The sequence below is a fragment of the Cyanobium sp. HWJ4-Hawea genome, from assembly GCF_024345815.1.
In the GTDB taxonomy this organism is placed as follows: domain Bacteria; phylum Cyanobacteriota; class Cyanobacteriia; order PCC-6307; family Cyanobiaceae; genus Cyanobium_A.
Window position 1 is genome coordinate 1 of the sequence record NZ_JAGQBV010000007.1, and the last position, 56,271, is coordinate 56,271.

Annotated in this window: 50 protein-coding genes (1 of these 50 only partly in view); 20 read left to right on the top strand and 30 right to left on the bottom strand. The window is 62.6% G+C overall.

What is annotated here, in order from left to right; genetic code table 11:
• Positions 1-413, bottom strand: a 413-nt coding sequence (locus KBY58_RS02670; protein WP_255002711.1) for an NAD-dependent epimerase/dehydratase family protein, incomplete at its 3' end; no start/stop codon positions are given.
• Positions 414-530: 117 nt separating this feature from the next.
• Here KBY58_RS02670 and KBY58_RS02675 point away from each other — a divergent pair.
• The 7 genes from KBY58_RS02675 to KBY58_RS02705 all read left to right on the top strand — a co-directional run bounded on the left by KBY58_RS02675 (position 531) and on the right by KBY58_RS02705 (position 6,884).
• Positions 531-1,847, top strand: a complete 1,317-nt coding sequence (locus tag KBY58_RS02675) for a nucleotide sugar dehydrogenase (protein ID WP_409995706.1) — start codon at positions 531-533, stop codon at positions 1,845-1,847.
• Positions 1,848-1,850: 3 nt separating this feature from the next.
• The gene (locus KBY58_RS02680; protein WP_255002713.1) at positions 1,851-2,795 is read left to right on the top strand and encodes a UDP-glucuronic acid decarboxylase family protein; all 945 of its coding nucleotides are present in this window, start codon (positions 1,851-1,853) and stop codon (positions 2,793-2,795) included.
• Between the two features lie 74 nt (positions 2,796-2,869).
• On the top strand, positions 2,870-3,289 hold the full coding sequence (locus KBY58_RS02685; RefSeq protein ID WP_254934506.1) for a nucleotidyltransferase family protein: 420 nt from the start codon (positions 2,870-2,872) through the stop codon (positions 3,287-3,289).
• Positions 3,276-3,659 (top strand): HEPN domain-containing protein, encoded by a 384-nt coding sequence (locus KBY58_RS02690; RefSeq protein WP_255002714.1) that lies wholly within the window; start codon positions 3,276-3,278, stop codon positions 3,657-3,659. The genes KBY58_RS02685 and KBY58_RS02690 overlap by 14 nt, the downstream gene beginning before the upstream one ends.
• On the top strand, positions 3,656-4,669 hold the full coding sequence (locus KBY58_RS02695; RefSeq protein WP_255002715.1) for an NAD-dependent epimerase: 1,014 nt from the start codon (positions 3,656-3,658) through the stop codon (positions 4,667-4,669). The genes KBY58_RS02690 and KBY58_RS02695 overlap by 4 nt, the downstream gene beginning before the upstream one ends.
• A gap of 88 nt (positions 4,670-4,757) precedes the next feature.
• The gene (gene hisS / locus KBY58_RS02700) at positions 4,758-6,011 is read left to right on the top strand and encodes a histidine--tRNA ligase (protein WP_255002779.1); all 1,254 of its coding nucleotides are present in this window, start codon (positions 4,758-4,760) and stop codon (positions 6,009-6,011) included.
• Positions 6,012-6,020: 9 nt separating this feature from the next.
• Positions 6,021-6,884, top strand: a complete 864-nt coding sequence (locus KBY58_RS02705; RefSeq protein ID WP_255002717.1) for an LpxI family protein — start codon at positions 6,021-6,023, stop codon at positions 6,882-6,884.
• Positions 6,885-6,920: 36 nt separating this feature from the next.
• On the opposite strand, the gene hisB is transcribed toward KBY58_RS02705, so the two are convergent.
• The 4 genes from hisB to fabI are packed head-to-tail and all read right to left on the bottom strand — an operon-like array spanning position 6,921 to position 10,305.
• On the bottom strand, positions 6,921-7,523 hold the full coding sequence (gene hisB, locus KBY58_RS02710; protein ID WP_255002782.1) for an imidazoleglycerol-phosphate dehydratase HisB: 603 nt from the start codon (positions 7,521-7,523) through the stop codon (positions 6,921-6,923).
• Positions 7,524-7,571: 48 nt separating this feature from the next.
• On the bottom strand, positions 7,572-8,465 hold the full coding sequence (locus tag KBY58_RS02715; RefSeq protein ID WP_315858016.1) for a carbon-nitrogen hydrolase: 894 nt from the start codon (positions 8,463-8,465) through the stop codon (positions 7,572-7,574).
• Positions 8,462-9,526, bottom strand: a complete 1,065-nt coding sequence (locus tag KBY58_RS02720; RefSeq protein ID WP_255002718.1) for an agmatine/peptidylarginine deiminase — start codon at positions 9,524-9,526, stop codon at positions 8,462-8,464. Before KBY58_RS02720 ends, KBY58_RS02715 begins: the two co-directional genes overlap by 4 nt.
• Complete coding sequence (gene fabI / locus KBY58_RS02725; RefSeq protein WP_255002720.1) at positions 9,523-10,305, bottom strand: enoyl-ACP reductase FabI; 783 nt, start codon at positions 10,303-10,305, stop codon at positions 9,523-9,525. The genes KBY58_RS02720 and fabI overlap by 4 nt, the downstream gene beginning before the upstream one ends.
• An 82-nt stretch (positions 10,306-10,387) precedes the next feature.
• On the opposite strand from fabI, the gene KBY58_RS02730 reads away from it, so the two are divergent.
• Positions 10,388-11,620, top strand: coding sequence for a DegT/DnrJ/EryC1/StrS family aminotransferase (locus KBY58_RS02730; protein ID WP_255002722.1), 1,233 nt, complete (start codon positions 10,388-10,390; stop codon positions 11,618-11,620).
• Here KBY58_RS02730 and KBY58_RS02735 read toward each other — a convergent pair.
• The 3 genes from KBY58_RS02735 to folK are packed head-to-tail and all read right to left on the bottom strand — an operon-like array spanning position 11,599 to position 14,281.
• Positions 11,599-13,092, bottom strand: a complete 1,494-nt coding sequence (locus KBY58_RS02735; RefSeq protein ID WP_255002723.1) for a cryptochrome/photolyase family protein — start codon at positions 13,090-13,092, stop codon at positions 11,599-11,601. The genes KBY58_RS02730 and KBY58_RS02735 overlap by 22 nt on opposite strands.
• Positions 13,092-13,652, bottom strand: coding sequence for an NUDIX domain-containing protein (locus KBY58_RS02740; RefSeq protein ID WP_255002724.1), 561 nt, complete (start codon positions 13,650-13,652; stop codon positions 13,092-13,094). Before KBY58_RS02740 ends, KBY58_RS02735 begins: the two co-directional genes overlap by 1 nt.
• Positions 13,653-13,702: 50 nt before the next feature.
• On the bottom strand, positions 13,703-14,281 hold the full coding sequence (gene folK, locus KBY58_RS02745) for a 2-amino-4-hydroxy-6-hydroxymethyldihydropteridine diphosphokinase (protein WP_255002725.1): 579 nt from the start codon (positions 14,279-14,281) through the stop codon (positions 13,703-13,705).
• A 66-nt stretch (positions 14,282-14,347) separates the two neighbouring features.
• Here folK and bchD point away from each other — a divergent pair, with 66 nt between their 5' ends.
• Positions 14,348-16,441 (top strand): magnesium chelatase ATPase subunit D, encoded by a 2,094-nt coding sequence (gene bchD, locus KBY58_RS02750; protein WP_255002727.1) that lies wholly within the window; start codon positions 14,348-14,350, stop codon positions 16,439-16,441.
• Here bchD and KBY58_RS02755 read toward each other — a convergent pair.
• Both KBY58_RS02755 and KBY58_RS02760 read right to left on the bottom strand, forming a co-directional pair.
• Positions 16,428-17,315 (bottom strand): MlaD family protein, encoded by an 888-nt coding sequence (locus KBY58_RS02755; RefSeq protein ID WP_255002728.1) that lies wholly within the window; start codon positions 17,313-17,315, stop codon positions 16,428-16,430. The two genes, bchD and KBY58_RS02755, sit on opposite strands and share 14 nt — an antisense overlap.
• A 3-nt stretch (positions 17,316-17,318) precedes the next feature.
• Positions 17,319-18,095 carry an ABC transporter ATP-binding protein gene (locus KBY58_RS02760; protein WP_255002729.1) on the bottom strand — a complete coding sequence of 259 codons (777 nt, stop codon included), beginning with the start codon at positions 18,093-18,095 and terminating at the stop codon, positions 17,319-17,321.
• A 165-nt stretch (positions 18,096-18,260) separates the two neighbouring features.
• On the opposite strand from KBY58_RS02760, the gene yvcK reads away from it, so the two are divergent.
• Positions 18,261-19,580: a uridine diphosphate-N-acetylglucosamine-binding protein YvcK gene (yvcK, locus tag KBY58_RS02765; RefSeq protein WP_255002730.1), complete on the top strand. Its 1,320-nt coding sequence runs from the start codon at positions 18,261-18,263 to the stop codon at positions 19,578-19,580.
• A 176-nt stretch (positions 19,581-19,756) separates the two neighbouring features.
• A complete protein-coding gene (locus KBY58_RS02770; RefSeq protein WP_255002731.1) occupies positions 19,757-19,963 on the top strand; it encodes a hypothetical protein in 207 nt (68 codons plus the stop codon).
• A gap of 36 nt (positions 19,964-19,999) precedes the next feature.
• On the opposite strand, the gene KBY58_RS02775 is transcribed toward KBY58_RS02770, so the two are convergent.
• The 10 genes from KBY58_RS02775 to KBY58_RS02820 form a co-directional block, all read right to left on the bottom strand.
• The gene (locus KBY58_RS02775) at positions 20,000-20,461 is read right to left on the bottom strand and encodes a DUF6998 domain-containing protein (protein ID WP_255002732.1); all 462 of its coding nucleotides are present in this window, start codon (positions 20,459-20,461) and stop codon (positions 20,000-20,002) included.
• 28 nt (positions 20,462-20,489) lie between these two features.
• Positions 20,490-22,664 carry a 3'-5' exonuclease gene (locus KBY58_RS02780; RefSeq protein WP_255002733.1) on the bottom strand — a complete coding sequence of 725 codons (2,175 nt, stop codon included), beginning with the start codon at positions 22,662-22,664 and terminating at the stop codon, positions 20,490-20,492.
• Positions 22,661-29,185 (bottom strand): DEAD/DEAH box helicase, encoded by a 6,525-nt coding sequence (locus tag KBY58_RS02785; protein WP_255002735.1) that lies wholly within the window; start codon positions 29,183-29,185, stop codon positions 22,661-22,663. Before KBY58_RS02785 ends, KBY58_RS02780 begins: the two co-directional genes overlap by 4 nt.
• Positions 29,185-30,108 carry a nucleotidyl transferase AbiEii/AbiGii toxin family protein gene (locus KBY58_RS02790; RefSeq protein ID WP_255002737.1) on the bottom strand — a complete coding sequence of 308 codons (924 nt, stop codon included), beginning with the start codon at positions 30,106-30,108 and terminating at the stop codon, positions 29,185-29,187. The genes KBY58_RS02785 and KBY58_RS02790 overlap by 1 nt, the downstream gene beginning before the upstream one ends.
• Complete coding sequence (locus KBY58_RS02795; RefSeq protein WP_255002739.1) at positions 30,105-30,854, bottom strand: type IV toxin-antitoxin system AbiEi family antitoxin domain-containing protein; 750 nt, start codon at positions 30,852-30,854, stop codon at positions 30,105-30,107. Before KBY58_RS02795 ends, KBY58_RS02790 begins: the two co-directional genes overlap by 4 nt.
• A 107-nt stretch (positions 30,855-30,961) precedes the next feature.
• Positions 30,962-32,674, bottom strand: coding sequence for a DUF262 domain-containing protein (locus KBY58_RS02800; protein WP_255002741.1), 1,713 nt, complete (start codon positions 32,672-32,674; stop codon positions 30,962-30,964).
• Positions 32,671-37,641 carry an Eco57I restriction-modification methylase domain-containing protein gene (locus KBY58_RS02805; RefSeq protein ID WP_255002742.1) on the bottom strand — a complete coding sequence of 1,657 codons (4,971 nt, stop codon included), beginning with the start codon at positions 37,639-37,641 and terminating at the stop codon, positions 32,671-32,673. Before KBY58_RS02805 ends, KBY58_RS02800 begins: the two co-directional genes overlap by 4 nt.
• Before the next feature lie 3 nt (positions 37,642-37,644).
• Positions 37,645-37,914, bottom strand: a complete 270-nt coding sequence (locus KBY58_RS02810) for a DUF5615 family PIN-like protein (RefSeq protein ID WP_255002743.1) — start codon at positions 37,912-37,914, stop codon at positions 37,645-37,647.
• Positions 37,915-37,922: 8 nt separating this feature from the next.
• Complete coding sequence (locus KBY58_RS02815) at positions 37,923-38,153, bottom strand: DUF433 domain-containing protein (RefSeq protein WP_255002744.1); 231 nt, start codon at positions 38,151-38,153, stop codon at positions 37,923-37,925.
• Positions 38,154-38,215: 62 nt separating this feature from the next.
• Positions 38,216-41,137, bottom strand: coding sequence for a DEAD/DEAH box helicase (locus KBY58_RS02820; protein ID WP_255002745.1), 2,922 nt, complete (start codon positions 41,135-41,137; stop codon positions 38,216-38,218).
• 336 nt (positions 41,138-41,473) lie between these two features.
• Here KBY58_RS02820 and KBY58_RS02825 point away from each other — a divergent pair, with 336 nt between their 5' ends.
• Complete coding sequence (locus tag KBY58_RS02825) at positions 41,474-41,803, top strand: hypothetical protein (protein WP_255002757.1); 330 nt, start codon at positions 41,474-41,476, stop codon at positions 41,801-41,803.
• Positions 41,804-42,236: 433 nt separating this feature from the next.
• Here the strand turns inward: KBY58_RS02825 and KBY58_RS02830 are convergent, their stop codons facing one another.
• From KBY58_RS02830 to ndhC, 10 genes are all read right to left on the bottom strand, one after another.
• Positions 42,237-42,977 (bottom strand): hypothetical protein, encoded by a 741-nt coding sequence (locus KBY58_RS02830; protein ID WP_255002758.1) that lies wholly within the window; start codon positions 42,975-42,977, stop codon positions 42,237-42,239.
• Between the two features lie 178 nt (positions 42,978-43,155).
• On the bottom strand, positions 43,156-43,554 hold the full coding sequence (locus tag KBY58_RS02835) for a hypothetical protein (protein ID WP_255002759.1): 399 nt from the start codon (positions 43,552-43,554) through the stop codon (positions 43,156-43,158).
• Complete coding sequence (locus KBY58_RS02840) at positions 43,551-43,970, bottom strand: hypothetical protein (protein WP_255002760.1); 420 nt, start codon at positions 43,968-43,970, stop codon at positions 43,551-43,553. Before KBY58_RS02840 ends, KBY58_RS02835 begins: the two co-directional genes overlap by 4 nt.
• Positions 43,971-44,552 (bottom strand): hypothetical protein, encoded by a 582-nt coding sequence (locus tag KBY58_RS02845; RefSeq protein WP_255002762.1) that lies wholly within the window; start codon positions 44,550-44,552, stop codon positions 43,971-43,973.
• Positions 44,549-48,958, bottom strand: coding sequence for a phage/plasmid primase, P4 family (locus tag KBY58_RS02850; RefSeq protein ID WP_255002763.1), 4,410 nt, complete (start codon positions 48,956-48,958; stop codon positions 44,549-44,551). Before KBY58_RS02850 ends, KBY58_RS02845 begins: the two co-directional genes overlap by 4 nt.
• Positions 48,958-49,218, bottom strand: a complete 261-nt coding sequence (locus KBY58_RS02855; protein ID WP_255002765.1) for a helix-turn-helix transcriptional regulator — start codon at positions 49,216-49,218, stop codon at positions 48,958-48,960. The genes KBY58_RS02850 and KBY58_RS02855 overlap by 1 nt, the downstream gene beginning before the upstream one ends.
• A gap of 451 nt (positions 49,219-49,669) precedes the next feature.
• Positions 49,670-50,923: a hypothetical protein gene (locus tag KBY58_RS02860; protein WP_255002766.1), complete on the bottom strand. Its 1,254-nt coding sequence runs from the start codon at positions 50,921-50,923 to the stop codon at positions 49,670-49,672.
• Positions 50,924-51,057: 134 nt separating this feature from the next.
• Positions 51,058-51,588 carry an NAD(P)H-quinone oxidoreductase subunit J gene (locus KBY58_RS02865; protein ID WP_255002767.1) on the bottom strand — a complete coding sequence of 177 codons (531 nt, stop codon included), beginning with the start codon at positions 51,586-51,588 and terminating at the stop codon, positions 51,058-51,060.
• Positions 51,581-52,300: an NADH dehydrogenase subunit K gene (locus tag KBY58_RS02870; protein WP_254934521.1), complete on the bottom strand. Its 720-nt coding sequence runs from the start codon at positions 52,298-52,300 to the stop codon at positions 51,581-51,583. The genes KBY58_RS02865 and KBY58_RS02870 overlap by 8 nt, the downstream gene beginning before the upstream one ends.
• 13 nt (positions 52,301-52,313) lie before the next feature.
• Positions 52,314-52,676: a photosynthetic/respiratory NAD(P)H-quinone oxidoreductase subunit C gene (gene ndhC / locus KBY58_RS02875; RefSeq protein WP_254934522.1), complete on the bottom strand. Its 363-nt coding sequence runs from the start codon at positions 52,674-52,676 to the stop codon at positions 52,314-52,316.
• 90 nt (positions 52,677-52,766) lie between these two features.
• Between ndhC and KBY58_RS02880 the strand changes: the two genes are divergently transcribed.
• The 8 genes from KBY58_RS02880 to KBY58_RS02915 all read left to right on the top strand — a co-directional run.
• On the top strand, positions 52,767-53,162 hold the full coding sequence (locus KBY58_RS02880; protein WP_255002769.1) for a rubredoxin: 396 nt from the start codon (positions 52,767-52,769) through the stop codon (positions 53,160-53,162).
• A 6-nt stretch (positions 53,163-53,168) separates the two neighbouring features.
• The gene (locus tag KBY58_RS02885; protein WP_255002770.1) at positions 53,169-54,164 is read left to right on the top strand and encodes a photosynthesis system II assembly factor Ycf48; all 996 of its coding nucleotides are present in this window, start codon (positions 53,169-53,171) and stop codon (positions 54,162-54,164) included.
• Between the two features lie 85 nt (positions 54,165-54,249).
• Entirely contained in the window at positions 54,250-54,498 is a 249-nt protein-coding gene (gene psbE / locus KBY58_RS02890; RefSeq protein ID WP_254934525.1) for a cytochrome b559 subunit alpha, read from the top strand.
• Between the two features lie 3 nt (positions 54,499-54,501).
• Positions 54,502-54,639, top strand: coding sequence for a cytochrome b559 subunit beta (psbF, locus tag KBY58_RS02895; protein ID WP_254934526.1), 138 nt, complete (start codon positions 54,502-54,504; stop codon positions 54,637-54,639).
• A gap of 4 nt (positions 54,640-54,643) precedes the next feature.
• Positions 54,644-54,763 carry a photosystem II reaction center protein L gene (locus KBY58_RS02900; RefSeq protein WP_254934527.1) on the top strand — a complete coding sequence of 40 codons (120 nt, stop codon included), beginning with the start codon at positions 54,644-54,646 and terminating at the stop codon, positions 54,761-54,763.
• A 15-nt stretch (positions 54,764-54,778) separates the two neighbouring features.
• Positions 54,779-54,979, top strand: a complete 201-nt coding sequence (locus KBY58_RS02905; RefSeq protein ID WP_048017331.1) for a photosystem II reaction center protein J — start codon at positions 54,779-54,781, stop codon at positions 54,977-54,979.
• 110 nt (positions 54,980-55,089) lie between these two features.
• Complete coding sequence (locus tag KBY58_RS02910) at positions 55,090-55,794, top strand: lysophospholipid acyltransferase family protein (protein WP_255002771.1); 705 nt, start codon at positions 55,090-55,092, stop codon at positions 55,792-55,794.
• Positions 55,787-56,271: the start of a 3-deoxy-D-manno-octulosonic acid transferase gene (locus tag KBY58_RS02915; RefSeq protein WP_255002773.1), read on the top strand. The gene runs 889 nt beyond the window's last position; the window shows 485 of its 1,374 coding nt (coding positions 1-485); it begins with the start codon at positions 55,787-55,789; the stop codon falls past the right edge of the window. Before KBY58_RS02910 ends, KBY58_RS02915 begins: the two co-directional genes overlap by 8 nt.

Here is a 56,271-nt window from a genome sequence, read left to right on the forward strand (position 1 = left end):
CTGCTGAAAACCAGGTTGCGGCAGCCGTGGGCCTCCATCGCCGCCAGCAGGCTGCGGGAGCCCGCCAGGTTCACATCCCAGTAGCGCAGGGGGTGGGCCACCGATTCCCCCACGGCCTTGAGTCCGGCGAAGTGGATCACCGCCTCGATGCCGCTGCCGCCGGGAGTTGCGCTGCCAGAAGTTGCGCCAAAGGCCCGATTGAGGTCAGCCTCGCTGCGGATATCGCCCTCAATGACCCGCAAACGCTCGCTTTCGGAGCCCAATCCGGCCAGCTCCAGCACCCGCCGGAGGCTCTCTGGGGAACTGTTGGCGAAGTTGTCGAGCACCACCAGGCTGTGGCCGGCCTCCAGCAGCACCAGGCAGGTGTGGCTGCCGATGAAGCCGGCGCCACCGGTGATTAGGAGGTGGGCCATGGGCGAGGGAAAACCGCTTGGTAATAGTCTCTCCTGCAGAAGTTTTGGCGGGATTAGTTGTTGGGCAGCATCCGGACCATTTGTTGCATCGGAGCGGGCTACGTGGGCGGCCCCACGATGGCCGTAATCGCCGATCGCTGCCCCCATATCCAGGTGCAGGTGGTGGATCTCAACGCCGAGCGCATTGCCGCCTGGAATGATCCCGATCTTGCCAAGTTGCCGATCTATGAGCCCGGCCTGGATGCGGTGGTGGGCCGTTGTCGGGGCCGCAACCTGCATTTCTCCACCGAGGTGGATGCGGCGATCGCCGCCGCCGACATGGTGTTCCTTTCGGTGAACACACCCACCAAAACCAAGGGCTTGGGGGCCGGCCAGGCCAGCGACCTCAAGTGGGTGGAGGCCTCCGCCCGCCAGGTGGCAGCCCATGCCCAGGGCCACACGGTGGTGGTGGAGAAAAGCACCCTGCCCGTGCGCACGGCCGCGGCGGTTAAGGCAATCCTCGATGCGGGCCCAGAAGGTAAAAGTTTTTCGGTGCTCTCCAATCCGGAGTTTTTGGCCGAAGGCACCGCCATTGCCGATCTCGATGCGCCCGACCGGGTGTTGATCGGTGGCGATGACCCCGCCGCCATTGAGGCCTTGGCCGCCATCTATGGCCATTGGGTGGCGCCCGAAAAGATCCTGCGCACCAATCTCTGGAGTTCGGAGCTCTCCAAGCTCACCGCCAATGCCTTCTTGGCCCAGCGGATCAGCTCGATCAACGGCATTGCCGCCTTATGTGAGGCCACGGGCGCCGATGTGTCGGAGGTGGCCAGGGCAATAGGCGCAGACAGCCGCATTGGCCCCAAGTTTTTGCAGGCTGGCCCTGGTTTTGGTGGCAGCTGCTTCCAGAAAGACATCCTCAATTTGGTTTATCTGTGCCGGCACTACGGCCTTGAGGAGGTGGCGGCCTACTGGGAGCAGGTGGTGGCGCTGAACATTTGGCAGCAGCAGCGGATTGCCCGGCTGGTGGTCAACAAGCTTTTTGGCACCGTCAGCGGCAAGCGTCTGGCGGTGTTGGGCTTCGCCTTTAAGGCCGATACCAACGACACCCGGGAATCGCCTGCGATTCGCATTTGCCGAGACCTGCTCGAGGAGGGGGCCCGCCTGGCGATCGTCGATCCGAAGGTGAAGCCCGTCGCAGTCGCCAGGGATCTGGGCCAGGCCCCCGGCGACTGCGACGGGGGTTGGCAGATGGTGGATTCGGCTTTGGAGGCCGCAGCTGGGGCAGATGCGGTGTTGTTGCTCACCGAATGGGCGGAGTTTGGGTCCCTCGATTGGAAGGCGATCGCTTCGGTGATGCGCCAACCCGCCTGGTTGTTTGATGCCCGGGCAAAGGCTGATGCGGCTGGTGCCAAGGCGGCGGGCCTAAACGTTTGGACCGTGGGGGAGGGTTAAGCCATGCCCGCCTCCCTTACCCGCAACCTGATCACCGGCGGTGCCGGCTTTGTGGGCTCGCACCTGGTGGACCGGCTGATGGAAGCCGGTGAGGAGGTGATCTGCCTCGACAACTACTTCACCGGCCGCAAGGAAAACATTGCCCAGTGGATCGGCCACCCCCGCTTTGAGCTGATCCGCCACGACGTGACCGAGCCGATCAAGCTCGAGGTCGACCGGATTTGGCACCTGGCCTGCCCGGCTTCGCCGGTGCACTATCAGTTCAACCCGATCAAAACGGCCAAAACCAGCTTCCTTGGCACCTACAACATGCTGGGCCTGGCCCGGCGGGTGGGGGCCCGGCTGCTGCTGGCCAGCACCAGTGAGGTCTATGGCGATCCGGAGGTGCATCCCCAGCCCGAGAGCTACCGGGGCTGCGTTAACACCATCGGCATCCGCAGCTGCTACGACGAGGGCAAGCGCATCGCCGAAACCCTTTGCTTCGATTACCGGCGCATGCATGGCACCGAGATCCGGGTGGCGCGGATCTTCAATACCTATGGGCCCAGGATGCTGCCCGACGACGGCCGGGTGGTGAGCAACTTCATCGTGCAGGCGTTGCGCGGCGAACCCCTCACCCTCTACGGCGACGGCAGTCAAACCCGCAGTTTTTGCTATGTGGACGATCTGGTGGAGGGCCTAATCCGCTTGATGAATGGCGAGCACACCGGCCCGATCAACATCGGCAATCCAGCTGAATTCACGATCAAGCAGCTTGCTGAGCTGGTGCGTGATCGCATCAATCCGAGCTTGGCACTTGTGCATCGGCCGCTGCCGCAGGACGATCCCCTGCAGCGCCAACCTGTGATCGATCTGGCCCAACGGGAGCTGGGCTGGCAGCCCACGGTGCCGCTGGAGCAGGGTCTTGAGCCCACGATGGCCTATTTTCGTGGGTTGCTTTCAGCATGAGCGGCTTGTTCCCAAGACGTGATGTTCTGAGCAGCCAGATCAAACGAATCTTGAGTGGTGGATAGGGTAGACATATGGTCAGTGTTGCCGCCCAGCCTTTTGTTGCTCCGGCCATTCCTTGGTTGGCAGCCATCCCCTTGGCCCAGGACATTGAGCTGGGGCCTGGTCTTGATGCATCAACCCTGCGGGAGCGGCTCCAGGGTCTCTGCCAGCAAGCCAATGTCCACGCCGTTGTGGCCTTTGGATCAAGGGCCCGGGGAGACGCTGAACCTGATTCCGATTTGGATCTGGCTGTGATTTGCCACGAACCCAGCCTGTCTCCCGAACTCAAAACAGAGCGCTCGCACGCTTTTCGACTGCTGCTTGGCCCCTTGAATTGCGGCGTTGATTTGGTGGTGATCGGAGCCCATGATGCTGGGCGGATGGCCGCCTCCCGCTGGCATGTGATGGGCGATGTGGCGCGGGAGGGGCAGGTGCTCTATGTCGCCGGCTGAAGATGCAAAGCTGCTGCTGCGCATTGTGCGCAGGCACCTGTTGGCGATGCAGCTCAATCTTGATCCCAGCTACCCAGAGGAGGAGTGGGGTTTTCAAGCCCAGCAGGCCCTTGAAAAATTGCTGAAGGCGAAGCTGGTGCTCAGTAACCTTGCCCCCAAACGCAGCCATGAGTTGGCCCTGCTGGCTGAGCAAGCTGGAGAGGAGTTGCCAAATGTGCTTCTCAAGCTGCAGGTTTTTGCCGTGGAGGCGCGCTACGAGGAGGGTCCTTTTGCCTTGCCGGCAGATCGCGAGAGTCTCCTGGCTGATTTCGTGGCGAGGCTGGATGCTCTGGAGACAGCCATTCATGACCAGGGCGAAGCTATCCAATGACAACTCTCGTAACGGGTGCCGCGGGCTTCATCGGCGCGGCCGTTTGCGAGCAGCTCCTGGCCCGTGGCGAACGGGTGGTGGGCCTCGACAACCTCAACAGCTACTACGACCCTGCCCTGAAACAGGCGCGGCTTGATCGGCTGCAGCTCAGCTTTGACCAAGGCAATTGGCAGTTACAGCGCCTGGATTTGGCCGATGGCGCCGCCATTGCAGAACTGTTTGCCGCCGAAAAGCCCCGGGCGGTTGTGCACCTAGGGGCCCAGGCGGGTGTGCGCTACTCGCTTGAAAATCCCGCCGCCTACATCCAAAGCAACCTGGCGGGGCTTGGTTCCATCCTTGAGGGCTGCCGCCACCACGGCATCGGCCATTTGGTCTATGCCAGCAGCAGTTCGGTCTATGGGGGCAACAGGGCCATGCCCTTTGCCGAGCAGCAGCCGGTAAACCACCCTGTGAGCCTCTATGCGGCCACCAAGAAGGCCAATGAACTGATGGCCCACACCTACAGCCATCTCTATGGCCTGCCGGCCACGGGGCTGCGTTTTTTCACGGTGTACGGCCCCTGGGGCCGCCCTGACATGGCGCCGATGCTGTTTGCCAAGGCGATCCTGGCGGGCGAACCGATCAAGGTGTTTAACAACGGGGCCATGCGCCGCGATTTCACCTACATCGACGACATCGTCGCTGCCGTGATCCGCTGCCTCGACAAGCCAGCGACGGCCGATCCTGCTTTCGATGCCGCCGCACCTGATCCGGCCACCAGCTGGGCCCCCCATCGGGTTTTCAACATTGGCAACTCCCAGCCCGTTGAGCTGCTCCGCTTCATCGAGCTGCTGGAGCAGGCCCTGGGCCGGGAGGCCATCAAGGATTTTCAGCCGATGCAACCGGGCGATGTGGTGGCCACCGCCGCCGACACCTCCCTGCTCGAGGCCTGGGTGGGCTTCAGGCCCGCTACCCCGATTGAGCTTGGGGTGCGGCGCTTTGCAGATTGGTACCGGCATTTTTATGGCTAGATACCGAGCTAGCTACGCGGCAAACTGGGCAGATTGCTAACTGGTTGCCGTGCCCAGCCCCGCCTCCCCGCTCCAGTGCCTGCGGGGGATGGTGGATTTGCTGCCCGAGCAAACCGCCCACTGGCAGCTGATTGAGGCCAAGGCCCGCGACCATTTCCGCCGGGCCGCCATTTCTGAAATTCGCACGCCCCTACTGGAGGTAACCGAGCTATTTTCCCGCGGTATTGGCGAGGCCACCGATGTGGTGGGCAAGGAGATGTACACCTTCCTCGACCGTGGTGAGCGCAGTTGCACCCTCAGGCCGGAGGGGACCGCTTCGGTGGTGCGGGCCGCGATTCAACACGGGCTATTAAGTCAGGGGGCCCAGCGGTTTTGGTATGGCGGGCCGATGTTTCGCTATGAACGGCCCCAGGCGGGCCGCCAGCGCCAGTTTCACCAGATCGGTGTGGAGTTGCTGGGTTTTGCCGATGTCCGCAGCGATGTTGAAGCAATTGCCGTGGCCTGGGATTTGCTCGCTGATCTGGGGGTGGGTGGCCTAGCCCTTGAGATCAATTCCCTGGGCAGCGGCGCCGATCGGGCCCGTTACCGCGAGCAATTGGTGGCCTGGCTCGGGGCCCGTGCCGACCAACTCGACCCGGATTCCCAGGCCCGCATCCACACCAATCCCCTGCGGGTGCTCGATTCCAAAAACCCCCAGACCCAGGCCCTTTTGGCCGATGCCCCGAGCCTGGCTGATGCCCTGGACCCAGAAAGCCAGGAGCGCTTTGCCCAGGTGCAGCGGGGCCTGGATGCCCTGGCCATTCCCTATCTGCTCAATCGCCGCCTGGTTCGGGGCCTCGACTACTACAGCCACACCGCCTTTGAGATCACCAGCAGCCAGTTGGGGGCCCAGGCCACCGTCTGCGGTGGCGGTCGCTATGACGGCCTCGTGGAACAGTTGGGTGGGCCGGTTACGCCTGCCTTTGGTTGGGCCCTGGGCATGGAGCGCCTCGCCCTGCTGCTGGCCCAGGCAGGAGGGCTGGAGGAGGAAGGGCCGGCGCCCCTGGATCTCTATGTGGTCAACCGCGGTGGGGCGGCCGAGGCGATGGCGTTGCCCCTGGCCCGCCAATGCCGGGCGGCTGGCCTGGCAGTGGAGATCGATGCCAGTGGTTCGGCCTTTGGCAAGCAGTTCAAGCGGGCCGACCGTTCCGGTGCCCGCTGGGCCCTGGTGATTGGTGAAGAGGAGGCCCTCGATGGGGTGGTGGTGCTCAAGGATTTGCGCCAGGCCGGCGCTAGCGATCAAAGGCTGACGCCACAGGACCTGTCCACTTGGGCCCGCACCCAAGGGTTGGGCAGCTGTTAACTGCCTTCGTTGGTTCGTCTGGAGTTACGCGCCGCTTCGATGGGTGATCCGTCGCTTGCCATCATTGCCGGTTCCGGGGTAATGCCACGGATGCTCTCGGAGGCCCTCACCAGGGCTGGACGGGAGCACCTGGTGTGTTTCCCCCAGGGCCTGGAGGTGGAAATTGAAGGTGCAGAGCCCTTCTATTTCGAGCGCTCGATTTCCTTTTTCAAATCCCTGGAGAAGCGCGGCATCCAGCAGGTGGTGATGGTGGGCAAGTTCCACCGGCCCAAATCCCTAAATGTGCTGCGATTTGAGGCCCCAACCTTGATGGCGGCACCCCGGATCCTGGCCTCCCTGCGCAGTGGAGACGACGCGGCCCTGCGGGCCTTGGCCCAGATCATTGAGGAATTGGGCCTCCAGGTGGTGGGCATAGAAGAGGTGGCCCCCAATCTGCTCACCCAGCCTGGCCTCTATGCCGGCCGGGTACCCACCGAGGCCGAGCGGGCTGATGTGGAGCGGGCGGCCTACATCGTTGAAGCCATCTCCGCTGTGGATGTGGGCCAGGGGGCCGTGGTGGCTGCGGGCCTTTGTTTAGCCACCGAGGCCCTGCCAGGCACCGACGCCATGCTCGATTGGATCTCCGCCATCCGCCCCCAGTTGCCGGATGCGGTGGGATCTGGGGTGCTTTACAAGGGCCCGAAGCTGCACCAGGACCGGCGCATGGACCTGCCTGGGATTGGCCCGATCACGGTGGCCAAAGCCGCCGCAGCAGGCCTCACCGGCATCGCCTGGGAGGCCCGTGGTGCCCTTTTGCTGGATGCGGAGCGAACCATGGCCGATGCGGAGCGGTTGGGGTTGTTTCTCTGGTCGCGGGAACCGCTGAGGCGTTAATCCTTCAGGCGCTAGAGCCCCCAAAGCACTCCTGGCCTAGCTGCCGGCCCTCTCCAACACGCCCTTGCTGCTGGGCACTGCTCCTGCCCGGCGGGGGTCCAATTCCACGGCCAGCCGCAGGGCCCGGGCGAAGGCCTTGAAGCAGGCCTCCACGATGTGGTGCGAATTCACCCCATCGAGCTGGCGGATGTGCAAGGTAAGGCCGGCATTGTTGGCCACGGCGGCAAAAAACTCCTTGACCAGTTCGGTGTCGTAGCTGCCGATCTTTTGGGCAGGAATCTGCAGGCCATAGCTCAGGTGGGGCCGGCCGGAGCAATCCAGGGCCACCTGCACTAGGGCCTCATCGAGGGGCGCCACGAAATGGCCGAAGCGGTGGATGCCGCGCCGTTCCGCCAGGGCTTGGGCCAGTGCCTGACCCACGGCAATACCCACGTCTTCGTTGGTGTGGTGGTCGTCGATGTGGGTGTCACCCTTGGCGCTGATCTCCAGGTCCAGCAGGCCATGGCTGGCGATCTGATGGAGCATGTGATCGAGAAACGGCACTCCCGTACCCACCTGGCAAAGGCCGCTGCCATCGAGGTTGAGTTTTACGCGTACTTCGGTTTCGCCGGTGACGCGGTGTATTTCGCCGGTACGCATGCTCAAGCGGTGGCAGATCCTTCAAGCATCATGCCGCGGGTATTCTGCCTAGTCGCGCCAGCGCTTCAGTAAGCCCCCGTAGGCATCTATGCGCCGATCCCTCAGGAAAGGCCACCAGCGACGCACGTTTTCGCTGCGCTCCAGGTCCAGATCCACCAGCAGCACGCTTTCCTCTCCTATCGCCGCCTGGGCCAGCAGTTCGCCCTGGGGGCCGGCGGCAAAGCTGCTGCCCCAAAATTGGCAGTCCTGTTCGCTGCCGCAGCGGTTTACCGCCAGCACCGGCAGACCATTGGTAATGGCATGGCTGCGTTGCACCGTGATCCAGGCCTCCCGCTGGCGGGCCCGTTCCTCAGCGTCGTCGCCTTGGCTCCAGCCAATGGCCGTGGGATAGAGGAGTAAATCGGCGCCGGCCAGGGCCATCAGGCGGGCTGCCTCTGGATACCACTGGTCCCAGCAAATCAATACCCCGAGCTTGCCCACGCTGGTGACAATTGGTTCAAAACCTTGATCGCCTGGGGCGAAATAGAACTTTTCGTGGAAGCCCGGATCATCGGGGATGTGCATCTTGCGATAGGTGCCGGCAATGGAGCCATCCCGCTCAATTACGACTGCCGTGTTGTGGGACAAACCGGGTGCCCTTCTCTCAAACAGGCTGATCACCAGCACTATTCCAAGCTCCTGGGCCAAAGCTCCGAAAAGCGTGGTGGAGGGGCCGGGAATTGTTTCTGCCAGGTCGTGGCGCTCGACCAGTTCCTGCTGGCAGAAGTAGGCGCTGGTATGCAGCTCCTGGCAGAGCACCAGCTGGGCCCCCTGGCTGGCGGCTGTGCGGATGGTCCGGCAGGTGGCCGCAACCATTTCCTTGCGATTGCCTACCCAGGCCTGCTGGATCAGGGCAGCCCGCAATTTTGTCGCCCGTAGCTGGTTCACGGCAGTTCTGTTCATTGGTAAACAGCCGCAGGAATCTGCATCGTGGCGCAATGCAGGGAGCCGTGCTGCAGCAGCAGGGCCGAGCAGTCGACGGCTTCGATCGTGTGGGCGGGGAAAGCTTTTGCCAGGGCCGTTTGGGCCGCCAGATCCCTGGGGGGATCGCCGTAGCTGGGCACCAGTACCGCCCCATTGAGGATCAGGAAATTGGCGTAGGTGGCCGGCAGCTTGCGGCCATCGTCTGGGGCGAAGCGGGCCCGGGGCCAGGGCAGGGGAATCAGCCGGTAGGGCTCGCCATCGGCGGTGCGCAGAGCCTGCAGCTCTGCCTCCAGGAGCTTCAGCGACGCCGCCTGGGGGTCGCTGGGATCGTCGCAAGCCACGTAGGCCAAGGTGCCCGGACTGCAGAAGCGCACCAGGGTGTCGATGTGGGCGTCGGTGTCATCGCCAGAAAGTTGGCCATGGCCCAGCCAGATCACCCTTTCGACGCCCAGGTGGCTGATCAGGGCGGCTTCTATCTCCGCCTGGCTCAGCTGGGGATTGCGCTCGGGCGAAAGCAGGCAGGTGCTGGTGGTGAGCAGGGTGCCTTTGCCATCCGATTCGATGCTGCCCCCCTCCAGCACCATCTCCACCGCCTCCAGCGGGGCCCCGCCGAAGGCGCCCCCACGCCAGGCAGCCGCGGTGGCCTGGTTGTCGCCATCGGCCTGGTATTTGCCGCCCCAGCCGTTAAAGCGAAAGTCCAGCAGTAGGGGAGTTTCGGTTTCGCTGCCCAGCTGCTGCAGCACCGTGATTGGTCCGTAATCGCGGCTCCAGGTGTCCTGGGCGGGGCTTGAGCACACCCTCAGCCGATCTTTGCCCAGGTGGGCCAACTCTTGGGCGTTGGCCTCGGCTGTGGCGCTGAGTAGCAAAAGTGGCGCATGCCGCATTACCGCTGCGCAGAGCTCCATGTAGCAGGCCCGCACCTCTTTGAGATAGGGCGCCCAGTCGCCATCGGCCCGGGGCCAGGCCATCAGGACAGCCCCAACCGGCTCCCATTCGGCCGGAAGCCGCCTAGGGCAAATGGCGCTTGGCAGGGTGTTCACATCCCCGTGATGCAGTAGCCCGCATCCACATAGATCACCTGGCCGGTGATGCCTGAGGCCAGGGGGCTGGCCAGGAAGGCGGCGGTGGAGCCCACCTCCTCCTGGGTGACGGTGCGACCCAGGGGGGCTTTTGCTTCCACGTTGTGTATCATGTCGAGGATGCCGCCGATGGCACTGCTGGCCAGGGTGCGGATCGGGCCGGCGCTGATCGCATTTACCCGCACCTGCTTTTCGGGGCCCAGCTCAGCGGCCAAGTAGCGCACCGAAGCCTCAAGGGCGGCCTTGGCCACACCCATCACGTTGTAGTTGGGGATGGCGCGTTCAGCACCCAGGTAGCTGAGGGTGATCACGCTGGCCCCATCGTTGAACAGGGGCTTGGCGTAGCGGCAAAGGGGGGCAAGGGAATAGGCACTCACCTCCAGGGCCCGGGCAAAGCCTTCAGGGCTGATGGAGGAATAATCCCCAACCAGCTCCTCCTTGCCAGCGAAGGCCAGGCAATGCACCAGCACATCGATCGAACCCCACTGCTTTTTCACCTGTTCAAAGACCGCCTCGATCTGGGCTGGCTCCTGCACATTTAGGGGTTCGAACAGGGTCGGAGCTAGGGGGGCGGTCAGTTCACGCACCTTGCCTTCGAAGCGGCCCTTCTCATCGGGCAGATAGGTGACGCCCAACTCGGCGCCGGCGGCATGCAGCTGCTGGGCGATGCCCCAGGCGATCGACTTGTTGTTGGCGATGCCTGTGACCAGGGCCTTCTTGCCGCGCAGATCGAGAAGCATGAATGGGCGGGACCCAGCCGGGCCAATGAGCAATCTGCAGATTCTGGCCCACCCGCTTGCAGGGGGATTTAAGTTCACCGCCATGCAAGTGCCTCCGTTCAGTCTCAGCGAGCAAATCAGTGAGCTGGGTGAAGCCCTCGATCAGGCCGTGCTGCAGGTGCTGCGCAGCGGTCAATACATCGGTGGGGCAACGATCGCCCAATTTGAAACCGACTTCGCCGCCATTACCCAGGTCGCCCATGCGATTGGCTGCAATAGCGGCACCGACGCCCTGATCCTGGCCCTGAGGGCCCTGGGCATCGGCCCGGGTGATGAAGTAATCACGGCCTCCTTCAGCTTCTTTGCCACGGCAGAAGCGATCAGTGCCGTAGGTGCCAGGCCCGTCTTTGTGGATGTGGAGGAAAGCAGCTATTTGATCGATCTCGACCAGCTGGAAGCGGCCATTACCCCTGCCACCAAGGCCCTAATTCCGGTCCATTTATTTGGTCGCCCCGTCGACATGGAACGGGTTTGTGCCCTTGCCGAGCGCCATGGCCTCAAGGTGGTCGAAGACTGCGCCCAGGCCAGTGGCGCCAGCTGGGCTGGCCGGCCCGTTGGCAGCTGGGGGGATGTCGGCTGCTTCAGTTTTTTCCCCACCAAAAATCTTGGTGCTGCGGGGGATGGTGGGGCTGTCACCTGCCGCGATGGCCAGCTCGCCCAGACCATTCGCGAGTTGGCCGTCCATGGCATGCCCAGGCGTTACCTGCATACGGCCCTCGGCTACAACAGCCGCCTCGACGCCATGCAGGCGGCCGTGCTCAACGTCAAGTTGCCCCACCTGGGCCGCTGGGTGGCCCGCCGCCAGGCCATTGCGGCCACCTACCGCAGCCAATTGACCGAGTTGGTGGGGGTGCAGTTGCCTGAGCAGGGCCCGACCGGCCACAGCTGGAACCAATTTGTGGTGCGGGTACCTGGCTGTCCAGCGGCAGCCAAGGCCTGTGCATCCGCCCTTAACGCCGGTGCAACCGGGCCAGCCCCCTGCATCCCCTCTGCCGATAGCGCCAGCTTCGGGCTGCCGGAGGCCTGCTGCCGCGATTGGCTTAAACAGCAGCTCCAGGACGCTGGGGTAAGCACGATCATTTATTACCCCATCCCGATCCATCTGCAGCCCGCCTACGCCGATCTGGGCTACGGGTCCGGCTCCCTGCCCGTCACCGAGCGTCTATGTGCCGAGGTGTTGAGCCTGCCGATCTTCCCGGAACTCAGCAGCGCCCAGCAGCAACAGGTGATTGCCGTGCTTCAACAGCTGACGGCTCAGGCTTTGATCGTGGCGTAGAGCGCCTTGAAATGGGCCTGCTGATGCTTGTGGCTCACGATTAGGGCCGGATAGCTGCCCCGCTCCAGGGGCGCTATCTCCCCGGAAATCAGGGAGGCCGTATCGACCTTGGCCAATTCCGGGAGCCAGGTGCGGATATAGGTGGCCTCGGGGTCGAATTTGGCGGCCTGGGTGGCGGGGTTGAAAATTCGCAGGGGCTTGGGATCCATGCCGCTACTGGCACTCCACTGCCAGCCGCCGTTGTTGGCGGCCAGATCCCCATCCACCAGGTGCTCCATGAAGGTTGCCTCCCCCAGCTGCCAGTCGCAGATCAGGTCTTTGACCAGGTAGGAGGCCACGATCATTCGGCAACGGTTGTGCATCCAGCCGCTCTCGAGCAGTTGGCGCATCGCCGCATCAATGATCGGCATGCCAGTGCGCCCCTCCTGCCAGGCCGCCAGCCGCGCTTGATCGTTTTCCCAGGGGAATTGGCGCCATTGGGCCCGGTAGGGACCATCGGCGAGCTCAGGGAAGTGGAAGAGGGCCTGCTGGTAAAACTCGCGCCAGGCCAGCTCCTGCTCCCAAACCTCAATCGAATGGAGGGCCTCTGCGCCGCCGCCCAGGGCCTCCACCGCCAGGCGTGACTCCTGGGCCGCTGACCAGGCCTGGCGCGGACTAAGGGTGCCGAAATTGAGGGCCGCACTGAGGCCGGAGGTGCCCGCTTCCGAGGGGATATTGCGACCCGGTTCGTAGCCGAGCAGGGCGGCCGAGCGACCTCTGCCAGTGGCGCCACCAAGGCTGAAGGTCTGCAATTGCTCCTGGGCGGCCCCCTCTCCGGGGCGGCAGGGGCAGATCTCCATCCCCCTAAAGCCATGGTTCAGCTCCGGGCCCACCAGGGGTAGGGCCGATAGGGTTTCGGTAGCCAAGTCGGTCGGTAGGTCCTGCAGTCCTGCCGGTGCCGGCAGGGGATTGAGGCCCCCCTGGGCAGTCAGTTGTTCCACCTGGCCGCGCCAGTTGCGCAGGAAGGGGCCATAAACCCGATAGGGATCACCGCCGCCGGTTTTCAGCTGCTCCGGTGCCACCAGCAGTTGATCCCAGTCGACGAGCACCCTGCGGCCATCTGCCTGAACAGCTGCCGCCACCCTGCGATCCCGCTCGCGCCCGTAGGGTTCGCCATCCCGATTCCAGGCGACCACTGACGCTCCGATCGCCTGGACCAATTGGGGCACCAAGGCCGTGGGGTCACCCCGCAGGATCACCAGGCGACTGCCGGCCAACCGCCAGCTGCGCTCCAGTTCCTTGAGGCTCTCGCTTAAAAACCAGAGCCGCGCCGGTGCCATGGGGGGCTGGCCTGCTGCGGGCTCGAGGACGGCCGGATCCAGCACAAAAACGCCCGTAACAGCGTGCGTTGCCATGGCCGCGGCGGCTAGTCCCAGGTTGTCGCTTAGCCGCAGGTCGCGGCGGTGCCAGAACAGCCAGCGCTCAGCAGCCATTAGATCCCCAGCAATTGTTTGGCCCGCAGCCAGGCGGTCACGCTTTTGCCATCGAGATATTCAGTGCCACTGGCCAGCACCGCATCCAGCTGGGCCGGCTCCATCAGCAGCACTTCCAGGTCTTCGTCGTCATCGCCCGGGGGACGGTCGCTCAGCAGGGAAAGCTCCCTGGCCAAAAACAGATGGATCACCTCATCGGAATAGCCGGGGCAAGGGAGCATGGCGCCCAGGGGGTCCCAGCGGCTGGCGCTGTAGCCGGCTTCTTCCTGCAGTTCGCGCTGCATGGTGCTCAGGGGTGTTTCACCCGGATCCAGGGTGCCGGCGGGAAATTCCAGGAGGCGCGCGGCCACGGCAAAGCGGTATTGGCGTAGCAACACCAAGCGGCCGTCGTCGAGCACGGGTACGGCTAGGGAAGCCCCTGGGTGGCGAATCAGGCCAAAGCTGCCCTCTACCCCCATCGGCAGCTCAACCCGGTTCACTTCGAAGCGCAGTTTGCGGGCCTCGAGGCTGGCCGTGGTTTCGATCAGGCGCGCGGGCTCGGGGGCAGGTAGGGGCGCCATCGGGGCAGCTCAGCGATCAGGCCAGCATGGCCTATGCAGGCCAGCATGGCCTATGCAGGCCAGCCGGGTGCGGCGGGCAGCCGTTCGGGCGGCGCCTCGGCCAGCTGGGGCAGCAACTTCTCCAGTAAGGCAGCGCAATCCAGCCCCGGGGCTTTGGGGTCCTGCCCAGGTGGGACAAGCTCTGGCGCGATTGCGGCCATGGGCGCCAGCACAAAGGAGCGCTCCAGCAGGCGTGGGTGGGGGAGCTGCAGCTCTGGCCCTTCAACCTGTGTGGCGCCGCACCAGAGCAGGTCGAGATCAAGGTGGCGTGGTCCCCAGCGCTCGAGGCGCTGGCGGCCAAAGCGCGTCTCCAGGGCCTGCAATAGCTGGAGCAGTTCCAGGGGATCAAGGGGCGGCAGCGGCGGACCCAGCAGCAGCACCGCATTGAGATAGGGCGGCTGACCGGCCGGTCCCCCCACCGGCTCGGTGCGAAACAACGGCGACCAGTGGTAGCCAATCGGTTTAGGGGCTTGGGCCTCCAGCATCTCCACCAGCAGCGGCCGCAGCGCCGCCAGGGTGGCGAAGGGATCGGCCAGGTTGGCGCCGAGGGCGATGGCGATCGTGTCTGCGGCCTGGCTGGGCAGCCTCATCGACGGAGCTCCTCGATCAAGGGATCGGCGAGACTGCCACCATATTGAGGCTCCCTACCGGTCTCCATGGTCGCCAGCGCCCCCAGCACTTCCGGCTCCAGCGAGGCGGCGGCAGCCGCGGCCCGCGCCTTCCCACTGGCGGCGATCACTGGCCACGGCACTCTCAAGCTGGCCCTGCTGCTGGCCGCCGTGGACCCGGGCCTGGGCGGCGTGGTGATTGCCGGCGGTCGGGGCACGGGTAAATCAGTGCTGGCCCGCGCCCTGCACGCCCTGTTGCCGCCAATCGATGTGCTCGATCTCGGCTCGGCGGCCACGGGGCTCAACCTTGACCCGAGTCGCCCGGATGAATGGGGCGCGGATGAATGGGGTGCCGAGGGCCTGAATGGCAGTGACCCGCCCACCAAGGTGATTCCTGCCCCGTTTGTGCAGGTGCCGCTCGGCATCACCGAAGACCGGCTGCTGGGCTCGGTCGATGTGGCCGCATCCCTCGCCAGTGGCGCGGCTGTGTTTCTGCCCGGCCTGCTGGCGGAGGCGCACCGGGGCGTGCTCTACATCGATGAACTGAACCTGCTCGATGACGGCATCACCAACTTGCTGCTGGCAGCGGTAGGTAGCGGTGAAAATCGAATTGAGCGGGAGGGCCTCAGCCTTAGCCACCCCTGCCGCTGCCTGTTGATCGCCACCTTCAACCCCGAGGAGGGGGCGGTGCGCGATCACCTGCTCGATCGCTTTGCCATCTGCCTCTCGGCCAACCAGGTGCTGGAGCTCAAGCAACGGGTGGAGATCAGCCGCAGCGCCATTGAACACGCCGAAAGCAGCGACAGCTTCCGCGCCCGCTGGCAGGAGGAAACCGATGCCCTGGCCACCCAGCTTCTGCTGGCTCGCCAATGGCTCCCAGACGTGCAAATAAGCCGCGAGCAGATCACCTATCTGGTGACGGAGGCCCTGCGCGGCGGGGTAGAAGGCCACCGCAGTGAGCTCTATGCGGTGCGCGTTGCCCGGGCCCATGCGGCCCTCAGTGGCCGCGACCGGGTCGAGGCAGACGACCTGCAGGTGGCAGTGCGTCTGGTGATTGCGCCGCGGGCGTTGCAGCTGCCGCCCCCCGATCCCGACCAGCCCCTGGGGCCACCACCCCCGCCCCCACCCCAGGGGGAGCAGCCCCCGGAGCAGCCGGAGCCGCCCGAAAACGAGCAGGAGCCCGAGGAGCCCGAAAACGAGCCAGAAGACCAGGAAGACGACACCCCGGAGGACCAGGCTCCGCCGCAAATCCCCGAGGAGTTTTTGCTTGATCCCGAGGCGGTGGCCATCGACCCCGACCTGCTGCTGTTTTCAGCGGCCAGGGCTAAGACCGGTGGCAGCGGCAAGCGTTCGGTGGTGTTCAGCGACTCCCGCGGCCGCTATGTGAAGCCGATGTTGCCCCGCGGGCCCGTCAGGCGCATCGCCGTGGATGCCACCTTGAGGGCTGCAGCTCCCTATCAAAAGAGCCGCCGCGAGCAACAACCCCACCGCAAGGTGATTGTTGAAGATGGCGACCTGCGGGCCAAGCAATTGCAGCGCAAGGCTGGAGCCCTGGTGATCTTCCTGGTGGATGCCAGTGGCTCGATGGCCCTCAACCGCATGCAGAGCGCTAAGGGGGCCGTGATCCGGCTGCTTACCGAGGCCTACGAAAACCGAGATGAAGTTGCCCTGATTCCATTTCGAGGCGAACAGGCTGAAGTGCTGCTGCCGCCCACCCGCTCGATCACCGCCGCCCGCCGGCGCCTGGAGTCGATGCCCTGCGGTGGGGGCTCGCCGCTGGCCCATGGCCTCACCCAGGCGGCCCGGGTGGGGGCCAATGCCCTGGCCACCGGCGACCTGGGCCAGGTGGTGGTGGTGGCGATCACCGATGGCCGCGGCAACGTGCCGCTGGGCCGCTCCTTGGGCCAGCCCCAGCTGGAGGGGGAGGAGCCGGTGGATCTAAAGGAAGAGGTGAAGCAGGTGGCCAGCCGCTATCGCTCCCTCGGGATCAAGTTGCTGGTGATCGACACCGAGCGCAAGTTCATCGGCAGTGGGATGGGTAAGGACCTTGCCACGGCTGCCGGTGGGAAATACGTCCAGCTACCCAAGGCAAGTGATCAGGCCATCGCTGCCATTGTCATGGAGGCAATCAATAGGTTTTAACTTTACGCTCGGGATATAGCTCGTCAAAAAACTTGCCAAGGCCCACGGCCACGCTGCGTACCCCGTCCATGAATTTGGGGTCGTCGGTCAGTTTTTTCACATCCCCTCCCACCGCATTCCATTTGGCGCTGAGCTTTTCGGCGTTGCTCACGGTCTGCTGAAGATCTTTAACGGTTTTGGGGTTGTCAAGGGCCGCCAGCAGGTTGCGCAGGTGGGCGGTGCTGGCGTTGAGGTTGGTGATGGTTGGCTGGGCATGGTCAATAGATTTATCTAGCTTTTTGACCAAAACCTGGCCATCTTTGAGGAAACCGGAGGCATCTTGCGAGGTTTGCTCGAAGCTCGTGGTGAGCTTGGAAAACTTGCTTATCAGGTTGTCCTTATCCACCTCAGTGAGCATTTTGTGCATCAGGGCGGTAACTGTGCTCAGGCTTGCGGCCTCTAGGCCGACAATGCTGCTGCCATTGCAGAGCATCACCGCCTGGTTGCAGGTCTTCGAATAGGGGGCGGGGGCGTTTGGCGGCAGCAGGGGACCCGTGCTCACCAGGGAAACTTGGGAATCTCCCCCAAGTAGGGAGGCAGAACTGATCTCGGCGTAGGCCGGCTTGGCGAGGTGCAGGTCGGCTTTGCTGATCTCCAGATCAGCGATCACCGCTCCAGGGGTAACCCTGACTCGGCGCACATTGCCCACCTGAACGCCCCGGTAGGTCACGGCTGAGCGTTCGGCCAAGCCAGATGCTTGGGCAAAGCTGGCGCGCACTGTCCAATTACTGCGGTTTAGGGAAATGCCGCGCAACCAAAATGAAAGGCCAGCTGCGCTGGCCAAGGCGGCCAATAGCGAAAACCCGACAATTGCTTCTCGAACACTGCGCCGCATGGGTTAGAGCTCAGCTGGCTGCATCGGTCCGCTCAGGCTACCGCTCCTGAACTGCACCACATAGGGATCACTAGTGCTGCGGTAGTCGTCGAGGCTGCCATGCCAGCGAAAAAGGCCGTCGTAGAGCAAAACCACCTTTTCAGCGGTGCGCTCGATCGTGCTGTGCACGTGACTCACCACCACCGATGCGGCCTGGGCAACTTCGGTGGTGCGCACAATCAGATCCTCGATTCTGGTGCAGGCCACCGGATCTAGGCCGGCTGTGGGTTCATCAAAAAGGAGCAATGGCATTTGATCGGCTGCCTTGCGGGGATCTTCGATCAGGGCCCGGGCAAAACTCACCCGCTTTTGCATGCCGCCGCTGAGTTCGTTGGGCAGCTGGTCTTCGATGCCCGCCAGTCCCACCGCCTCCAGGGCTTGGGACACCCTTGCTCGAATCTCACGTTCGGGAAGGCTGCCGTCGCGATAAAGCAAAAACCCAACGTTCTCCAGCACGCTCAGGGAACCCAGCAGCGCCGGGTTTTGGAACACAAATCGCACATCCGCCGGGGTGCGTTGGTCGAGGCGCAGATATTTCTGCTCCTGGCCATGGAGCCGCAGGCTGCCGCTACTGGGCAGCATTAGGCCGGCCAGCAGCCGCAGCACGGTCGATTTGCCGGCCCCGGAAGGGCCGACCACCACTAGGCGCTCTCCGGCCTCGAGGCTCAGGTTGACGTTTTCAATCACCGTGCGGCGACCCCAGCGCACGCTGAGATCGCGCATCTCAGCAATCGGCTGCATGTTTGCCAGGGCTGGTTGACCGCACTAACAACCATCTTGCCGGGTTGGGGTGGGGGCTTGGCTAACCCTCCCTAAAGTTCGATTACTTAACGCAGCGTCCCTCCCCCGCCTTTGCCCCGTATTTCCAGGCATTTGTCTTTGCGGCGTTCTCGCCAACAGGACCTAATGAGCCGCTCGCGGCGGGCGGTTCGGTGGCTTCAACCCGGCTTGGTGGTTAAGCGTTGGCTGTTCACCTCGGGCCTGGGTCTGCTGCTGGCCTTACTGGGCGCGGCCGTTTGGGCTGATTTGCAGCCCATTTATTGGTCGCTCAACAGCATTAAGTGGCTGCTCCAGGAGGTCACCCGCGTAATGCCGAGGGGAATCACCGGCCCCCTGGTGCTGGTGGTTGGCGCAGCCCTGGTGATTTGGGGGCAAAGCCGCAGCTTCGGCTCGATTCAGCAGGCCCTAGCTCCCGATAAGGGCACGGCCTTGGTCGATGCCCTGGCGGCCCAGGGCCGGCTTAATCGCGGCCCCAACATCGTGGCAATTGGCGGTGGCACGGGCCTTTCCACCCTGTTGAGTGGCCTGAAGCGCTATAGCACCAACATCACCGCCATCGTCACCGTCGCCGATGACGGCGGCAGTAGCGGTGTTTTGCGGCGCGAGCTCGGGGTGCAGCCCCCTGGCGACATCCGCAACTGCCTGGCGGCCCTATCGCGGGAAGAGCCATTGCTCACCAAGCTTTTCCAATACCGCTTCCGTGCCGGTAGCGGTTTGGAGGGGCACAGTTTTGGCAACCTCTTTCTCTCCGCCCTTACGGCGATTACCGGCAGCCTCGAATCGGCGATTACCGCCAGTAGCCGGGTTTTGGCGGTTCAGGGCCAGGTGGTGCCCGCCACCAATGCCGATGTGCGTCTTTGGGCCGAGCTCGAAAACGGCGAACGGCTGGAGGGTGAATCCAAGATCGGTAAGGCCCATAGCCCAATCGTGCGTCTGGGCTGCACCCCAGAGCGGCCGCCGGCCCTGCCCCGGGCCCTCGAGGCAATTGCCAATGCCGATTTGATCGTGCTGGGCCCCGGCAGTCTCTACACCTCCCTGCTGCCAAATCTGTTGGTGCCGGAGTTGGTGGCAGCGATCAGCCGCAGCAAGGCGCCCCGGCTTTACATCTGCAACCTGATGACCCAACCGGGGGAGACCGATGGCCTGGATGTGGCCGGTCATTTGCGGGCCATTGAGGCCCAATTGGCCAGCCTGGGCATCGACCAGCGATTGTTTACGGCGGTGCTGGCCCAGCAGGACCTGGAGGATTTTGCCCTGGTTGAGCACTACCGCCAGCAGGGGGCCGAGCCGGTCCGCTGTGATGCCCGCCAGCTACGGCGCCAGGGCTACCAGGTGATGCAGGCGCCGCTGCAGGGGGCCAGGCCAACGGCCACCCTTAGGCACGATCCCCGCAGCGTCGGCCTGGCGGTGATGCGTTTTTACAAACAGCACCAACGAGATCGCTAGTAGGCGTCCTGCATCTCGTAGAAGTCGGGCTGCACGTAGTCCTTCTGTGCAGGGATCGGCCCTGCCCGTGGCCCAGGCCGATTGCTACAGCAGGGATCTGCTGATTAGGCCGCGGCGGTAATCCCGGGGGTGGCCGCAGAAATGGCAGCAGAATTGGGCCAGCAGGTCGATCGGCGATGGCCGGCAGCAGCAGGCCCAGGCGACCCAGCACCCGATCGGCTGGGCCATGGCCCACCACCGGGCAGGGGATGATTCCGCCGGCAGATCCGGCAGGACCGGCGGCGATTCTCGATCGGCGCGCTAGGCCGTCCTGGGTGGAGTTGCTGGTGGCGGGCTTCCTATTGGTGCTGGAGCGGTCGGGCCATGCTCAACCCGGTCATTGAAGTGCTAGTTGAGTGTTGGCTATATGCAATGGAATCTCATTGGTTTGCAGTGCATATCTTCTTGAGGCGCAATGCCAGAGGGAGCTCAGCGTGAAGACCTTTGAGCAGGGAAATACTGATGGAGCGCACGCCACGGTGATTTGGCTTGCGCGCATTTTCCCAAGGATTGATGGCAGGGCCTCCATAGATGAGCTCGATCATTGTGCGTCGAATACGGACAACCAGTAGCAAACCTTTAGACCCATAGATTGGAACGTAGGAACCTTTGCCGCTTGTGCGGATCTGAACGGGTTCGCCTAGCTCAGTCTCGGCGTCGAAATCTTTGCTGTTTCCCGGGAGGAGCTTCAGGCCGAAAGCATCGGCAGCCAGATATTCACCGGGGGTGCCAACGCAGAAGCCAGAAGGCGTGCAGGGCCTACCATCGCATTCCTCGCTGAGCTCATCACAGATCTTGTAGAGCCGATTGAGAAGTTGATGAATTCGTTTGGCATTGGCCATGGCTTAAGACACCGGATAACGCCCCTTCTCAGGAGTAGGAGTTGGTGATAAACGGCGATGGTTTGCCACTGTAGGTTATAACAACTCTTTTTTTTGCCCGGGTGGCGGCAACATGCAGCAGTGATCGCTCCTGTTGTTCAAATAGTTCTCGCGATAGCTGGTCTGGGCGCTGATCAAGTTCAAAGCGCAGGGGCATCTGGGCTACATCAAGCCCGGGGATAAAGACCTGATCAAATTCGAGGCCTTTGACCCTGTGCATGGTGGCCAGCCGCAGGGAGGGGTCGCTGGGGTCATCGGATTCATCGGCATTGATCACGCGAGTAGCGAATCCCTCTTTTTGCAGGGTGAAGTTGAGTTTCTCGATGGCTCCATTGGTGCGAGCTGTTACACAGGTGGCCGCAAGACTGCCCTGTTCCTGTTGGATCTGGCGCAGGGTTTTTGCCAGGAAGCGTTGCTCCTCAGCTGGATCATCAAACGCCTCGATCAGCGGCGCATCTCCATGCAGCAGCGACCGATAGTCGGTCGCAGGATCTAGGCCCCCATCGAGGTCGTCAAAATCGAGCCCGTGCAACACCGCCGTAGCCCAGGCCCGGGTTTCTTCTGTGGTGCGGTAATTGATGCGCAGCTTGCGGGAGCGGCCACGAACCTCAATGCCGCAACGGCTCAGCACCACAGGCTTGCCGTAGATGCGCTGGTGGGGGTCGCCCACGATGAACAGATCATTGGCATGGGTTTGCCCCAAAAGGGTGCGCAACAGGGAGAAGCCCGCGACATCGAGATCCTGGGCCTCATCCACCACCACGGATGCGTAGCGGGCATCTAGGCCCGATTCACGAATTAGGTCTGTTGCTGCCTGTTTGGCCTCCTCCGGCTCCCACAGGCCCCGCTGCCGCAATTCCATGCGCATGGCATCAAAAACCGGCCAGATTTGGGCGCGGTTCTGGCGACTGAGGCGGGTGCCCCGCCCCACACGTTTAGCGGTGAGGTAATCGGGTTGGGTGCGGCAACCATTGGCCAAAACGACCTCCTTCCATTCCTCTTGGTAGAAGCGCAGATCAAGACCGAGGGAAGGGTCAGACATGGCCATTGCCAGTTCCCAGCAAGCCTTGCGGGCACCTTCGTCGAACACCCTCACGGGCAGGCCCTGGCCCTTAAGAAAGGTGCTAACCCAGCCATCAAGATGGATCACTTCAAGCCGCTGCAGCTCTTCTGGGCTGCAGATCTTGGTGAGGCTGCTGCGGATGTCGGTGGCCAGATTGCGGGTGTAGGTCGTAAAGAGCACCCGCCCTGGCGCCCCTGATTTGATCAACTGCTGCGCCAACCAACAAGCGCGGTGCATTGCCACCACTGTTTTGCCCGTGCCCGCCCCACCAAGCACTCGTACCGGCCCGCTCCAGTCGCGTTCCACCAGGCGGCGCTGGCTTGGGTGCAGGAAAACCCGCCACTGCTCCAGGGGGGCGGCGAGCATTGCTTCCAATACGTCGTCGTCGGTGATGACCAAAAACTCCGCCCTGCTCTCCGGGGTATCCAGGGCGGCGGCCAGATCATTGGGGTCGATGTGATCCGGGCGCTGCCTTTCCAGCTCTTCGATCACGCTCTCAATTGAGCGACCTTCCGCCAGCAGGATCAAGCCATCCACACAGTCTTTTGGCACCCACTCGATCAGGCGACTGAGGCTCTCATCACTGCTGACCGCACGCACCGCCGGCAAAAGCGCTTCTGGTACCCCGAGCAGCATTAGTTGCTCGTCTGCGCAGTGGCCAAATAGCGACGGCAAGCTGGCGGAAGCCACTGGTTTTGATTCCTCTGGCTGAGGTGCAGGGCCGGATTGGGCATCGCCCACCGCGACCTCTGCGGCCTCCACATCCACCACCTGCAGGGCCCCATTGACCCGGTTGACATGGCAGGTGCGGCGGCGAGCCCATTGGTAGGCGTCGTCGTGTTTATCGATCCAAAGCAACACGTAGGTGTCGCCCTGTTCTGGAGCGCGCAGGATGCAGCGAATTTCCTGATCTACCCGTAGCGAGCGGATCATGGGATCCTTGCCGCCTTCGATTCGCTCGTAGTTAAGGCCGGTGCTGCGGGGATTTTCGCGGAATTTGGCAATAAACGAAGCAGCCTTGCTGCGACCCTTCTCCGGCAACTTATTGAGCGCCTTAAGGAAGTCGCTGGAGAGGGCAACGGTGAGGCGGGGCTCGCTCATGGGGCTGTTGAGGTGGCGGATGTTTGCAGGGCGGTGCTGATGGTGGCGGCTGTGGTTTCAGCAGCGGTTGGGTCGGGGGGATCGTCGATGGTCCAGCAACGCCAACCTGCGGCGGCAAAGGGGGGCAGTTGGTCGGCATCCAGGAACATCGCCAGTCGTTGATTCGGCCAGGCCAATTCGGCTTCTGCTAACACTTCACCCTTGGCGCCCTCTAGCTCATACCCCAGCTCGGGCAGGGCCAGGCTGTATTTACGGATAGTGGGTTGCAGGGCCGCAAGCAATGGCCTGCAGCTGGGATGGGCAAATTGATTCAGCTCCTGCCAGGCGATGGCATCCTGCTCAAAATCGCCGCCGGCCTGAGCGGCGGCGGCATCGGCTGCAGCTCCTTTGACCCAAATCTCATAGGGCCCCAAGGAGGCCTCTTGCTCGGCTCCGCCCCAGCCCGGTGTGCTGATCAGCCCGTGGGGGATGAACTGGAAAAGGTTGGCCTGGCGCAGCCATTCGCGCCAAGCGGCTTGCTGCTGGTGCTCACTGCCTGCTGCCTCCGGATCGAAGTGGATTACCCGAAAGCTGGCGGCGGGGTGCAGGCGTTGATGCAGCTCGAGGTCTGCGAGGTTTAGGGCGCCTAGGCCCGGTGCAATCTCCAAGCGCTGGCCTATGCACTGGCCCTTGGCCGATACCTGCCATTCCTGGAGGTGGGGTCCGAGTTCGAGCTCTGCAATCGCTTGGCTCAATTCAGGGGCAGATATTGGTGTGGATGTGACCTGGGCCTGGGCGAACTGTTGGGCTAAGCCCTGCCACCAGGCCTCGTTTGGATGGAGCAGATAGGCCATCAACAGCTCCAGGCTGCTGGCCAATTGGGCCTGGCGGGGTGCAAGGTCTGGCAGGGGCTGGGCACCTGCATCGGGCGCGGGCCACCAGCGATTAAAGAGCTCTGGCTTGGCTACGAAGGCTGGCATCACACCCACCTGCAGCCCATTGGGTTCGAGGGGGTGCTGGGCGCTGGGGGGTTTGTCAACGACGTCGTCCCAGCTCAAGCCCCAAAACAAATAGCGGCCACTGCGCTGCAGTGCCATGCGCTGCTGGGCATCGGTGGCCAGGCGCCCGCGGTGGTATTCCCAGCCATCGGTGTAGATCGCAATTGGTTTGCCGCCGGCGGTGGGGGTGAGCAGGAAATCGGATCGCGAGAACGCCCCAACCCCCTGAGCATCACCTATTGAAACCTGCTGTTCCAATTTCCAGCTGACGCTGTAGCTGCCATGGCTCAGGCTGAGCAGATAGCCCTTGCGGCCATGAATTACGTCGTCGCGGAGCGAGGCCCGGGCTCCTTCCGGTAGCCCCTTGCCCTCCCGCAGCTTTTCTAAAAAGAGCAGCTCAAGTTCACTTTCAGCGCGGGTGTTGATCGTGACCTCCGAGAGGCTGCGTTCGCTGGGCTGGAGCTCGGGCCAGCGCTTGAGGATGGTTTGGAGCTGGTCGATGGCGCGCAGTTTGCTGGTGTTTTCGCGGTTAAAGCGCTCGCGATAGCGAAAGATGCAGCGATAACAGCCATCGCTGCAGGGGCAGCTCTGTAGGGCTTGGAGGGAGCGCTGGAAAACCTCTTTGAGATCTTCGCCGCCGCGATCGATCAGTTGACGCACATAGCCGGTGCCCCCGGGCACCGAATCAAATAAATAGAGAAAGGTTTTGCGTTGGCGACTTCCAGGCTGGGGCTCTTCCCCAAGGGCTGATTGGAGGTGGTCCACCTTGCCGCCAAAGCGCTGCTTCAGGCCGAGGTGGAGGGCACCGATGAAGGAGGGTTGGCCGGCGTCATCCCAGAAGTTGGCACCAGGTAAAAGGAAGCGCAGGGCCTCTGAGCGAAACTCCCGATACATGAACAGCAGCTGGCGCAGCTGGGCGTCATCGGGCTTGTCGCGGAAGCGGCAAGACCAGGTGTGGTTGCTGGCCTTGGCCTTGCCGTGCTGCACCTTGCCGCAGCTACGGCAAAGCTCAAAGCCCCGCACCTTGAGGTTTTTGCCAGCAATGGTGTGGGCCTTACCAACCGCGTGCTGCTCACCGAAGTTGATCTCGCGGAAGGTGGTGCTAGCCAGATACTCCACACCAAAGGGAAACTCCTCGTCTTCGATCGCCAGGGAGATCTCCCGGCGGTTGAGGTCGGGAAGGATTAGTAACTCGCGCAGGAAAAAAAGCGGGTTGCGTTCATCGGCGTCGTCGCCGAAGCGGCTGCGGGCATCTTCTGTGGTGGCCTGCACCTGCTTGAGCTTGGTCATCTCCTTGACCTGGCCCTGGTCGGCGTAGCCGCTGTTGCCACAGCGGGGGCATTCCTTGCGGCCGAAGTCATCGCTAGTGGAGAGGCAGGCGTAGGAACAGGAAGGGCAGAAGCGCCAATGCTCACTGGGGTTGAGATTGGGGTCGACCTGGTCAACCTTGACGCGGCGGCCCTGGGCATAGAACTGGCCATCGGGCACCAGTTCGCGAATGGCCACGTTGGCGGGGCGTTCGTAGCTCAATGGAGGCAGTTCTTCGCTGCGGTTTGCTCTATCGCCGCGGGCAGGGTTACGGCGCCAGAGCACCGATTTGAGGGTGACTCCCGCCTCCGGGAAGGCGTAGTTGGGCAGGAAGCCCTCATCGGTGAGCATGGCCAGCAGCGGGCGGGTATCGAGGGCCTTGCGCAGCAGACCAAAGGCCTTCATTTCGCGGTAGATCTGGTCCTTGTCGTCTTTTTGGGTTGGGGTGAGGGCATCGCCGAGCTCCGAGAGCTTGTTGAATCGCTCGCGCAGCCGCCGGGCCTCGGCACTGAGGCGTTTGCGCTCGAGAATTAGCTCCTCAAGGCGCTGCAGCAAATCCTGGGCATAGGGGCTGCTGTAGGCCGACCCGGCAGTGGCAAGGAACACCCGGGCCAGCTCCTGGCGGCTGGTTTCGGCGAGGTTGGTGTCAAATAAACCCAGGAAGCGCTCGAGCAGCTCACCTTGGTGGGCCTCGCACCAGCTGAGCCAGGTGTAGGGGAAGGCTGATTTGACAGTGCCTGCTCCCGATTGCTCCACCGCATCGAGCACGGCCTTCAGCTGCTTGGGTAGAGCCTGGTAATCGATGCCGCTGATCACCCAGCGATCGAGGCTGTAGGCCAGTAGCTGGCGCCTCAAGATGGCTGCTGCATCGAGATAGCAGCCGGGTGGATTCACCTGCCCCTGCAGCATCTCGCGGGGATCGGAGAAGAAGTAGAGGTCGTGGGCGGTGCCTGTTACGAGCGTGCCCACCAGGGCGTTGCCATCACGGCGGCCGGCACGGCCGATGCGCTGCAGGTAATTGGCGGGTTCCGGTGGCACTGAGGCCAGCAGCACCGTGGAGAGATCACCGATGTTGATACCCATCTCCAGGGTGGAGGTGGCTGAAAGCAGGTTGGGATCGCTGCGGTATTCGCTGCGGATGAACTGGGTTTCCAGCCGCTCGCGATCGGGGCGCGGCAGCAGGCCGGTGTGCTCTCTCGCCACGATGCGATGCACGTCGCCACCTTCGTAGAGGCGGCGATAGAGGGGCAAACCGCCGCGGGCATCAAGGCTGTAATTGCCTTGGCAATGGCGCACCTGGCAGGGCATGCCATCCCAGGAGCTGAGTTGATCTGCGGGCACTGCCTGGGCATCGCCGCAACAGGTGCAACGCAGGCGTTTGGGCTCGATGCTGACCTGAATGCAGGCCCGGGGAATTGCCCAGATGTGCTCACCGCGGCTGCCGGCGATCTCCAGCAGCAGCTGCGCTTCGATCAGGGCAGCCACCACAGCCTGCAGCACTTCCTTTTGCTGCTCGGCATCCAGCGGTTGACTGGGCTTGAGGGTGCGCAGCAGCCAGTGCTGCGCCCAGGTGGGCCTGCCGGTTTCACGCACCAGCTGCTCAAAGTTGCCCTTACCGCGGAAGCTGGTGGGGAAGTTGGGCCGGGCCGAGCTGGGGCCAAAGCGTGGGGTATGGGTGATCCTTTGATTGAGCACAAAGGTGTCTGTGCCGCCGCTCAATAGGTAATCGGATCCCTTGCCGTCTTTGGCTAGTAGTTCGGGAAGATCCAGGGCGCCGCGCTGGCGCCAGTGATGCAGCAGCCCCACCACCAGCTGCCCTAGCTGGGCGGCGGTGGCCTGGCGCAGTGGTTCAATTTCGTTCTGGAGGCGGCTCAACAGGGCGGGCAGTAGGGCATTGATGGCCTGGGGATCAACGCCTGCCGCCAGGGAACCGGCCTGCTCCACCGACGAACCCAAGCGGGAGCGATAGCCGAATTCAGCGGCCACTTCCCAGCGCAGACGATCACAAACCAGACGCAGCAAGGTGCTGTCTGCAGCAAGGCTGGGGGTGTCCTGCTGCTGCAGGGCATCCCATTCCCGCAGCCATTCGAGGTCGTTGGGGATGAAGGTGGCGGCAAAGTCCACCGGATTTGGGAAACGTTGCTGCCATTCGCTGATCAGCTGTTCCTGCAGCTGATCAAGGCCAATTGGCCCGGCCTTGGCGAGCTGGGCTTGCTGCACCGTGCTGGTGAGGGCGGTGCGAAAGGAGGTGCGATAGGCGCGGGCGGCAATGAAGCCGGCGCGATGGGCGGCGTCTTGCACGGAATCACAGAAGGCCAGCAGCTTTTTGTCGCCGTTGAAGGGTGACGCAAATAGGGCGGCGCTCCAGGTGCTGGTGAGGTTTGCGGCGGAGGAACCAATCAGCAGCAGGCCCTGCTGGGCAGAGCAGTGGGGGCAATCGCGGCTGACATGGGGATGGTTGTTGTCGTCTTGGTATCTGCAATCGGGGATGGCCACCGGCAGCAGGCTGCGGCTCTGGCAGTTGGGGCAGGCTCCAGCTGCAACTTCCTGAGCCGGATGAAAGGAAAGGCATTCGCCGCAAAGGCGATAGACGGCGTCGCTGGCGCCGGTGGGAAATAGGTAACGAAGCTCCGGGGCACCAGAAAAGAAGGCCTTGTAGAAGCCCTGCAAATTGCTGCTCCGATCGAGGCGATTGCTGCCCTGGCTGATCACGGTGGAGGCCCAGGCGGTGGCACCACAGTCGCGGCAGTGGACAACGGGTAGGTGGGGGCTGGCTTCTGCGCCCGATAGGTCGTCGGAATGGCGCAGCTGGGGCTCGGTTTCCACCGAGGCCACCATCCGCTTGAGCTCCCGTAGCCAGAGCTGTTGGCGCAGGTTGAGCCAGGGCACTGCCACCTCTTGGCCATTGAGCAGGGTGGCGCTGCGGCGGGCATGGGCCACCAGGGCCAGCAGGCTTTCCAGCAGCAACACCCGATAGGGGCGGGGGAAGCGATCCCCCAGGCCCAGCTGGCGGGAGAAGCGATCGAGCAGCTCTTCTATCGAGCAGGTGTCTTTGGCTTGGCGCACCAGGTTGTGGACTGCTGGCAAGGTGCCAAGCCGCCGCCCAAGCTCCAGTCGCCAGGCGGGATCGCTGATGTTGCCTTCTAAAGGTGGTGGCAGGGTGTCGCCGAACCAGAGCTGGGCCTGCAGGGTGATGTAAGCGGTGGCACCGGCGGCGTTGCTGGGATTGAGCAGGGGCTCACTCTCGACACCGGGTAGGGGCAGGGCAAAGAGACCTTCCTCGCCGTAGGCGGTGTGACCTGAGAAGAACTCTTCTGCGCTGAGGCGCTCTTCCTGGATCAGGGAGGCGGGCTCAAAGCTGCTGGCAAAGATCTGGCCGGCGTAGTTGAGCATTGCCTGGCTTGATTCCGGGCCACCGAGGGTGGCTGAGGTGCCCACGCACACCAGCCCATCGCCGGGGCAACCAAGACGATCCCGCAGCCGACGGATCAGACAGGCCAGATCGGTGCCCTGGGCGCCATCGAAGCTGTGGAACTCATCGACAACGAGATAGCGCAAAACACTGCTGCCATCGGCCAACTGGCCGTTGTGCTCCCACAGGCCCTGGACATGCGGCTGGATCAGCAAATAATCCAGCTGCTTGTAATTGGTGAGCAGGATGTCGGGGGGAGCCTTATGCAGGGCCTCCTTATCGGTGATCACGCTGGTGGCGGTCATCGCCGTGGTGGGCGTGTCATCGGAGGCGCCGATGTAGAGGCCAGCGCGTAGGCCCGCCAAGGCAGGGGTGCTGTGTATCAAATCGGCGATGCGGCGACCCTGGTCGGTGGCCAGGGCATTCATTGGATAGATCAGGATCGCCTTGATGCCGCGGGTTCCTTGGGCCTGCTGCTGGCGGCAGTGCTCCAGCAACGGCAGCAGGAAACACTCGGTTTTGCCAGAACCGGTGCCGGTTGCTACCAGGGTGTTGCGCGGTGTGCCGGGCAGCAGCCGATCAAAGGCTTGCTCCTGGTGGAGGTAAGGCGGGAAGGAAAGGGGAATCTGGGGAAACCAGTTGCGCCCAGAGCCCTCCCGAAAGGGCAAGGCAACCGAAACGAAAGGGCCCTTAAGCAGCTGCTCGCGCTCGGCCAGGAAGCGGTCGATCAGCCCCGTAAACCCTGGCGTGGTGGGGTGAAAGGCGGTGCGGATCGCGTCTTGCGCTACCTGCTCCAGCTCGCTGGCAACAACGGAGGGGAGCATCAGGCCAGCCCTCCTGCCTGCTGAAAACAGTCCTGCAGCCGCTCAACCTGTTCGGCGCGCTTGGGGCCCTTCAGCTTTGCCAGGTTCTGGAGCTTCCAGCGGATGGCTGGCAGTTCCTGGAGATGGGCAAATGGCATGCAGTCCCAGCGGGGCTGGTTCTGCACCAGAGAAAGCAGAAAAGTGCGGTGCTGGTCGGTGAGGGCGCGGGGGAGGTCGTGAACCAAGCGCGTGCGGGTCTGCTCCAGGGCCTCCAGGCTTACCTCGTTGCGGGTCATGCCGTTGAACTGATTGGCGAACGTGGCCTCCAGAGGCTGGAGACGAGGCACAAGCAGCTCATGCACCGGCCTGTTGTGGCCGGCCAGGTAGGCCACGAAGCAATCCATGATCTCCGGGGTAAGCCCGGTGTCGTTGTAGAGCACCAAAACGTCGAACAGATCGCGGGGGTGCTGCCGGTCCATGGCCGCAACCAGTTTGCTGCCATAGAGCTCGGCGGTGGCGAGCAGCGGCAGGGTGACCGCCTGGGCGAACTGCTCTTCCGTGGTTGGTGAAAGCGGCCGCTGCTGCAGGGGGAGCAGTGCTCCCCGGAACACCTCATTCACCTCCACCTTCACTGTGGCCGAGGGGCCGGCCACCATCAGCCTGGTTTCATTGCTGCCGCTGTTCCTGCGCTGCTGCACCTCGTAGCCCATGGCCTCCAGGCTCTGGGTGATCGCACTGAGCTCGCTAGCAATGGCCTGCAACGCGGCCTCACGGCCGAGGCTGTGGTTGGTGAACACCACGTCGATGTCCACCGAAAGGCGGGGCAGGTCGTGCAGGAACAGATTGAGGGCGGTGCCGCCCTTGATGGCGAAGTGGGGCGCGGCGAACACCACCGGAGCGATGTCCAGCAGCAGGCGCACCGTGGCGATGTAGGCGCTGTTCATGGTGTGGCGGCTAAATCCAGGCGCTCACCGGTGCGGCCCACGGCCACCCAGCGGCGCCCACCACCGAGGCGGCGGCTGTGCTGCTGAGCCAGTTCCGCCCAGGGCAACGCGAGCTCGCTCGCCAGAAGGGCAGCGAGACGCACCACCTTGATGCGGGTGAGATGGCCGAGCAGCTCATCGAGCAGCGGCAGCCGCAGGTTGCGCGTGCTCTCCACCAGCTGGCGCACCTCCTCCAGACCTTCGAAGCTGCCGGTGTCGCTGAGCAGCTCCAGCAGGGCCCGCTCGGGAGCGGATACAGGCAGATCTGGATGGCCGCCGGTCAGGGGAGCCAGGCCGAGCCCCGCGGGCAGACCGTGATCAAAGATGTGGGCCACGCGGTAGCGCACGGGCACAACGCCATCGAGCCAGCTGGGTAGGCGGGCCGGCTGATCACCCCAGAGCACCACCGTTTCCCGGTAGGCCAGGTTGTGACGTACACCGCGCCAGGCCAGGGCCGTTTTGCCGGCTACATGCAACCCCGGCACCTGCTGCGCCAGGAAGGCCAAGCAGGCATCCCGCTGCAGGGTGTCACCAGGAAGCCCATAGGCGCCGCGGGCCAGACGCAGCAACCAGCCCGATCGCACCAGCGCGGAAGCCCGCTTGGCGGAGATGCCATGGGCGGCCAGGATCTCCATCCCCAAGGGGCCGCCGCGCGGCAACTGCGCCAGCGGCTCTTTGAATGAAAAACGAGCCGCAGGGCGTTTCATAGCTGAACTCTAGCCACTTTTCCATGCAACCCCACGGCTTGGCCGCGCTCGGCTGCGGGAGGCGCCCCAGGCGGCCATGCATGGGATTTGAGCAGCAGATCTCCCCGTCAACGAACTGGCGCAGCTTTTTCATGCGATGCGCGCGCGGATGGTGATGCGACGGCGGCGAGCGCTATCGCTGCCCCCACCAGTTCCTGCCGCTGCTCCAGAAACCGCTCAAAGTCGTCGATCCAAAGCCCCGACTCAGCCCCATGGGGGATCAGATGACTGGAAAGCACCGTTTCCATCGGGAATGCCAGCTCATCCCGCAGTTCTGCCATGTAGCTGGAGGGAGCGCGGCAGCTGATGCGCTGATTGGTCTCTCTATCAATCAGGCAGCGGTTGAGCACGCAGTCGCGCAGACGGGAGTCGATGCCGCGATCGTCCAGGTATTTGGCCGGAAAGATGTGGTGGTCGTCGATGCCGCTACTGGCTAGGAGCTGCTCGTTGAGCACGGCGCGGCTGTGGAAGTCCAGCGGGCGTTCGCCGCTGGCAAGGATCAAGCAGATGGTGGCGCGGTAGAGGGAGCGCTGCCTAGGGCCGACATCGCGCAGCTGCTCGGGGTTGAAGTGAAAGCTACGCACGTGTTCAGGCGCCGGTGCCGCTGAATCGCTTAGCCAGGGGATCAGCTCTGTCACATCGCGGCCGCTCTGGGTGTTGGGCGACTTTTCATAGGCCTGGCTGAAGGCCGAGCACCAGAACCAACGCTTGATCTGCTCGCGCTGGGCACCAATGGCCACACCCTTGCTGGCGCCGGCCGCGGCGAGGGCTGCCGCCATGGGAGAAAGCATGGTGTTGAACGGCAACCAGCGGGCCTCCAGCACCCAGCAGTCGTCGTAGAGGATCGTGAGGGATAGGGCCAGGGCCTCAATCACCGGCTGCCACCACTGGGTGAGGGTGCTGGCGGTGAGGTTGAGCACGTCGCCGCGCTTGCAGCTGGGGGTCTTGCCACCGGCCAGGGCGATGGCCATCAGCACGTAGTAAGGGTCCACATCGAAGTGGGCGATCAGCGGGTGCTCGCTTCGGGCCTGCTCCCATAGCTCGCGCAGCTTGAGGTCTTGGCTCCAGAAGCGGGCGGTGAGCAGCTCGAACACACTGAGCTTCACGCCAGTGCGGTTCAGGGTTTCGAAAATCGTGCAGAGGGCCGCTGGTTCCGTCTCTGCCGAGAGGGTGACGACGGGGAAGACGTATTGATCAATGCGGTTAATCCACTGGGCCTGAAGCTCATCGAGCTGATCTTCCAGTTGGTCGCGTTCAGCACCTTGGCGGGTGCGGGCCACCTGGGACGCCCACTTGGAGAAGCCGGTGCTGCCCTTGTGGAGCACGGAGAGTGGCATCAGCAGCTGCTCGGCCTGCAGCTCAATGGACTCTCGCTTGGCGACGGCACCTTTGCTATGCCGGAGGTAGTCAATAGCATCTTCGAAATCAGCACCGTCAACTAGGGCGCGGATGTTGAGGTAGTAGCGGTGATCGCCGACGCCATAGAAGGCTTGGTAAAGGGAGGTGAGCCGCTGCTGGCCGTCGAGCACCAGGAAAGTGTGCTCCGTGGTGGGCTGGGGAGCGCCTTCGAACTCACGGCTGGAGAAGGCACGCTGGCGGTCGCGAACGCGCAGGACGCTGCCGGCGGGGTAGTTGTTGGCGATCGAAACGATCAGCGCCTGGGTGGCACTGGGCTCCCAGACGAAATCACGCTGGAAATCTGGCAGCACCATGTCGCCGCTGTGGATCCGATCCAGCAGATCAAGCAGGGGCTTGGAGTTGGTGTCTTCGTAGATGGTCATGTGCCGATGCCCTCCTTCTCAAAAAACCCCCAAGCCACCCGATAATCCTTCACCCGATCACAACGATCAAACGGTGCCTCGTAGGTGATCGTGCGCTCCACCGGTCCGCCAGGCAACGTGTCATCGAGAACGGTGCGCGACACGGTGCCGGAGGTCATGCCCTGGATGTCTTCCCAGCCGGTGGTCTTGTTGGCGCCGCGGCCGGTGCCTTTGCGGGGGAAGCCGACGCCGGTGAGGCCCTTGCTGGCGGTGAAGACGATGCGGCCCTTGCGGTCGTAACAGGTGTCGCGTTCGTATTGCTGCATCACCGGGAATTGCACGCGGTAGATGGTGATCAGTTCATCGAGGGTGAGCTTGAGGGCCTGGGCCACGAGCACATCAAGTTCCACCAGGGCCTGGCGGCGGGCGTAATCACTGCGCAGGGCGCAATCACGCTGCCAGCTGGGGGTGAGCTCGCTGAAGACGCTGTTGGGCAGGCGGGGATCGTCTTTGGCCCAGCGTTGCTGGTGGAAGGTATCGTCCCAGCACTCGCTCCAGAGATCGGCGTAGTGGGTGGTGAGGCAGTTGAGGGCGAGGGTGCGAAGTGTGATTGATGGGCTCGCTTCTACTAACGGAAAAGATTCCCATGTGTAATGAAGGTTCCCTCTGCCAGTTGTTTTGATAAAAAAGTCTGCAACCAGTGAACTGCCGAAAGCCAGTGAAGAGATGAGAGTTGATGGGTCGGCAAAGATCGTTGATTGCACGCCATTTATGTGGGCTGTTCCTTTTGGAACTAGCGAAGAAATGTACGTGCGTTCTCCTGCCTGGGAAAGCATTCCACGAGCTGCTAAGCGATAAAACTCCGTCACCGGCTTTTTCTCACCCCAGGGCACCCGCGGCGTGCGGGTGCGGTATTCGGCAGGCGACACATCCGGGCGGTAGTTAGTGCGGGGCAGGTAGTCGTCGGGGAGGGTCGTGAGATCGAGGCAGTCGTAGTGGCTGTTGGCTGTGCAGGAGCTCCGAGGCGTTTTATTGAACGGTCTGCCCACATAGAAGTGGGGGCCGGAGAGCACCAGCCCCGATGCATCTTCAGGGAAACCCGTGTCGCGGCGAATCGTGCCGTCTTTCTTGACGGCGTTGGTTTCGTCCCACATCACCGTGGCGTAGTACTCCCCCTGCAGATCCCCCAGGCGTTTCGGGGCGGCAGCAAACTTTTCCAGCACGCTCTGCAGCTGTTGGGAGTGCAGAGCCGGTAGGCGGGCCTGACGGGCTGGTGTGCCGGGTTCGTCGTAGAGCTGGGCAAACAGGGCCAGGCCCTGCTCCCCCACGGGGATCAGCCGCTGGCGGTGGCCCGCCGTGTTCCATTGGTTCTCATCATTCTTGATACCGCCAACAGGCCCATTGCCGTCGTGGGCCAAACAGGCATCCACGGCTTTGGCGTGGAACAGGTTGGCCAAATGAATGAAACTGGGCTGTCTTAATCCCCCATAGATGTTGATACTGAATTTGGTGTTGTGATGAACTTCGGCAAAAACTGAGATTTGATTTTCGAACTGGAAGTGATCACGCAGCCGCCCATACAACACCTCCCGCAGCGCCCCGCCCTTCGGGTCGTCGTATACGCCCTCTGGATGGAGGAAGCCCTGCACGCCCTGGCCTGAAGCCACCCGCCAGGCCTGGGGCAGGAAGCACTTGAACAGGTTGGTCTGGCTGCCCTTGAGCAGTGGATAGTTGGCCACCGCATTGAGAAACGCCTGGCTGCCGTTCTGGCCTTCGAATTCCTCCAGGTAGGCGGCGCCCAACTCCGGATTGGCACCCAGGGCCTCGCCGCGGCGTTTCGCCAGCTCGCTGGCGCTCACCTTGCGGATCAGCACCATCGGGTCGGCATCGCCGATCACGCCCTTCTCCTCCCACTCCACCTTTAGCCAGGGCGGGTTGCCCACGATCAGATCGAAACCGCCGCCCGCCAGCAGATCGGCAAACTCCAGATCCCAGTGCAGCGGCCGGATGCGCCGGGCCACCGCCTCCACCTGGCGCAGGCGCTCGAATTCGGCCTTGAGCTTCTGCACATCCACAAAGCCGTGGCGATCGGAAAAGTCCACCGCCAGCTGGCGCGGTTGGGTGTCCGCAAACAGAGTCCCCTGGCCCAGCTCCGGCGCCACGCCCTGCTCCAGATCGCCCAAGATCATGCTCAGCTCCAGCAGCCAGCTGTCGCGGCTGGGCAGCGATTCCGCCTGGTGGATCGGCCAAAACCACAGGGCCGCCCAGTAGTCCATCGCCCACTTCAGCCGCAGCCGCGCATTGGTGTTGGCCACATCGCGGCCCAGCACCTCCTGCTCCTGGATGCGGTCTTTGAGTTTCAAGGGAGTCCAGTCGCCTTCGACTGCCCCGGTGGGGTCTTGCCACACCGGCAAGGGGTCGGTGGTGCGCTGGCGCAGCTGGGTTTGTTGCTCAGCCCAATCCTTCCAAAGGGCAGCCACCAGCTGGCTTAGCCGCAGTAGATGGGCGATCTGGGTGTCGGTGAACGCCTCACCCACGAACGCCTTGTTCCAGCGCTTGCAGCACTCGATCGCCTCGGGCTCCAGCGACCTGATCACTTTGTCGCCATAGGCGGCCATGCCCGGATCGGGCAGCAGGAAGTGGAAGATCGCGTCTTTGGGGAGCTCCGCATCCCAGGCCAGCTCTTCTGGGGCGTGCTCATGCCAGAGCTTGCTCGGCTTGGCCTTGCGGCCCGTGCCGGTGGGTAGCTGGCTCACCCGATAGATCTGCCGCCGCGCGCCGATTAGGGAGTTGCCGCACACCAGCTGCTGGCTGAACCAGGGCACAAAGGCCCGGCCGTTTTCCGGCGTGAAGATGCTGTTGAGCCACAGGCTCACCTCCGCCAGCTCCACCGCCACCGGGTTGAGGTCCACGCCGAACACGTTTTGATCGGCCAGGCGCATCTTCACCTTCTGCAGCTCGGTGGCGAACTGCTCATGGGCCACGCTTTGGCCCGTTTCCTGCTGGCGCCGCTCCAGGTAGGCCTGGGCCAGCTGGTTCACCACCTCGTTCAAAAATGCCGCCGAACCCATCGCCGGTTCGCACACCTTGAGGGTCAAGATCTCGGCCGCTGTTTTGCCCGGCAGCAGCTCCTTGAGCGCATATTTCACCAGGCACTGGGTGAGCGATTCGGGCGTGTAGTAGCTGGCGCTCTTTTCCCGATCGCGCCCCGCCAAGCGATAGATAAAGCTGCCCTTGGGCAGGCATTTCGGCTGGCCGCTGCCGGGGTCTGCCACGATTTCTTCTGCCTTGTAGGCCTTGAGCTGCTCGGCGCTCACGAAGTGGCCCACCTCCAGCTCATCGTGGGCAGCGCCGCTGGCCTTAGTGGTGTCGTCGTCGTTGTCGCTCTCGTTGGCGCCTTCATCGTCACCACCGAGGTCGAAGTCTTCTTCATCGTCATCACTGCTGGCGGCCTTCTTCTTCGGGGCCGGCTGCACCTCGTAGAGGTCTTGTTCTGCAAAGAAACCCCTAAAGCTGAGCAAGGCCTCATACACGGCACCCAGTTGGTTGATGCCCAGCTGCGAATAGCTCACCCTCCCCCGCCTTTTGCCCTTGCCTGCCTTGGTGAGCGACATCAGCTCGATCACCTCACGCAGCACCACATTGCGGAAGCGCACCTTGGGCCAGCGTTTGCGGCCGTTTTCATCCAGCAGCAGACCGTTGACGATCGGCAGCCGCCCCGGATCGAACAGATGGGAGCGCAGCGGCATGATCTGGAAGGTATCGAATTCAGGCTTGTTTGCCGTGAGGTCGGGCTGCACGGCCTCCTGCTCGCCTCGCTTCGGGTAGCCCTCCCAGATCATCTGGAACAGCCGATCAAGTGAATCGCCGATGTAGGTGCTTTCCTTGTCTTCCTCGTTCGCAAGCTCGGCGGTGTCGAGCTCGCGCAGGCTCTCGAGGCTGTAGCCCAAGCGATACACGTCATTGCCCATCGGCGCATAGCCCAGCTCCTTCGGCCGGCTCTCGATGAAGAACAGGAAAAGCAGCCGGTACATGAAGCGCAGCAGCTCCAGCGTCAGCTGCTCTGGATCCAGCCTCTCTTCGTAGATGCCCTTCTTCTGGGCCTTGATGAACGCCACCACCTCATTACCGAGCAGCTCGATCGAGCGGCGCAGGGCGTATTTGAGGTCGCCACTCACCTCATAGGCGTGTTTATGGCTGTTTTCATCCAGTTCATCGAGGTAGGGCGTGCCGCCGCCCGTGGGGCAGGTGTGCTCCCGGTGCAACAGGGTGGCCGCCGCCAGTAAGGCATCCGGGTTGGCTTCACCCAGCAGGGTTCCCAGCTCAAAGCGCAGCAACCGCGAAGCCGCCCACTTCTGCCGATCGATCAGTAGCAGTTGATCGCGGCTCACCGCCAGCAACCAGCGCGGCGGGATCTCCTGGCCAAATACCCGCTCGCTAACCAGCTCTTCCCAGCTTTCGCTGCCCTGGCCATCACCGCCGGTTAGCACCGTGCCCAGCGATGGGTCGTTGATCTGGCAGCCCCAGCTGGTGGCGATCGTGAGCTCCAGCGGATCGACCGCCTCATCACTGGGGTTGAAGCACTCCAGCAGCCACAGCCATGGTTCACCCTTGGCATTGGTGATTTCCCCCAGCAGCGGCAGCTGGTAGGCCTCGCCGCCGATCAGCACCGATTCAGCCCGCGGGGCAAACGCATAGCCCAGGGCTTCACATAGCGGCTGGAAAAACAGCTGCCGCTGCAGCCGCAGCCGCTCGGCTGGATCGTTCGAGATGCCAATTTCGGCTTCCCGCAGCTTTTGCCAGGGTTTACGCAGGGCCTTAAACAGCGCTTCCGGGGTGCTCACCTCGGCGCTGGGATCCTCCTCAAGCTGGGCCTTTGCCTCCTCACCCCAGCGTTCGCGCACCTTCTTGATGTCGCCCGCCAGCACGCTCTCGAGGTAGTGGGCGGAATAGAACTCGTTGGCGTTGCTGATGCCGGGGAGGGCCATGGGTCAGGGTTTACGGAGCGTGAGCAGGGAAGTAATCGGTTCGCTGATGAAGGCCTCTATGGCTGGGGCATGCGCGAACAGGCTCATGCCCCGAAAGTCATCGTCCTTGGTGACGATCGTGTAGCCATTACCGGCGGCAAAATCCCAGATCTGCCTATCGCTTTGACCCTTTAGCTGCACATCCCGAACGTGCATGCTGCCCGGGTATGGCCCGGAGAGCGCCGAGGTGAGACGAGGGCTCAGGTTTTCATCAAGAAGCAAACTGCCCGCCATCGCTTTACTCAGGCCACGGTGAGTTCACTGAGCCGCTTTTCGCGCTCTGCTGCGTAGCGCAGCACCGCTTGTATGTGTTCAGGCTGCAGATCGGGGAAGTCCGCCAGGATCTCCTCCTGGCTCATGCCGCTGGCCAAATACTCGAGCACGTCCGACACGCTGATCCGGGTTCCAGCCACACAGGCTTTGCCGCTGCGAATACCAGAGGTGCAGGTGATCAGAGGGGAAGGGGAACTCATCGCGTCACGGTTGGAGAGGAGGGGCTATTTGAACGCTATGCAGCTTTGGGTGGAAGGGTTGATCAACTGCTGTCGCGGTGCAGCACGGCAACCAATTTGAGATAGGGAGCCGGTTCGATGGTCATCACCTCGTTTACGAAGCGTTCGTGGTCATCGAAGCGTGTACCGATCGTCTTTTGTTCTGCTAGCCGCCGCTTCTCCTTGATTTGCTGGGGCCGTTGATCCGCCGCGAAGCTGATTTGCAGCTGCTGCTCCTGGCGGCCGCGCAGCCGCTTCAGACGTTCGCGCTGGGCCTCCAGCTCTGGCTGCATCCGGGTTGTCCAGAGGTCGCTGCATTTGAGCAGATAGGAGTTGGCTTTTTCCACCGCAAACGGCAGTTGCTGCTGCAGATGTACAGGGATAGGGGCCATGGGGTTGGCATACACCTTGCGGCCTAGCTGCAGCCGCTGGGCGACCGCCTCAAACGGTTCCTCAGCCACCACATTCAGGCCCGTTCCGGCAAAGCGCACCGCCACCCACTCCTGCACCACCGGCACCCCCTTCTGGTTGGGGATCGTGCCTTGAAACACCATCACCACTTCGCCTGGATCGAGGCCTTCACTGAGCTGCAGCACCGGAGCGCAGTGGCGCGGAAAGGTGATCTGGCCGCGATCCGCCAGCCAATCCACCAGGGGGTGCAGATCCCAGAGGTATTCCAGCTCCGGTCTGGCACTTTCCTGGCGGCGGGCCTGCTCCAGGGCGCGCTGCAGAGCCGCCACCTCGGTGCAAACCACTAGCCGCTGGCCGCCTTGGGGCCTCAGCTCCGGTGGATAGCGGTCGTAGCGACGTTGCAGGTCGGGTGGAGGCGTGATCTCCAGCCGCTCTTGCTCTGGATAGGCACGTAAATCAAGTTTTTCTCCGCGTTGATCCATTGCTTCTGCCACAGCGGCAAGGCCCTGGTCCACGTAGGCCCACAGGCTGGGAAAGAGGCTGAATGGTTTGCGCTGCTCCACCTGAATGGCGGCTGTGGTTCTGCTGCTTTCTGGATCCGGCCCTGCGTCGTTATCGATGCCAAACATCTCGGCAAATAGGTTGAGCTCACTGCTTTGCTCGAGGTAGGGCTTGGCATTGGCATCCATGCGGCGCTCTAGGCCTTCGGCATCGCCTGCCTCCAACGCCTTACCGATTTCTTCTTCCTCCACCTCGGCATCAAAAACCCGTAGAAACACCGATGGATCGCCGATGTTGATCTGGGCCTGGTCGTCCTTGCGGATCAGTACCCGCAGGATCTTTTCCGCATCGCCCATCCCCTCACTGCGGGAGCGGGTGAGCAGATAGCGGATCAGCGGTTGCATGGCCTGGCCATAGCGATCAATGCGGCCATTGCGCTGCTGCAGCGTCATCAGCGACCAGGGAATATCGAAGTGCACCAACCGGTGGCTGAGGTAGTGGAGGTTCAATCCTTCTGAGGCCACTTCAGTGGCCACCAGGATCCGAACGGCATCTTTTTCCTGGGCAAACTGCTCCACCACCCTGGTCTGATCCACATCGGCCATGGCGCCATCAAGGCCCAACACGGCCCCAGCGCCGAGCCCCAGATCTGCAGCAAGATGCTCCAACAAAAAACGCTGAGTTTCACGGCGCCCCGTGAAAATCACCAGGCGATCTTTGGGGTCCTTGCCGCGCCAACTCCAATCGGCCTGGATTAGCTGCAGCAGCTTTTGATATTTGGAGAAATCACTGGCATCAATTGCCGCCAGTAGGGGTTCGAGTTCCTGCAGCGCCGCACAATCGGCCGATGATGGCGTAGCCGCTGCCTCCAAGCGCTTGAGCCGATTGCGCACAGTTTCCAGGGCTGCCATCGGGCTTGAGAGCAAGCTTTTGGCCAGGGTGGTTTTGAACAGTTGGCCCGCCTTGGCCTTGGCGTCAGTGTCCGGCAGCTTTAGATCCTTCAGCAGCGCAAATACCCGCTCCTCCCTTTCGCTGGCCTGGCAGTCCACGTCCTTGGTGTCGCGCTCTTGAACGCTGTTGCGCAAATCGGCAATCACGTCCTTACGAAAACGCCGTAGGTAGAGGTCCCTGATGTCCTCTTTGCTGTATTCGCTTGGGTTGGCAATTGCCGAGGGGTCGAGCATTTTCATCAAGCTCGCAAAGCTCTCCGGCTTACCGTCGTGCGGTGTGGCCGATAGCAGGATCAGGGTTTCCGATCGGGTGGCCAGGCGATCCGCCAGCTTCGCTCGCTGGCTTTTCTGCGCTCCCTTAGCCCGCTCAGCCACGTTCTGGCACTCATCAATCACGATGATGTCCCAATTGGCATTGTCTAAATAGAAGCGATATTCGCGGTCATTCTTAAGCGTGTCAACCGAAACAATCGCCTTGTCGTAATAGTGAAAAGGGTTCTGGTTGGTTGGTAAATCCTTGCGGATTCGCTGGATGTTTACGGAATCAAGCCGCACCAACGGAATCGAAAAGCGCGTCCAGAACTCCTTCTGGAACTGCCCCACCATGCTCTTGGTGGTTACCACTAAGATCCGCTTACCCCGGCCGCGGCGGATCATCTCGCTGCAGAGAATCCCGCATTCCAGGGTTTTGCCCAGACCCACCGCATCGGCAATCAGCAGCCGTGCCCGAGGCATGGCCAGGGCCTTAGCCGCAGGCTGGAGCTGATAGGGAAGGGCGTCCATTGCCGCCAGATGCCCCACCGCCAGGGCGGCATCGGTGGGCACCGTGCGGCGCAGGTGGGCCTCCAGAAACAGCAGGCTGTCGCGGTATTGGGGTGAAGGGTCGCTAACTAGGGCCGTTTCCTCTGGTTGCAGCACCTTGAAGCTGCCCGCTGCCTGCTCCACCTGTACCAGGAATCGGGCCTCCTTTTCCCGCAGGAAGGGCGACACCCCCACCACATCCACCACCTGCAGACCATCGGAGCTGCGGCCCAGGCTGCGCACCAGCCATTCGGCGCTGCGGCACTCGATGCGGGCTCCGGGGGCAAGAACGGCTTCTGGCATCAGGTGGGTTTGTTGCGTTGCCTGCTCTAGCCAGCTGCAGTCTGCGTCGAAATGGGGCAAATAGCTGCTATCCCGCAGCCAGTGCAATGGTTTTCAGCCCTCCTTCCCATGCGGATCCTGCATTGTTTGTGCCTGCGGCACTGCCGCGTCGCCTTGGTGTTGTTTGTTCGCTATGGAAAGCCAGGGCTGTTCCACCAGCAGCGAGCAACAGTCTCCTAATAGCCGATAGCAAAAAACTCGTGGTACCTCCACTCTGTGAGGTGGGTCGTCAGCATGCATCTGGCTGCGACCAATAATCTGCTCGAGCACTCAGGCGTTCCCCTTAGCTCTCGCACCATGGGCCCTATCCCGCCTCTATTTGCCCTCGTCACTGGGGCCCTGCTCGCCAGTAGTGCCCTGGCCCAGCAACCTGTTCAGCCCCTGCCAAAAGCGGGTAGCTGCCCCCTCGGTTACTACAGCTCCGGCAGCTATTGCGTGCCCAGCAAGGGAGGGAATACCCGTGGCGCCATTGAGAAGAGCGGCAACAGCTGTCCCCTGGGCTTTTATGGCTCGGGCAACTACTGCGTCAGCAGCCCCAGCAATAACCGCGAAGCGATCCAAAAGACCGGTAACTCCTGCCCCCTGGGCTGGCTCAGCTCCAGCGGCTACTGCGTTAAAAGCCGCTGATTGAGCTGGCCTTTCGTTTCCGCCGCTCTTAGTGTCTGAGGCCCTCTGCCATTTCACTTCTCCAAATCGGGCTTAACCACCATCTAGGCGGGTGGCCGAGGCGAGTACCGCCGATGGGTTGCCCGCCCAGGACGTGGAAAACCTGCGCATCAGGGAGAGCCCCACTGGGGCAAGGGAGTTCCAGATGCCGCCAGTTCTGCCGCCAGAACCTCGGCTGCGGCAAGTTAATGCCAATGCTGGAAAGGACTCTGCCTGGGAGTCCCGCACGCTGATATGACGCGCAGCCGATCCCTGACTTCGTAAGTGCTGGGATTAATGGCCTCGTAGCCCGGGCTTCGAAAGCAGCCACGAAAGTGGAATCCACTTTGAGCATAATTTCACTTTACGGTAGAAGTCTTGCGAGTCGGGCTAGCAACGGCTTTCCGGAAAATATCTATTTATTGTGATAATCCATGCAGCCTTTGTAGTCCGCAGCCTTTAAGCATTTTGCTTCTGATGCTTTGATGTTCTTTTTGGTTGCTTGAGCAGGAGTTCCAACTACCTCCTGAGCTGCGCCAAAGTTCTCGGCATCCGTAGCTTTTAACTTGAGAGCCTCGATGCGTGCCATCTGGGGGTTTGAAATTGCCCATTTTTCAACACTGGGATTTGCAGATAGATATTTCTTGTAACTGCACTCAAACTGCACTAAAATCTTGCTGCATCTCGGCGAAGGGCTTTCTTTTGCTTTGCTTTGAAGCTTGTCGCAATATTCATTGCCTTTAATATGCAAATCATTGCAGGTTTGCTCGTTCCAAAATGAACTATTGACGACTGAGCCCGAGCCGATTGAGCTGTTTGCGGCTGGCCCCGCTTGATAGGTCATCCCTGGGCACATTGTCGAGATATAGTAATCAATTTGGCTTTGCATGCCGGCTCTGTTGCTCATGGCGCCTACTATGGCCGATGCGAAATCGGTTGACATCATTAAATTCGCAGATATAGTCTTTCTAAGCTGTTGATTAGCTTCGTCGATAGAAGCGCCTCTCTGACGTGCGCCGCACCAGGCTGCGGCGCCGGCTTGTGAGGGATCACCAAAGGCCATTAATGGGGCGGCTGAAATCAGGATCGTCGTCAGAGATCCCATGATCCAGGGGATTCTGCCAGTCAAGTCCAATAAACTTTTTGGGTTTTTCATATTTGCTCAGGCTGTGTAAAATCTACCCCACCAGCAAGCTTTGGCCAGTCAATAATCTGTTTCTCTTCCTTGAATAAGACGATGGATGTCGGTTTCATGGGAGGGGGGTATCACTTGCCCGCGTTGGTAACAGGCCGCTGCTTCGATCGCTTAATTCTGAAAATCAATCCCTGCCAATTCAATCTGGCAAGGGTGTCGGGCGCTCCAGGTGCTCAGGCAGCATCAGTCCGGCCAGTACGGCGTCCTCAAGATCCAGGTGATCTAGCGGCAGCCTGGTCAACCCCAGCACGTGTGTGGCCAGGCGCTGGCGATGCACTCCGCCACGTAGGGCCTTGCCGCAGTTGCCGCACCATGCTTTCAAGGCGGAGCCATCGGGGAGCCAGCGGAGCATCGGCCGTTGTCCGCCAAGTCGGTTTTTATTTGATTGCCTGCAGCCGCAGATCGGGCCGAACTGGGCGCGGCTCCCCTCCGGGGGGAGGGCTGCCAACTCCAGAATGGAGAGCGCCTGGAGGTCCTCCTCACCTGGCCTGGGGTCGAGGATGAAGCCTGGTTTTCGGGCAGTGGTGTGGCTAGTCATTTGGTGCGTTTCGAGGGTTGATCGCAGCCGGTTGCCTTGAGTAGCAGGCTCATGGAGCCGACCGCGGCAGAAAGCTGACCGGCATCCAGTGAGACCTGCATTAGATGTTCGATTTGCTCCAGCTTTTGGCTCAGATAATCAGGTCGGTCTTGGTCAAATCGGGCCCGGAGTCTCCGTACCGCCTCGGCGTGATGATCCTCGAAGGCTCGCTCAGTCACCCCCCAGTATTCCGAGACTAAAAGAAGCATCGCCGGGCGGGTCCGGCAGAGGCCGATCCATTCGAGAACTTGCTGGGTCCGCATCTCGAGGACGGGTTTGGTGGCTCTCGGCCCCACCACAGCTTTGTGGAGCGGGTGCGCTTTTGCCCAGGCCGCCCATTCCGCGGAATCCTTGTTGGGAATTTGGGGGAAAGTCATTTACACATTATCGCGGTTATTCCAACTCTGGTGGTTTGAAATAGCAGTGCAGATCAGATTTATCTCCCGGCAGGTGTAAAGCCGGTTGCTTTTGGGGTTGCGCGGGGGAGTAGCCCCGAACAGGCGAACAAACACGGCGGCAATAGTGGCGCCGGCCAAGCCGGTGGCCTTCCCCCGCTGCTGCCAATCGCTTAGGGGGTGCCGGGGCACAGCGGCAGGGGACGGATCCATGGGTGGTTGGCGATACGGGGGCAGATGGGTGGGGTTGTTGGGGCCGTGGTGCTTGGGCGCTGGCTGATCGGGGGGGAGACGAGAGATGGCGGGGGCAACTGTCACCACCTGGCCATGGCTCTTGAGGATGTCCAGGATTTCGGCCTGCGCCCTGCGGTCGCCTGCGGCGGCCCGGGTCACCTGGGCAGAAGCGGCCTCGGGGTTTCCGAGGTGCTCGTATTCGAGCAGGCCCATCTGGATTAAGGCCTGCGCCAGGGCGCTGAAACTGGCCGCTCGGAAACAAAGCTCGAGATCGGCAGGGCACCATGGCCGGTCGAGGGAGGGGTAAGCAAGAACGGTGCGGGCAATCATTCCTCCTCTCTGTAGCAATCGGCCCAGGTGCGAGCAGGAGCGCTCAATTCGGCAACAACCGGCACGGGCCTTATTGCCTCTGATACCGGAATCACCAGGGCATCTTCTGGTGGTGCCCAATTGAATTGGAATGCCTCCAGTAGTGCCTCCCGATAAAGGTCAAGGTGTTGCTCGGGCACGGACAGCACCACCTCGTCGTGCAGGAAGCAGCGAACCTGGGAGGCGATCTCCAAGGGCAAGCGGAGAATCCCCTCGGCCATCCACTCACGGGTGGTGCTTTGACCCAGGTAGGCGGGGGCCTGGGTGAAGGCCTTGCTATCCCCTACGTAAGGGCCCTTTTTGTGGTGGCCGGTGTACAGCTTGCGCCCAAAGCCGTTATTTAGGGCCCCACCACGCTCGGCAATGCCCACAACCCGGTCAATCCAACGGTGCACAGCGGCATGGCTGTGCTTGTGCGCAGCCAGGAAGCTCTGGCACTCGGCCAAATCGATGCCGGTTTGGTTCTGCATCCCCCGGGCCTGTTGGTTGTAGCGAGTGCCGTGGCCCAGGGCCTTTGCAGCATTTTTAGAAATGCCGAATTGATCCGCCAGAACTCGATTGATGTCCACCCCGGCATCGAATAAATCCAGGTAGCCGGGATCTTGGCTCCATACGGCAACAGCCCGGGCATCGGCCTTGCTCAGGTCGATTGCCAGCAGCAGGTGGTCATCGGCATCGGGCAGAAAAATCTCCCGCTCGACAACCTTGCCGTCGCGTTTGCCCAGCACGGTGAGCCCTGGGTTGGTGATGCCGCAGCGACCCGTGGCCTGGCCAGGGAACACCGTGGGGTGCACTCGATCGCCAGTGGCATACCGGAGAACATTGCTGAAAACGGTGCGGCTGCCCACCAGCCCGGCGATGGTCTCGCAGAGATCCCCCACGGCCGGGTTGTCGGCATGCTCAGCAGCAATCCCCTGCAGCACGTCGGCCTTGATGCAAGGTGCACCGCCCGGGGTGGAGGGCAGGGCAATGCCGAGATCAGCAAAGGCCGCGGCGATGGCAGCCTTGCCCACATCCGTGGCGTGGGGGGAGCTCCATTTCCCCTTTTTGTCCTGGGTGCGCTTGGGCAACCCGATGGCCTCGAGCTGCAGTGCACCAGCGGCCACGCGCTCCTGCCGAGCAGCCTCCCGGCTCTCGATCTCAGGGCGATCAATGCGGAAGCCCACCAGGGTGATGCCATGCACCAGCCGGCCCATCAGCCGCATTTCCCTGGCTTGGTAGGGGCTGAGTTGGCCGCCGGGGCACTGGCTGTCAAACACGGCCCGGCCAGCGGCAACATCCCCGTGCAGGTAGGCGTTGTAATCGGGGTCGCCCTGGGGAATCAGCTCATAGCCGGCCACCTCCAGCTGTTTGGGGCTGCCGGTAATGCCAGCGGCCTTGGCCGCAGTGCGGGCCAGCTTGGCCAGATCATCCGTCTTGCCGGGCAGGCCGCGGCGTTCTGCTGCTGCATTTAGCCCCAGCTGGCGGATGTACTGCTCTGGCTCCAGATCATCCCGATTGGGGTGGGCCAGGGTTTCCAGCACCATCGTGTCGACCAGTCGGCCCTGCTCACTCAGCTCCAGCAGGGGCATCCCGTGGTGGTGGGCCAGGGCCAGGAAGTCAAAGCCAAAGCCGTTGTGGGCCACCAGTGGGCCGCCGTACTCGAGCAGCTGCTGCGGGTCGGTGTTGTTGCCGTGGTCAGTGCCTACCAGCCGGACAAAGGGGGTGGCCGGATCGGGGGTGGCCCATAACTGATCGGCGCTGCAGGTTTCCAGGTCGATCACCAGGGGATCAGTACCACCCGGAATCACCAGGTGGTCAGCCGGGGGAGCGGAGACAGCCTCAAGCATGAGATCAAGGGCTGGCTCGGATGCCTTTTTTGCCGTCTTTTTAGGAGTCGCCGTGGCCGGGTCAGCCGGGGTTTTGTCAACCGAACCATCAACCTGGGGCTCGGCACTTTCGGCACTTTCGGCACTTTCGGCACTTTTGGTGCATTGCAGAGGTCTTGGAGAATTTGAAGGTGTTTGTGTAAGAGGCTGGGAACAGGGCAAAAGTGCCGAAACCGCCGAGGCCCCCCGTGACAACGTGGGTAGATCGCCCGCCCCCACTGCGTTTGGGACGCTCGGCACTTTTTCACCCCCACCAGCCTTAAAAAGTGCCGAACCCTGGTCGTCAAGGCTGACTATTTGACTTGGAGTTTTGTCATCCCCCCCGCTCGGCACTTTTTGAGGGCCGTCATCGGCTGTTTCTGGGGTGCCCCAGCTGTCCTGCCAGTCGGGTCGTTTGACCAGGTTGTAGAGCTGCTTGCCGCCTAAAGGTTTGAACGTCCCAACACCGGTATCGCGCACCCGCTCGAGGAACTTGTTGCGCCCCAGGTGCATGCCCTTACGGCCGCCCTGCTCTGTCTCGGTCCACTCCACATAGAGGTCGTAAAGGGCTGTGCCGGCCAGGCAGGCCTTGCCCCGATCGCCCGGGGTGGTGCAAGTGGCCAGGAACATCCGCACCTTGTCGACACGGGTGGCGAAGTACTGCATCCGCTCAGGGTCCTGACTCAGGAAGTGGCCCCGCTGCTTGCGCTTCTGCAGGGCCTCCACCATCAGCCGGATCACCCCCGGCAGCTCCTGGCCAATGATCCGATCCTCGATCGTGGGGTCCTCGGCCCCCTCAAAAGAGAAAGGGAAGCTGAATGGTGCCATCCTCGACATCAAGGCCGAGCTGGCATCGCTCGTGGCGGGGATCTTGTTGGCGCTGAACATCAGCATGGCCTGGTTCCGCATATCGAACCGGTTTTGGTTTTTTCGTTGAGCCGAGAAAACATCGCCGCCCGTCAGGCACTTGATCAGGGAGATGTCGTGGAGATCCCCCTCGGGCAAGTCGGCAAAGCTGTTCAGGACCTTGCCGAACAGGCTTGAGCTGGCGAACTTGTCGTCCCCGCCCTTGCTCAGGTCGTGCAAAGAGATGCTGCAGCTGAGCTCCTCGCCAACAATCGCGTTGGTAATCCGGATCCAGGTGGATTTGCCTGAGCGGGTTAGGCCGTACAGAAACAGGATTTTGCTGGGCCAGGCCGAGAGATCCAGCATCTGGCTGCAGACATCCAGCAGCCCCTCTAGCTGCCCTGGGGCCACGTCCTCAATCCATTTCAGGAAGGTTGGGCACTTGGCCTGGGGATCCCAGTTGTGGGGGATCTGCACCAGCGTTAGATAGGCAGGGTCATGGGGCTTGAGCTCCAGCGTGCGGGCATCGAGCAGGCCATTGAGGAAATTGATGATCGGCTTGGGCTGCTGGAAGGGAATCACCAGCCCCTCGGTTTTCAGCCTGGCCACCGCCATCTTGGAAAGGGCTGCCAGGTGCTCCAGCTTGAAATCGTTAGCCAGCAGGTCAGAAATCACCCGGTCCCACCAAAGGGAAGCGCCGTTGTGATACACCCCGCCCTGGTAAACAGCCACTGAGATGTCGCCAGCCAGGGCCAGGTTGTGCTCAGTCAGCAGGAACTCCAGGCAGTCGTAGGGCTGGAAATTGGAGCCATCAAAAAAGCCTGAGCCCCGGGCGGGTGGCCTGGGCTTGGGCAGGGTTTTGAACTCAGCTGCATTGGCCATCAGGCTGCGCAGCAGATCCACCCGTTTGGCCTCAACCTGCTGCCGGCCCAGCACGTCATCCAGCCCGGCCTTGCCTCCACCAGGCAGCTGCAGGAATTGCACGGAGCGGGCCTGCATCTCGATCATCAGGTGCTCCTGGAGCCGTCTGGCAGCAGACCAAACCCCGTAGTTGGTGGCCACATCTGCGTCGAAGCAGATCAGCACATCCCGGCCCTCCGCCTCCAGGGCCATCAGGTCTTCACTGGGGCTTTGGTCTTGGCTCCAGCCCCAGCAGCCGGCCATGCCCACGGGCACGGCTAGGGGGTGCGCTGTATCCAGCACGCTGGCCGCGGCTTGGAATTGCTTGGTGCCCTCCACCAGCAGCAGCGGGATGGTGCGGCTGCCCATGTGATCGGCAAACCCGGCATCAACGCCGAGAAATCCACCGCTGCCCTTGGGGAATAGGTATTTGCGGGGGCGGCCGTCTTTAAGGGTGATCGGGGTGTCGGGCCTTATCTGGGGCACCTGCTTGCCGGTAACCGTGGTCCAGGTGGTGGCCATGCACGGCACGGCCTTTTTGCCCCAGCAGGTCAACTCCGCAGGCAGCCCCTCCACGGTGGTGATGGTGCGCCACTGGGCCTGGCGGCCTTGATCCACGGCACTGGCCGCCAGCAGCTTTTTATGTGCATCGCTGAGATAGCCGGGCCCTGCCACCACCTCCACGGCGGTATCGATCACCCGGGTTGCGCCCCTGACGGTGACCTCCCTTGCCCCCTTGGCCGCCTTGGCAACAAGCTCATGTTGGTTGGCCATCAGCCGCCAGGGGGTTGCTGTGGTGCCTGGGGTCGCAATGGGTCAGGCAGCTGACGCAGCTGGGCGATTCGCTGCTCCACTGCGTGGAGATCCCACCGCCGGGGTGACTTGGTGGTGAGGCCGTTGCGGAAGTGCACGCCCTCCTCAAACAGTCCCTGCTTTACCCAGCGGCACAAAGTGGAGCTACTAACTCCGAGCACGACAATTGCCTGCCCGGTAGGCACAAACTCCCTATGGGGAGTCGCCTTAGCTGTTTTCATCCGTAACGCGGGCTCTAGCGCCCGCCGTTCCTCATCCCTTCTGCGTGTCAGCCATTGCGGCCGTGAGTGCCACTGCAAACCGGGTCAATAGCTTGGAGCTACGGCCCTGATCGGGCCACTCCCACTGCCCTGGGGTTTGAATCCCACGGGCCCAGAACTGGGCTACCAGTGCCTCAGCTCCTCGGCGATTCACACCAACTGGGGTGCGTAACCGCTTTATTGCGGTGGAGCGCAAGAGGGCTTTGGCTTGCTCGATCAGGGATTGCTCCCGGCTCGGCTTATGCAGCGGCGGGGTTGGCTTGCGGGGCGGTTGCACAGAGGGGGGTGAGGGTTATCTCGCTACGGGCCGGGTGCTCCAACTGTGTTGGTCCGGCGTGTCACTTCTGACAACGTAGTCCAAATGCCCCATATGTGCCATCTGCTCCCATCTGGCACCCCCATAGGTGGGGTATCACCCCGCAAGTGCATGGGCTTGCTGTAGCCGGGCCGCGGCAGCAGCAACCGCCTGGGCAACCTCGAGATCACTGGCCCAGGCCCCGTAGTGCTTGAGATGCACCGCCACCGTGTGGCCCATCAGCTTGGCTAGCACCCGGGGGCTCAGCCCATGGAGCTGGCTCCCCCGCCATGCATAGGAGTGCCGCAACGAGTAGGGGATCAGGTGCCCCTGGCCAGTCTCGGCAGCCTCCCGGCGGATCTCGCCCCAGGCCGGCACTCGATCCTCTAGGTAAGCCCCCAGCCTGGTGCTCATCGGCGTGCCCACCGTGGGCACGGGCAAGGCATCTGCCCCCCGCTCAGCCAGCAGGGCCAGCAGCTCGGCCCCCAGGCCTGCAGCCCCAGCAGGATCGAGGGGTTGCACCGGCCGATCGGCGGATTTGCCAGCAGCGTTGCGCTTCACCCCCAGCACCCGTAGCCCGCCCTGGCCATCCGGTGAGCAGAGGCCAATCTCAACTGGGCGCAGGCCAAAGGTGCCGGCCAGGCCGACCGCCAACCGCCACTTGGGGTCGGGGGTGGCCCGGTAGAGCCTCAGCAGCTGGTGATCGAGCAGGGGGGCACCCGCCTCAGGTCTATCCAGCCGGCGGCCCACCAGATCGGTGAGCTTGGCCGGGGGCAGGTAGCGCCGGGGGGCGGCGCAGTGCTCCACGGCAAACCGCAGAAATCGGGCAGCGGTGCCCAGCCGCTCCCGTCGGCCGTTGCAGCCCGGGGCAGTGGGGTGCGCCTCGAGTAGGGCCTCGAGCACCGCTTCGCCATCCCGGGGTTGGCGGTGCTTGCGGAGCAGCACCTCCAATGTCTCTGCCACGTGGCGCTTGTGGTGTCGGCTCCAGGTAAAGGGCTTCACCGTGCCGCTGGAGATCTGCTGCGCCCGCCAGCGCTCGGCGGCCTCGGGCCAGTCAACGGCCCCGTCCCGCATCGCCGCGGCCGATTGCCCAGCCCCGGCAGCATCCACCAGGGCGATGGCAGGGGCCAGCCCGATCTGCTGCTCGGCCATGGCTAGGGCCACCCGCTCCACCAGCGCCAGCAGGGCAGGGCCCGAGCTTGGGCTCCAGGGCGTGGGCAAGGTGGCGCTGCTGCGGGTGCCATCGCTCCAGCGCCTGGTGATCTGGGTGCGGCCGCCCCGGTGGGGGCCCAGGCTCCAGCCCCGGCCGTGGGTGCTCTTCACCAGCTGGCGGAGTTGCTGCTCCCAGGGCTTGGCGGCTAGTCGGGCCATGGCTGATCGAGGTGGGATCGAGTGGCCGCAGAAACGGCGGCATTTGCGGCCGCAGATGGCCGCAGATGAAACTTACCCACTGGGTCGACCCCCTTGCAAGACCCCCGTCGGGGCAGGGGTTTTAGCCCTGTTTTCTAGTAGGCGTCCTGCATCTCGTAGAAGTCGGGCTGCACGTAGTCCTTGCGCAGTGGAAAACCCCGCCAATCCTCTGGCATCAGGAGCCGCTTGGGCTGGGGATGGCCCTCGAATTCGATGCCATACATATCGAAGGTTTCACGCTCCTGCCAGTCGGCTCCCCGAAAGAGTCCGTAAAGGCTGGGGATTGTGGGCTTGTCGTTGCGAGCCACGGCCACCTTGAGCCTCACCTCTTCCGGCTTGGTATTGGCCAGGGGCTTGCCTTCGGCATCTATCTGGGCGCTGAAGGAGCCGAGTTTGACCAGGTTGTAGAAGCTCACGAGCTTTCCTCCCGGGCCTTCGTCGTAGCCGCCCTGGCACTGCAGGTAATCGAAGCCATGGGCCTTTAGGGCAGTGGCCACCAGCGGCAAAAAGGCCGCTTCCACCCCCAGAATTTCGATGCCCAGGTGATCACTGCCAAGGGCCTCAGCCTCAAAGCCCTGGCCGGCCAGCCATTGGGCCACTGGTCCGGGTTGGGTTTCTTCAGGCATCGATTTTCTCTGGTTGGGGCTGGGTGGCGCCCAGGGGGAGGCCAGCGGCGGCAGCCAGGGCCCTTTGCTGGGTTTCGGCGCGCAGGTAGCGGCCATCCACTATCGGTTCAATGGCCTTCATCTGGTGGCTGACCGTGCAGTAGCGGTGGGTCTGCTGGAGGTTGCCCCGTTCAGCAAGCGCCTCATTGCCCACTTTTTTGCGCAGCTTGATCACCGCATCAAAGATCGCCTCGGGCCTGGGCGGGCAACCCGGCAGGTAGAGGTCAACTGGGATCAGCTTGTCTACGCCCCGCACGGCCGTGGTGGAGTCGGCGGAAAACATGCCACCAGTAATGGTGCAGGCACCCATGGCAATCACATATTTGGGCTCGGGCATCTGCTCGTAGAGCCGCACTAGGGCGGGGCCCATCTTCATGGTGACCGTGCCCGCCACGATCAATAGATCGGCCTGGCGGGGGCTGGAGCGGGGCACCAGGCCAAAGCGGTCAAAGTCGAAGCGGGAGCCGATCAGGGCAGCGAACTCAATGAAGCAGCAGGCCGTGCCATAGAGCAGGGGCCAGAGGCTGCTGAGCCGGGCCCAGTTGTGGATGTCGTCGAGGGTGGTGAGGATCACGTTCTCGGAAAGATCCGAGGTGACAGCTGGCGCGCCCACCGGGTTGCAGCTGGCTGCACGCAGGTCGCGCAGGGCGTCGATCGAGGGGGATTGGGTCATGGGGAAATCCGGTTCAGCTCCACTCGAGGGCGCCCTTGCGCCAGGCGTAGGCAAGGGCCACCACCAGGATGGCAATAAAAATTAGGGCCTCGATGAATGCCAGCAGGCCAAGACGGTGGAAGGCCACCGCCCAGGGGTAGAGGAAAACGGTCTCCACGTCGAAGATGACGAAGACCAGGGCAAACATGTAGTAGCGGATATTGAATTGAATCCAGGCGCCACCAATGGGCTCCATGCCCGATTCATAGGTGAGTTCCCTTTCGCCTTGGCGGCTTTTCGGTGCCAACAACTTGTTGGTAACCAGTGCCAAAACGGGAACGGCAGCCGAAATCAGCAAAAAGCCGAGAAAGGCGTCGTAGCCGGAGAGCACGAACATGCGGACCAGGCCAACCTGCTCTGCAGTCTGGCATCTGCGATTCAGGCTTGGGCGTCGATACAGTTTGTTCAGCCCAACTGCGGTTAAGGGATGCAGGACGACGCGCAAGAAGAAGTGGGGCTGGAGGAGGGCCTAGAGAAGGATCTAGAGCCCCAGGACCCTGCCCTTGAGGCGATTGATCACCGCTTCGAGTGCCGCAGTTGTGGTTTCGTCTATGACCCGGCCGAGGGGGTCAAGAAATACGGAATTACGCCGGGGGTGCCCTTCCTTGAGCTAGATCCGTCCAGCTTCCGCTGCCCGGTTTGCCGCAGCAAGACCGCAGCTTTCATCGACATTGGCCCGCGCAACAAGCCCAGCGGGTTTGAGGAAAACCTTGATTTCGGCCTGGGGGTGAACCGACTGACTCCTGGGCAGAAGAATGTGTTGATCTTTGGCGCCTTCGCCCTGGCGGTTGCCTTCTTCCTTTCCCTCTATTCGCTTCGCTGAAGACCCATGCGCCGCTATCTCTCACCTCTGCTCAGCCTGGGGCTAGCCCTGTTCCTGGGCTTCGGCCTCAGCGGCTGCGTTACCACCGGTTTGCCCACGGCTACCACCAGCCCCTGGCAGGCGGTGCCACTGGCCACCAAGGCCAACCCGCTTGATGTGGCATTCACAGATGCCAACCACGGCTTTCTGGTAGGCAGCAACCGTCTGATCCTGGAAACCAACGATGGCGGTGCCAGCTGGGCTGAGCGGGCCTTGGATTTGCCTGAGGAGGAAAACTTCCGGCTGATCAGCCTTGATTTCCGCGGCGATGAGGGTTGGATTGCGGGCCAGCCCGGCTTGCTTCTGCACAGCACCGATGCTGGCCAAAACTGGAGCCGCCTCTTCCTGGATACCAAGCTCCCCGGAGAGCCTTACCTGATCACGGCCCTCGCTGCCAATACGGCTGAGTTGGCCACCAATGTGGGCGCCATCTATGAAACCAGCGATGGCGGCAATAGCTGGCAGGCCAATGTGGCTGATGCGGCTGGCTCCGTGAGGGATCTGCGCCGGGGATCAGCCGGTGAATACGTCAGTGTCAGCAGCCTGGGCAATTTCTTCGCCACCTGGAACCCCGGCGATCCGATCTGGACCCCCCACCAGCGGGTCAGTAGCCAGCGGTTGCAATCGATTGGCTTCCAGCCCGATGGTGCCCTGTGGATGCTGGCCCGGGGAGCCCAACTGCGTTTTGGCGCCGATCCGGCCAACCCAGAAGACTGGAGCAAGCCTGTAATCCCGATCACCAACGGCTATGGCTATCTCGACATGGCCTGGGACCCCCAGGGCTCGATTTGGGCCGGTGGGGGCAGCGGCACCCTGTTGGTGAGCCCTGACCAGGGCAAAACCTGGCAAAAGGACCCCGTGGGAGCGGTCCAACCCACCAACTTCACCCGCATCAGCTTCCTGCCCGATGGCAAGGCTTTTGTCCTGGGTGAGCGGGGTTCCCTGCTGCGTTGGGTGGGCTAGCGCCAACTTCTGTAACCAAGGGCCAGACCGACTCCCATCGTCTGCTCCCAGACCCTTAGGATCGACTAGCTGAACGCTTACCGCTATGGCTGCCGGCTCAACAGGAGAACGTCCGTTCTTCGAAATCATCACGAGCATCCGTTACTGGGTCATCCATGCGGTGACCCTGCCTTCCATTTTCTTGGCTGGCTTCCTATTCGTGTCTACAGGATTGGCCTACGACGCCTTTGGGACTCCCCGCCCTGATGCCTATTTCCAGGCTCAGGAAAGTAAGGCTCCTGTGGTGAGCCAGCGTTACGACGCCAAGAGCTCCCTCGATTTGCGCTTGCAATAAGTCATGACCCAAGCACCCATTTCCACCACCCCCCGCAACTACCCGATCTTTACGGTCCGGTGGCTGTCTATCCACGCCCTCGGTATTCCCACGGTGTTTTTCCTGGGAGCCCTGGCCGCCATGCAGTTCGTTCGTCGCTGAGGCCATGCAACGCACCCCCAACCCCAACAATCTGCCGGTTGAGCTGAACCGTACAAGCCTTTATTTGGGCCTGTTGTTTGTGTTCGTCACCGGGATCCTGTTCTCCAGCTATTTCTTCAACTGATCAGGAGCACTTCCGATGAGCGGTAAAAAATCAAACTTGCCTGACGGCCGGATTCCCGATCGCCTGCCCGATGGCCGCCCAGCGGTGGCATGGCGTTCTCGCTGGACCGAAGGGGTGCTGCCCCTCTGGCTGGTGGCCACGGCCGGTGGCATGGCAGTGATCTTTGTGGTTGGTCTGTTTTTCTACGGCGCCTACGTTGGCGTTGGTTCGGCCTAAACCTTTCCCTTCGCAGCCCCATTCTTTTTTAGGCACACAGATTTTGGATCTGCAAACCCCCGGTGGATGGCCCAAGCCTCTCCACCAGGGGTTATTTGCTGACAAGGCCCATGGCTAAAAAGCGAACCCTGTTGAATAACCGGGCCCTCACCTTGCTGGTGGGAGGGCTGCTCAATGCCTATGGCCAGGTAGTTTTGTTGACCTCTCGCCTGAGGATAGAGGCCGATCCCGAGCTGGATCTCCTCGTTAAAAGTAGTGGCGAGCCGGTGATTTATGCCCTGTGGCATAGCCATGTTTTTTTTGTGCCGTTGCTGCGTAGTTACGAGCGCCGGCCGGTTTCAGTGCTGCTAAGTGCCCATCGCGACGCCCAAATTGTGGGCGTGGCCGCGCGGTTGCGGGGTATTCGCCTGGTGGTGGGCTCTTCCACCCGCGGCGGAGCCCGGGCCTACCTGCAGTTGCTGAGGGTTTTGCAGCAGGGGCAGTCCGTTGGCATTACCCCCGATGGCCCCAAGGGACCACGGGAGCTGGTGAAGCCTGGGGTCATCCACCTGGCCCAGCAATCGGGTTGCGCCGTCGTGCCGGTGGCCCTGGCCTGTTCAAGGGTGCATCGCCTTAGGTCCTGGGATTGCACCTTCCTGCCCCTGCCGTTTTCCAGGGCTGTTTTTGTCTTGGGGGCCCCTATTTATTTTTCAGCGGATGCCCCGATCGAGGCTTTGCAGGATGAGCTAAATCGGGCGATGGAGTCCACGGTGGGTCGCGCCCAGGCCAGGATCACTGGTCCCCAGCCAGGCTTGGTCGGTACCAGCCATGGGTAGAACCCCTTCCTGGGCCGGATCAGGGTTGTTGCTGCTCTATCGCACCCTTTGGTTGGGCCTCACCCCTGTGGCCTTGGGCTTGCTCGTCTGGCGCCTGCTGCAGGGTAAGGAGGATCCCCGGCGGATCCAGGAACGCCTGGGCTGGGCAACCCTGCGGCGCCCCAAGGGCCCTCTTGTTTGGTTCCATGCCGCCAGTGTCGGAGAGCTCAATAGCCTGCAGCCCGTTTTTAGGGAGTTGCAGGATTTTCCGGTAAGCCTGTTGGTCACAACGGTGACCCGCAGCTCGGCGGGCTTGGCCAGGGAGCTTTTGCCTGAGGGGGTGCTTCATCAATACGTGCCCATTGATCACTGGCTCTGTTGGCTGCCATTTAGGCGCCATTGGCGAGCTGAGCTGGGGGTGTTGGCCGAGGCCGAGCTGTGGCCAGAAATTGTCCATGCCATGCCCCACCTCAAGGTGATTAATGCCCGGATGAGCGG

Bases quoted from the DNA above. Each gene is read 5' to 3' on its own strand.
- KBY58_RS02820 (WP_255002745.1), bottom strand. From the start codon at position 41,137: ATGCCAGAAGCCGTTCTTGCCCCCGGAGCCCGCATCGAGTGCCGCAGC.
- KBY58_RS02860 (WP_255002766.1), bottom strand. From the start codon at position 50,923: ATGGCCCGACTAGCCGCCAAGCCCTGGGAGCAGCAACTCCGCCAGCTG.
- KBY58_RS02825 (WP_255002757.1), top strand. From the start codon at position 41,474: ATGGGCCCTATCCCGCCTCTATTTGCCCTCGTCACTGGGGCCCTGCTC.
- KBY58_RS02795 (WP_255002739.1), bottom strand. From the start codon at position 30,854: ATGAAACGCCCTGCGGCTCGTTTTTCATTCAAAGAGCCGCTGGCGCAG.
- KBY58_RS02855 (WP_255002765.1), bottom strand. From the start codon at position 49,218: ATGAAAACAGCTAAGGCGACTCCCCATAGGGAGTTTGTGCCTACCGGG.
- bchD (WP_255002727.1), top strand. From the start codon at position 14,348: ATGGTCGCCAGCGCCCCCAGCACTTCCGGCTCCAGCGAGGCGGCGGCA.
- hisS (WP_255002779.1), top strand. From the start codon at position 4,758: ATGGTGGATTTGCTGCCCGAGCAAACCGCCCACTGGCAGCTGATTGAG.
- KBY58_RS02910 (WP_255002771.1), top strand. From the start codon at position 55,090: ATGGCTAAAAAGCGAACCCTGTTGAATAACCGGGCCCTCACCTTGCTG.
- KBY58_RS02735 (WP_255002723.1), bottom strand. From the start codon at position 13,092: ATGGCTGCTGAGCGCTGGCTGTTCTGGCACCGCCGCGACCTGCGGCTA.
- KBY58_RS02695 (WP_255002715.1), top strand. From the start codon at position 3,656: ATGACAACTCTCGTAACGGGTGCCGCGGGCTTCATCGGCGCGGCCGTT.
- KBY58_RS02680 (WP_255002713.1), top strand. From the start codon at position 1,851: ATGCCCGCCTCCCTTACCCGCAACCTGATCACCGGCGGTGCCGGCTTT.
- KBY58_RS02675 (WP_409995706.1), top strand. From the start codon at position 531: ATGGCCGTAATCGCCGATCGCTGCCCCCATATCCAGGTGCAGGTGGTG.
- KBY58_RS02830 (WP_255002758.1), bottom strand. From the start codon at position 42,977: ATGAAAAACCCAAAAAGTTTATTGGACTTGACTGGCAGAATCCCCTGG.
- KBY58_RS02865 (WP_255002767.1), bottom strand. From the start codon at position 51,588: ATGCCTGAAGAAACCCAACCCGGACCAGTGGCCCAATGGCTGGCCGGC.
- KBY58_RS02900 (WP_254934527.1), top strand. From the start codon at position 54,644: ATGCAACGCACCCCCAACCCCAACAATCTGCCGGTTGAGCTGAACCGT.
- KBY58_RS02780 (WP_255002733.1), bottom strand. From the start codon at position 22,664: ATGAGCGAGCCCCGCCTCACCGTTGCCCTCTCCAGCGACTTCCTTAAG.
- KBY58_RS02790 (WP_255002737.1), bottom strand. From the start codon at position 30,108: ATGAACAGCGCCTACATCGCCACGGTGCGCCTGCTGCTGGACATCGCT.
- KBY58_RS02845 (WP_255002762.1), bottom strand. From the start codon at position 44,552: ATGATTGCCCGCACCGTTCTTGCTTACCCCTCCCTCGACCGGCCATGG.
- KBY58_RS02755 (WP_255002728.1), bottom strand. From the start codon at position 17,315: ATGCGGCGCAGTGTTCGAGAAGCAATTGTCGGGTTTTCGCTATTGGCC.
- KBY58_RS02785 (WP_255002735.1), bottom strand. From the start codon at position 29,185: ATGCTCCCCTCCGTTGTTGCCAGCGAGCTGGAGCAGGTAGCGCAAGAC.
- KBY58_RS02810 (WP_255002743.1), bottom strand. From the start codon at position 37,914: ATGGCGGGCAGTTTGCTTCTTGATGAAAACCTGAGCCCTCGTCTCACC.
- psbE (WP_254934525.1), top strand. From the start codon at position 54,250: ATGGCTGCCGGCTCAACAGGAGAACGTCCGTTCTTCGAAATCATCACG.
- KBY58_RS02685 (WP_254934506.1), top strand. From the start codon at position 2,870: ATGGTCAGTGTTGCCGCCCAGCCTTTTGTTGCTCCGGCCATTCCTTGG.
- KBY58_RS02760 (WP_255002729.1), bottom strand. From the start codon at position 18,095: ATGCAGCCGATTGCTGAGATGCGCGATCTCAGCGTGCGCTGGGGTCGC.
- KBY58_RS02905 (WP_048017331.1), top strand. From the start codon at position 54,779: ATGAGCGGTAAAAAATCAAACTTGCCTGACGGCCGGATTCCCGATCGC.
- KBY58_RS02690 (WP_255002714.1), top strand. From the start codon at position 3,276: ATGTCGCCGGCTGAAGATGCAAAGCTGCTGCTGCGCATTGTGCGCAGG.
- KBY58_RS02740 (WP_255002724.1), bottom strand. From the start codon at position 13,652: ATGGCGCCCCTACCTGCCCCCGAGCCCGCGCGCCTGATCGAAACCACG.
- KBY58_RS02850 (WP_255002763.1), bottom strand. From the start codon at position 48,958: ATGGCCAACCAACATGAGCTTGTTGCCAAGGCGGCCAAGGGGGCAAGG.
- KBY58_RS02815 (WP_255002744.1), bottom strand. From the start codon at position 38,153: ATGAGTTCCCCTTCCCCTCTGATCACCTGCACCTCTGGTATTCGCAGC.
- KBY58_RS02805 (WP_255002742.1), bottom strand. From the start codon at position 37,641: ATGGCCCTCCCCGGCATCAGCAACGCCAACGAGTTCTATTCCGCCCAC.
- KBY58_RS02800 (WP_255002741.1), bottom strand. From the start codon at position 32,674: ATGACCATCTACGAAGACACCAACTCCAAGCCCCTGCTTGATCTGCTG.
- hisB (WP_255002782.1), bottom strand. From the start codon at position 7,523: ATGCGTACCGGCGAAATACACCGCGTCACCGGCGAAACCGAAGTACGC.
- ndhC (WP_254934522.1), bottom strand. From the start codon at position 52,676: ATGTTCGTGCTCTCCGGCTACGACGCCTTTCTCGGCTTTTTGCTGATT.
- folK (WP_255002725.1), bottom strand. From the start codon at position 14,281: ATGAGGCTGCCCAGCCAGGCCGCAGACACGATCGCCATCGCCCTCGGC.
- KBY58_RS02730 (WP_255002722.1), top strand. From the start codon at position 10,388: ATGCAAGTGCCTCCGTTCAGTCTCAGCGAGCAAATCAGTGAGCTGGGT.
- KBY58_RS02880 (WP_255002769.1), top strand. From the start codon at position 52,767: ATGCAGGACGACGCGCAAGAAGAAGTGGGGCTGGAGGAGGGCCTAGAG.
- yvcK (WP_255002730.1), top strand. From the start codon at position 18,261: ATGAGCCGCTCGCGGCGGGCGGTTCGGTGGCTTCAACCCGGCTTGGTG.
- KBY58_RS02715 (WP_315858016.1), bottom strand. From the start codon at position 8,465: ATGAACAGAACTGCCGTGAACCAGCTACGGGCGACAAAATTGCGGGCT.
- KBY58_RS02770 (WP_255002731.1), top strand. From the start codon at position 19,757: ATGGCCGGCAGCAGCAGGCCCAGGCGACCCAGCACCCGATCGGCTGGG.
- KBY58_RS02885 (WP_255002770.1), top strand. From the start codon at position 53,169: ATGCGCCGCTATCTCTCACCTCTGCTCAGCCTGGGGCTAGCCCTGTTC.
- KBY58_RS02870 (WP_254934521.1), bottom strand. From the start codon at position 52,300: ATGACCCAATCCCCCTCGATCGACGCCCTGCGCGACCTGCGTGCAGCC.
- KBY58_RS02775 (WP_255002732.1), bottom strand. From the start codon at position 20,461: ATGGCCAATGCCAAACGAATTCATCAACTTCTCAATCGGCTCTACAAG.
- fabI (WP_255002720.1), bottom strand. From the start codon at position 10,305: ATGCTTCTCGATCTGCGCGGCAAGAAGGCCCTGGTCACAGGCATCGCC.
- KBY58_RS02840 (WP_255002760.1), bottom strand. From the start codon at position 43,970: ATGACTTTCCCCCAAATTCCCAACAAGGATTCCGCGGAATGGGCGGCC.
- psbF (WP_254934526.1), top strand. From the start codon at position 54,502: ATGACCCAAGCACCCATTTCCACCACCCCCCGCAACTACCCGATCTTT.
- KBY58_RS02835 (WP_255002759.1), bottom strand. From the start codon at position 43,554: ATGACTAGCCACACCACTGCCCGAAAACCAGGCTTCATCCTCGACCCC.